This is a genomic window from Pedobacter psychroterrae, assembly GCF_004331695.1.
Lineage (GTDB): Bacteria > Bacteroidota > Bacteroidia > Sphingobacteriales > Sphingobacteriaceae > Pedobacter > Pedobacter psychroterrae.
Map to the genome: position 1 here is coordinate 115,344 of NZ_SJSL01000008.1, position 54,209 is coordinate 169,552.

Below are 54,209 nucleotides of genomic sequence, written 5' to 3' on the forward strand. Positions count from 1 at the left end.
AAGGCAACTTCGTAGAACTGATTGTTCAAGACATTAAAAGTAAGTAACGTTCCCGCAAGAACACTGCCGATTCCTGTGATTAATTTGATGGCTTCTGCTGCCTGCATTGTTCCGATTATTCCGGGCAATACACCAAGTACACCCGCTTCTGCACAATTGGGAACCTCATTGTCACCTGGCGGATCAGGAAACAGATCTCTGTAGTTGCTGAGCCTATTTTTGCTGTCTGGTACGTTAAACACGGATACTTGACCCTCATACTGGGCTATCGCGCCAAATATCAAAGGCTTTTTTAATAATGCACAAGCATCATTGATCAGGTACCGTGAAGAAAAATTGTCTGTACCATCCAATACTATGTCATAATTGGGAATAATGTCCAGTGCATTGGCGACATTCAGCCTGATCCGGTAGTATTGAATTTCAATATCAGAATTGAGTTGACTTAACTTTAATGCTGCGGTTTCAGCTTTTGAAGCACCAATATCGGCCATGGTAAAAAGAATCTGGCGATGCAGGTTGCTAAGGTTGACCACGTCATCATCTACTATACCAATGCGACCAACACCGGCAGCAGCTAGGTATTGTAAAGCCGGACAGCCAAGGCCTCCTGCACCTATTACCAAGACACTTGCCTCGGATAGTCTTAGCTGACCCTCCTTTCCAAATCCTTGAAGGATCATCTGCCTGTCGTATCTTGTAAAGTCCTTAGTGCTATTCACGTTGATAGGGTATGGACTACGTCTTTCTTATCCGGATGATATGTAACCAGTGCATTACCTTCATAACTGGGTAAGTAGGGTCAAATTCAAACCATCTTGATGCAAAATTAGGGCTATTGGGTTTTTTATGGTGGTTGTTTTGAAACAACTCACCCATCATCAGAAAATCAAGGGGCAGGGAATTTTTACTATGATCGTTATTGTCATGGTTGGAATAACCATATTTATGTCCGCACCAATTTACAATCGCCCCATGCAACGGACCCATTAGAAAATGTATGGGTAGTAACAGGAACATCCACCATGCAGTTGCGAAAGTAATGTAAAACCAAATATAAAATGCTATAAAAATTATCCTGGTAAACCATGAATCGCCAATTTTATCAATGATTGGCCAGGAAGGGTAATTGTCTCTGAATTGTTCCTCAGGTTCGTGGTTGAACTTAGCGTAGTTCAGGTAAATGTTTTTGGTCTGGATCATCATTCCCCATACATCTTTTACAAAATGCGGAGAGTGTGGGTCTTTTTCTGTGTCACTAAATGCATGGTGCATACGGTGCAGAATTGCATAGGCCCTAGGATTTAAGAACGAAGAGCCCTGTGATAAAAAGGTAATTGTATAAAAGAACTTTTCCCAAAAAGGGTTCATTTTAAACATTTTATGTGAAGCATATCTATGCAGGAAAAATGTTTGAGAAAAAAGCGACAGAAACCAGTGTGCAAGAAAGAATAATAAAATGATCATATATAGTATTAACGAAGATAAATGGTATTTAGTTCTATTTATCTTCCGAAATCATCTTGTACTCTTACAATATCATTTTCATCTGAAGGATTGTCCAGATCAGTATGCTGCCAGATCTCTGATACAATACCCCAGTCTTTTAAACCTATCAGCCGATGTCTTTCTCCCTGTTTCAGTTTAATAGATTGTCCCGGTTCCAGCTGTTGCAATTCACCTTCTTCGTCACTATTGCTGGTCACAACACCTACAGTGCCGTTTACTACCCTCCAGATCTCGGCACGACGGTGGTGATATTGCCATGATAAACGGGTGTCAGGAGCTACGATTAATATTTTAGGACTTAACTTGCCTGAAATTCTAAGTTCTTCTACGTTTAATCCTTCAAAATAAACGTTTGCAAACTGTTGTGCCTGATCTTCATCAATTACAAAAAAACCTCCCCAGGGACGGGTCTCATCACGGGTAACCACATTAAATCCTTCAATTTTTAGGCGTTGTGCTACGCCGTCGAATATTTCTTTTTTCTGATCTGACATTAGAATGGTATATAATAATCCTCAAACTTATGAATAATTGCTTTAAAGAGCAATTTTAATGTTAAGGTGTTTGTGTGTCGTTAGACAGCTTGTCAATTTTGAACAGATCAGCATTCAGTCCAACAATCAGGTCATATAGCAAAGAGATGTTTTTATCATTGGCGGGTATTTTTTCTGTTAGGATATCAGAATATTTATCTAAAAACTCTTCGTATACCTCATCAGGTACTTCTACTTCATTGAGCCTGATCTGGCAGGTAGTATGATATATAAGCTGGGAAATAGAGAAGTATACTGAATTGAGATTAATCAGGAGGTCATTGTAGGATTTATTATCCCAGTCAATAATGTATGTAAAATAATTGTCAGAAGCGAGCATATTGTATTCTTCATTTTCCATTACCTCCATTTCATCGAGGTTATTGATAAGAAAATAGGCTTTGGAACAATCTACTACCTTTTCAACGGAATTTAGCAGGATTTGTACCACCTCGTCATCAACGGATTCCAACAATTCAAAATCGTCGGGGGAGATAGAATCAGCATCAACCAGTCCCTTTAAATCTGCGAGATCATTTTCATGTGCAAGCAGGAAGCCATACTTACAGAGCTCGTTGATAATGAAACATAATACGTGGGGTACCAGGCCCTTTATGGAATCTTCCAAAATACATTACTTTTATCTCAAGAATATGAAGTTAATTACATCTGGGGAGATTAACAAAATAATTTAAAAAAGAAGCTCTGCCAAAATTTTAGCAGAGCTTTCATTACATATAGGGATGATGAGATTATTTTAGCAACTGGGCATTGATTCTTTTTACGATATAATCGATATCGAATGGTTTACTGATATAATCATTTGCACCGGCCTCTATACTTTTTTGTTTATTCTGGTCGTTCGCAGACATAACAATGATAGGGATGTGTTTGGTAAAAGGATCACTTTTTAAATCGGTACAAATATCAGTCCCGTCGCCATCTGGAATCATAACATCCAGAATGAAAAGATCGGGTACTGAATCCTTGAGTTTGCTTTTTAGTTCAGCAAATGAGGATGAGAGCTGTAATTCATAGCCTTCATCTTTCAGCAGGACACCAATAATGTATCTGATATCCTCATCATCTTCAAGCACATGTATTCTTTTAATCATAGTTGGGTTATATTTTTAGTTGTACAGGCTAATGTTCTAGCAACAACTTTGCCACTATTTTGTCTTTATCCATATGGCGAGGTCATCGACAAGTACAGATGACACATTTCCAGGTATATCATACTGCTGGCTGTTGCCCTTTTCCTTTTGCGTAGCCATCAAATGGTTGAGGTCAGGATATAATTTTACAGTTGCACTTTTTTGTTTTTCTAATGCTGTCTTCCAAAGTGTGTAATCCTGCTCTGTTACCTGAAAGTCATTACCTCCCTGTGCGATAAATATGCGCTGTTTGAGTTTTTTGGCAACAGCAACCTGGTCGTAAATATTGAGGTCAACCCAATATGACGCTGGCATCCCTAACAGTAATGAGTCCGGTTTTACTGTCCCTAGTTGAGTTATTTTAGTTTGGGAAAGTTCCAGTATTATAGTGTCAAGCAGCTTCTTGCCCTTATCTGTTGTGTCTTTTGCCAGACTAAACATGTATTTATTCTGGTCGATTATAATGTCCGTCAATTTTCTGGCAGGGGCAGCAAGGAGAATCAGGCCTTTAAGATCAGGAGCAAGCGCGCCTAATCTTGGTGCAAGCATACCTCCCAAGCTATGTCCAAGTAGATAGATCTGTTTTTTGTCAATACCTGGTGTAGTCCGCGCAAGCTCGATTGCAGCCAGGGCATCATCCAGTACCTCTTCCTTAACAGTGAAAGCTCCGGAAAAATCACCTGCATAAACCAAGGTGCGCTTTACGTACCGTATGGAAGCGATGCCTTTAGCGGCAAGGCCAAGTGCCAGATCCTTAAACGGTTTGTTTGCACCAACGCTTTCATCCATGTCTGACGGTCCAGAGCCATGCACCAGGACTACTACCGGGTAATTAGTTGCATTTTTTGGAACAATGAGTTTGCCAACAAGCTGATGCTTTGGTGTTTTAACATAAATTTCTGTTTCTTTGTATAAGGTGCTGTCTGCATACATTGGCAACTTATATGCTTCGGAGGCGGCCTTTGGCTGGATAAAAAAGCCAACGATTTTATCGGTCTTGTTAAAGCCAATAATAAAATTCTGGGTATCACCGGAAAATTTTGCTTCTACTGTAACTACATAATACTCGCCCTGTGCTTTGGTTCCTACCACACTCACATTTTCCAGTTTACCGAACTTTTCCGTGATCTTGGACCATAGGTCTTTTAGGTTATCTTCAGAAATCTTGGTTTTGAAACTATCATCAAAAAAATTGTAAGCTTCCGTATATTTTTCCTCACTCAGGCTTTTAAAGTAATCTTCAGAACGGCCAAATAGGTTTAACATTCCCTGCGAAAATGCAGATGTCGTAAGTAATAACGTAAAAAACAGTAGTGCAACTTTCTTCATATTCAAAGTTAGCAATATTTTCTCATCACGGCAATTGAGTTAATTATTGGCAAAGCTTTTGATATGAAAAAAATGTAGATATATAAAATAAGTTTAAACTTTATTATAGGGGTAAAAACGTTAATGAGCAAAAAACCTAAAAATTCGTTTAAGGCTGAACCCATCAGCACGCTAGCTAAATCTCCTACTGGAATAAGTGGTTTAGATGAAATTACCAATGGCGGGCTTCCTTTGGGTAGACCAACACTGGTGTGCGGTAGCGCCGGTTGCGGAAAGACATTACTTTCTGTAGAGTTTATTATCAGGGGTGCATTAGAATTTAATGAACCAGGTGTATTTATGACTTTTGAAGAAAAGGCGCAGGAATTGTCTATGAATGTAGCCTCTCTGGGTTTTGATCTGGATAAACTCGTCCGCGATAAAATGATCAGGGTTGATCACGTCCATATTGAGCGAAGCGAAATTGAAGAAACTGGGGAATATGACCTTGATGGCCTATTCATAAGATTGGGGCATGCTATAGATAGTATTGGTGCTAAACGGGTAGCACTCGACACCATAGAAAACCTATTTTCAGGCTTATCCAATCAAAACATTTTGAGGGCAGAGTTGAGAAGATTGTTTCAATGGCTCAAAGATAAAGGGGTGACTGCAATTATCACCGGTGAACGTGGAGAAAGTTCTTTAACCCGACAAGGGTTGGAAGAATATGTTTCTGACTGTGTGATCTTGCTGGAAAACAGGATTTCGAATCAGATTTCGACGCGCCTGCTAAGGATAGTAAAATATAGGGGCTCTACGCATGGCACCAATGAGTATCCTTTTTTAATCGATGAAGATGGAATATCGGTACTGCCGGTAACTTCGCTGCAACTGGACGTACACGTATCGAGAGATGCGGTAAGTTCAGGCATTGAAAGTCTTGATAAAATGCTGGGCGGTCATGGCTTTTTTAAGGGAAGCAGTATATTGGTTTCTGGAACAGCAGGTACAGGAAAAACAAGTATCGCGAGTTCATTCGTAGATTATAATTGCCAGATAAATAAGAAGTGTATGTATTTCGCTTTTGAAGAATCTCCGATGCAGATATTAAGAAATATGAGTTCAATAGGAATTGATCTATCGAAACATTTAAAAAATGGCTTGCTGGAATTTCATGCATCGAGGCCAACTATTCACGGGCTGGAAATGCACCTCGTATCCATACATAAAGAAATTAAAAGATTTAAACCTGATATAGTAGTCCTTGACCCAATTACTAATCTTATTACGGTAGGATCTGTAAGTGAAGTCAAGGCCATGCTGATCCGCTTGGTTGATTTCCTTCAGAATGAAAAGGTCACAGTAATGTTTACCGCACTCGCACTCAACAATACCCTAAATGAGCAGACAGACGAGGGGATTTCATCGCTGGTCGATGCCTGGTTGCTGATTCGAGATATAGAATTCAATGGAGAACGCAACCGCGGACTCTACGTAATGAAATCCAGAGGTATGGGACATTCAAACCAGGTGCGGGAATTTATAATAACTGATGATGGCTTAAAACTTGTAGAGGTGTATCTGGGCCCGGATGGTGTGCTCACAGGTTCTGCAAGGGAGGCGCATATTTTACGTGAACAAACCGGCGTTGCGTTGCATGGGCAGGCTATTAGCAGAAAGGACCGTGAGATATCAAGAAAACGCAGGGTTCTGGAAGCAAAAATTGCAAGTTTGCAGACAGAATTCGAATCCGCGGAAGAGGAGTTGAACAAGGTTTATATAGAAGAAGAACTCAAAAATCAGATCATGCAGCAGACACGTCTGGAGTTGATCAATAAGCGGAAAGGCAGGGAAACCTTGACAGAGAAACAAACCAAATCCCGTAAAACTAGATAGCATATGAAAGAAGAAATATGGGAACTTAGGCTATATGTAGCGGGTAAAACTCCTAAATCTGTAAGTGCAATTAATAATCTTAACAGATACTGTGAGGAGCATTTGCAGGGGAAATATAAAATTGAAGTAATAGATTTGTTGCTACAACCACAGCTTGCAGAAGGTGACCAGATTTTCGCGGTGCCTACGCTGGTAAGAAAAGTGCCTGTACCAATACGTAAAATAATTGGCGACCTGAGTAATGAAGAAAAAGTACTTGTAGGGCTTAACATCAGACCATTAAAACATATTTAAGTGGATTTCAGCGAAAAGGAGTATTATCTTATTTTATTTATTACCGGAGCATCACCTAATTCGGTGAGGGCTATAAGTAATATAAAATCCATTTGTGAGAAATACTTGAAAGGAAATTATATTTTAGAAATTGTAGATGTATATAAAAGCCCGGAGATAGCTCAAAAAGAACAGATCGTTGCACTGCCTACACTGATTAAAAAGAAACCGGAAATGGAAAGAAGATTGGTTGGAGACATGTCTGAAACGGAAAAGGTGATGCGTGGACTCGGAATTTTATCGTAAATATCACCTATGAGCGCAGAACCCACAAAAGAGCAGATAGCTGCAGAATTACAGGAAGTACGCCTCCAGTTGGAGGATGCGAATGATACCATTCATGCAATAAGGACCGGTATGGTGGATGCTTTTGTAGTGCAGGGAGAGGACGGACATCAGCTTTATACGCTTAAAAGTGCAGATCAAACATTCAGGGTGCTTATAGAGAAAATGCAGGAAGGAGCTATTACGCTTAGTAAAGACGGGATTATACTTTATTGCAATTCAAGTTTTGCTGAGATGGCAGGCGTACCACTTGATCAGGTAATAGGCGCGCATTTCAACAGTTTTATCCAGGGAATTACCTTTACTGGTCTCAATGAGATTATTATGGGTGGGAAATTTACGGATTATAAAACCGAAGATACATTAACATGTGCCGATGGTACGATATTGCCCGTGCTTTTATCTTTAACAAACCTCAGTCTGGAAGATGGGACTGCATTAAGTGTGATCTGCACTGACCTTACTGCTCAGAAGGATGCGCAGCGCAGGGCAACTGATATAGACAATCAACGAAAAGCAATTGAGCAAAAAGATGAATTTATTGGCATCGCCAGTCATGAATTAAAGACTCCGCTTACAAGTTTAAAAGCGTATATGCAATTGATATTGGCTTATAACAAAGATAAAGTCCCAGAACAAATAAAAACGTTTATCTCCAAGGCTGAGGTGTCAATCAGTAAATTACAGACACTGGTAAATGACCTGTTGGATGTGAGTAAGATACAGGCGGGTAAGCTTCATTTTAGTACGAGTCCGCTGTATGTAAATAAATTGGTGTCGTCATGCATTGAAAATGCCTCATACATGTTTCCTGACTACCATATAGTATTTACACCGGAGGAGGATTTTGTAGTAAATGGAAATACAGAACGTTTGGAGCAGGTATTGATGAATATGATTAATAATGCTGTAAAATATTCGCCCCAGTCTAAAGATGTTATCCTTTCAGTTGAGAAAGCAGGGGCAAATGTTAAAATCTCCGTTACTGATTATGGAATAGGTCTTTCAGCAGAACAGCAGGATAGAATATTCGAACGTTTTTATCGCGTAGATGATAAAAATTTTATGGTAAGTGGCCTGGGAATGGGACTTTATATCTCTAAAGAGATCATAAATAACCATAAGGGTAGGATGGGCGTAGTCAGTAAGATCAATCAGGGCGCTACTTTTTACATTACCCTGCCATTGTAATTTATTTGGCATAAGGTTGTATTAAACAAAGTTATGTTGATTTTTCGTAAGTTTGTTTATAACCAAATGTAAGCACCGTATCATATGAATAAGAAATTAAACCTCAATTTTTTACTTTATCCCATTCTGATTTTTGTCCTGCTGACGGGCGCTTGTAAAAAAGAACCGAAGGATTTACAAGAGCCTGAGCCGGTACTCCTTTCTGATAAGGTAATTAAATCCTTTATTTTCAAAGCAGCTAAAAATCCTGTTTTAGTAAATGATGTGATAGCTGAAATAAAAGGAGATACCATTTATGCTCCTGCTTTTTCGGGAACAAATATCAGTCAGCTAGTTCCTGAATTTACTTTTGACGGAGTGAAGGTTTCTGTAAACGAAACCGCGCAGACTAGTAATGAGACGGCCAATGACTTTACAAAACTGGTAGCCTACACGGTGGTGGCTGAAGATAACAGTAAAAAAGTCTATACAGTTAAATTTACTGATAATGGGATCGCCGCGCTTTACATTAACACCACCAATAACGCTGCTATAAACAGCAAGGACATTTATGTAACAGGAACCATTAAGATAGTGGGTAACTTTAAAGATGTCTTGTTTGATGGTAAAACAGAAATAAAAGGCAGGGGCAATTCTACCTGGGGGATGCCTAAAAAGCCCTACCGGATCAAACTGGATAAAAAATTTGGCATATTAGGGATGTCTGAAAATAAGAACTGGGTGCTTCTGGCCAATTATGCAGATAAAACATTGATGAGAAATGAGCTCGCATTTATGCTGAGTAGAAATTCAGGCTTGACTTTTACCCCTGATTCCAGATTTGTAGAGGTTTTTCTTAATGGCAATTATCAGGGTAGTTATTTGCTTACCGAACAGATCAAAGAAGGCAAAGACGTGGTTGATGTTGAACGGGACGGGGGCTATTTACTGGAACAGGATGGATTTGCCGGCTCAGAACCCGTACATTTCTACACCAAAAAGAATATGCCGGTCACGGTTAAATATCCTGATGAAGAAGAAATTACGCCTTTGCAAAAGGAATATATAAGCAGTCATTTTCAAAAGTTGGAAGATGCTTTGTTTGCCGCCAATTTTACAGACCCTTTAAATGGCTACCGTAAGTATTTTGATGTTGATTCTTATATAAACTATTACATCGTAAATGAAGTGATGGGCAATCCGGATATGTTTTGGAGTACCTATATGTATAAGAAACCCAATGATGACAAGATCTACACCGGTCCGGTATGGGACTTTGATATTGCGATAAATAATGATGATCGCTTAGGTAATCAGGTAAACGGACTGATGCTCACCGCTGCACATGAGCCAAAAGCCTGGATCAGAAGAATGATGGAAGACCAGTCTTTCAGGCAAAAAATCAGATTAAGATGGAATGAGCTAAAGGCAAAAATACTTACGCTACCAGCCTCAGTTGATTTGCTGTCAAAAAAACTGGCGGTATCCCAGACCAGAAATTTCACAAAGTGGAGTATTTTAAACACCAAAGTATACCGGGAATTTCAAATAGCAGGATCTTATAACGCCGAAGTTGCTTATCTTAAAAACTACCTCACTAACCATATCAGCTGGCTTGATGCTAAGTTTAACGGTAGTGAGTATCAATAAGCACCTTTATAGTACAACGGCTACCGAGAGGTAGCCGTTGTTATTTTACGATGTCGGTTTCGACTGTTTATTTTTATTGCCCCAGTAGCCTTTTCCTTTCGGGCTTTTTTTAGCTCCGCTCAAGTTTGGCTTGCTTTCTGCCCTTTCAGGTCTTGCTCCCCTTGCCGGTTTAGCTTTGCCTTTAGCTTTCGCAGCAGCAGCTCCGCTCATCAGGCTTTGCCAGCTCATGGCATAAGGATGGTCTTCGGTAACTGGTACTTTTAGACCAATCAATTTTTCTATATCATCCAAAAATTCTTTCTCTTCAGCATCACAGAATGAAAGTGCTGTGCCGCTTAGTCCGGCACGGCCTGTACGGCCAATCCGATGCACATAAGTCTCAGGGATATTAGGCAATTCATAATTGATCACATGCGTCAGTTCATCCACGTCAATACCACGGGCGGCAATATCAGTAGCTACCAGGATACGGGTAATTTTGGCTTTGAAATTGGTCAGCGCCCTTTGTCTGGCATTTTGAGATTTATTACCATGGATTGCTTCTGCTTTTACACCAACCTTGATCAGGTCTTTCACAATTCTGTCAGCACCGTGCTTGGTACGTGCAAAAACCAATGCAGTCTCAATGGTCTTATCTTTTAGTATATGCAGTAAAAGATTTTTCTTGTCATTTTTATCTACATAAAAGATCTCCTGCTGTATTTTTTCTGCTGTAGATGATACAGGGGTAACTTCTACTTTTACCGGGTTGGTCAATATGGTATTTGCCAGTGTCTGGATTTCCTTAGGCATGGTAGCTGAGAAAAACAGGGTCTGCCTTTTAGCGGGCAACTTGGCAATGACTTTTTTCACATCGTGGATAAAGCCCATGTCCAGCATCCTGTCTGCTTCATCAAGTACGAAAATCTCAATGTCACGCAGGTTAATGAATCCCTGGTTCATCAGATCAAGCAGGCGGCCCGGCGTAGCCACAAGAATATCTATACCTCTGTGTAAAGCGTCTGTCTGTGCTTTCTGCCCTACACCGCCAAATATCACCAAATGCTTCAAAGGCAGGTTTTTGCCATAAGCTTTAAAACTTTCTTCAATCTGAATAGCCAATTCGCGTGTCGGCGTAAGTATCAGCGCTTTGATTGCTTTGTGTATCTTAGTATTGGTATGGGGTTTACTAAGCAATTGCAGCATTGGAATGGCAAAGGCTGCGGTTTTACCCGTACCGGTTTGCGCACAGCCCAACAGGTCTCTGCTTGCTAATATACTTGGGATGGATTGTTCTTGTATTGGGGTAGGTTGTGTATAACCTTCTGTTTGCAGCGCTTTTAATATAGGCTCAATCAGGTTTAATTCTTCGAATAACAATATACTGTTCTTTAATTATATAATAGCGGCAAAAGAATTTCGCCGGCATCAAAGGTACGCATAACTTTTGGCTTTTGCATCTGCACTGTTTTGTTGATTTGTTGAAACTTTGTTGTTGCTTAAACCGGCTTATTCGATTATGTTTACCCATATTCGTATTTTTGCACCACAACAAGTATTCATCATGGCTGAACCTATTTATAACGACGACAGTATCCGCTCTCTCGACTGGAAAGAACACATCAGGCTACGTCCCGGTATGTACATCGGTAAACTTGGTGATGGTTCTGCACAAGATGATGGAATCTATGTGTTGCTTAAAGAGATCATGGACAACTCTATTGATGAGTTTGTGATGGGCTCTGGCAGAACCATTGATATTACTGTTTCAGACCAGAAAGTGAACATACGTGATTACGGCCGTGGCATTCCCCTGGGCAAAGTGATCGACTGTGTGTCCAAGATAAATACTGGTGGTAAGTACGACAGCAATGCCTTCCAAAAATCTGTAGGCTTAAATGGGGTAGGTACCAAAGCTGTCAATGCTTTGTCTACCAACTTCGTAGTGCAGTCTTATCGCGACGGTAAAACCAAAAAAGTAGAATTTTCCAAAGGGGAGATCATCACAGATCATCCTGTAATAGAGACTACACAGCGAAACGGAACAGCCATTACTTTCTATCCGGACGAAAGTATTTTTAGAAACTACCACTACATTTCTGACTTTGTGGAAAGCATGATCTGGAATTATGTTTTTCTGAACACGGGACTGACGGTAAATTATAACGGACAAAAATTCTTTTCAGAACGTGGCTTGTATGATTTGCTGAATAAAGTAGCAGACGTAGAGAATATACGCTATCCAATCATTCACCTCAAAGGGAACGATATAGAAATCGCCATGACACACGGACAGCAGTATGGCGAAGATTACCATTCTTTCGTAAACGGACAGCATACTACCCAGGGTGGTACACACCAGGCAGCTTTTCGTGAGGCCATTGTAAAAACAATAAGGGAATTCTATAAAAAGGAATACGATGCCGCTGATGTAAGGGCTTCGGTGATCGCTGCTGTGTCTGTAAGGGTTCAGGAGCCAGTATTTGAATCTCAGACCAAAACCAAGCTGGGCTCACAGAATATGGGCCCGGATGGACCTTCTGTTCGTACTTTTATCAACGACTTTGTCAAGAAAGAACTGGATGATTACCTGCACAAGCACAATGATGTAGCTGATGCTTTATTAAAAAGGATACTGCAGTCCGAGCGTGAGCGTAAGGACATAGCAGGTATTAAAAAACTGGCAAATGACAGAGCTAAAAAAGCTTCATTACATAATAAAAAACTAAGAGACTGCAAGGTTCATTTCAACACCAATCACGATAAAAGATATGAAACCACCCTGTTTATTACAGAGGGTGATTCAGCATCCGGTTCTATCACTAAATCAAGGGATGTGGACTGCCAGGCGGTATTTAGCTTAAAAGGTAAACCCTTGAACTGCTACGAACTGACCAAAAAGGTTGTTTATGAAAATGAAGAATTCAACCTGTTGCAGCACGCCCTCAACATTGAGGACGGACTGGAAGGACTACATTACAACAACATCGTAATTGCTACCGATGCCGATGTCGACGGGATGCACATCAGGTTGTTAATGATGACCTTTTTTCTTCAGTTCTTCCCTGAACTAGTCCGGGCAGGACATGTTTACATCCTGCAGACTCCATTGTTTAGGGTAAGAAACAAAAAAGAAACCATTTATTGCTATAGCGATGATGAACGTAAAAAGGCAATTGAGAAACTGGGCAACAAACCTGAGATTACCCGGTTTAAAGGGCTGGGGGAGATCTCACCCGATGAATTTGGGTTGTTTATCGGCAAGGATATCCGTCTCGATCCTGTGATCCTTAAAGACCAGACCATCAAGAACCTGCTGGAATATTATATGGGCAAGAATACACCCGACAGACAACAGCACATCATCAGAAACCTAAGGGTAGAAAAAGATACGGTAGAAGAATTGGTCTCTGCAGTTGAAGATGCAGGCACAGCAGCCGTGATGCACGATATTGTAGACGAAGATCTGGCAGAATCTGCTTAAGTAATCTTAATCTTAGTGTCTTCCGGATGCTGAGGTGGCAATACGTCTACATTCTTTTCTATCACTACTATTTTAGTGTGTACCGCATATTTGCTCGGCGCAATTGCCATGTCGTATTTTTCAGCGTAGGCTTGTGTAAATTCTGCGCCAAAGTACAGGATAATAGCAGTATAATAGATCCACAATAATATCACAATGATAGAACTGGCTGCTCCGAATGCCGAACCCGGATCACCTTTTTCTATGTAAATCCCGATACCATATTTACCCAGACTAAAGAGTACAGCGGTAAACAGCGCCCCAACTATGGCCGGTTTCCATTTCAGTGTGACATCTGGTAATACCTTAAATATAATGGTGAAGATACTGGTCACGACTGCGATTGTGAGGGCATTGGTGACAATAAGCATCAGTACTTCAGAGACTTGTTCGATGCCAACTTTCGCGGCATAGCCTTCCAGTTTGCCTCCAATACCTACGACAATGCTATTTACTACAAGAGATACCAATAGCAGAAATCCCAGAGAAGCAATCAGCGAAAATGAAAGTAACCTATTGGTTATCAGTTTTTTCCACCCTTTTTTCGGTACCGCCTTTACTTTCCAGATCAGGTTAATGCTATCCTGTATTTCTATAAATATTGCGGTAGCACCAATGATCAGTGTAGTGATTCCAATGATCAGTCCGAATGTGCTTTTCCCTGAATAATTGGCGTTATTAACAAAGCTCCGGAGCTGATAGGCTGCATCGGCTCCGATCATCCTGGTGATTTCACCTGTTTCCCCAAACAATTTATCATTCGGGTCCATACTGTCACCAAGGAATAAGCTTGCGGCAGAGATGATGATAATGATGAGTGGAGTTAGCGAAAATATGGTATAGTATGCTAGTGCTGCGCTAAGTTTCATCACCCTGTCTTCCATAAAGCCCTTGCCGGCGGCTACAAATAAATGGTAAGTAGCAATAAAAAAGCATTTTAAATTGTGAAGAATGTTCATGCTAAAATGGATATCCGATTCCGATATTATATATTAAATTTTCTTTTCTCCAGGTTTTGTTACCGAAATCTACCTGATCAGTTACCCAACGCTGGCCTTCCGGAAGGTAAGGTTTTCGGATTGGAAAAGCAACATCAAGCCTGATCACAAAAATGGTGGCGTCTACACGCAGACCTGCTCCGGTACCTACAGCAAGCTCATTCAGTGCATTTTTAAACTTAAAGCCAGAGCCCGGCCTGCCCGGATTTTGCGCAGTTCCGTCTCCGGTGTCTTCATTCCTTAACCAGATATTGCCGGCATCTGCAAATAAAGCACCATGTAACACACTAACTAATTTGAAGCGCAATTCAGTGTTAAACATTGCCTTGATGTCTCCTCCCTGATCCGCAAACCTAATATTGTCCGGTACTTTGTACGTACCCGGTCCTAACGACCTGGCTTTAAATGCACGTATATCATTACTCCCTCCGGCAAAAAACTGGCGTACAAAGGGTAGTGATGAACTGTTTCCATAGGCATACCCGTAGCCCAGGTTTAACCGGTTTGCCCAGGTTACTTTTTTATTTAGTTTGAAGTAATTTCTTACGTCGGCTTCCAAACGTACAAACTGGCTGATCGGAACATCCAGTACGGTCCTGTCGCCAAACTCATTGGTTTTCGCAAACAAACCCCAAACGTTACCGCCTGTCTCAACGCTCCCATTGATGTACATGTTGTTTCTGCGCTCCTCTTCCATTTGATTGGTGTAAGTAAAGTTGTAATTGCTACCTATAATGAATTGCTTTTGAAGCGTGTAATTCAATCCCGGAATGGAATCATATAAAGCTTGTCTTCTTGCTTCATCTACAATCGGCTGTACAAAGTTTACAGAGATAGGATTAAACACATGTTCCTTATATTGATTTTCTTTGAAGCTGTAACCATATTCTCCTTTAAACGAGTTCAAACTATACAATGATCCCCTGTTAAGTAATTGATAGGATACTGAGGCAATTGTCTTAGGTATGAAAGCATTTGTACTTTCAGGCTTAAAGAAAGGCACAATAAACCTTGGAAAGGTAAGTTTGGCCTCAGTTGTAAATGAGTAAGAATTCAAACCGTTTGACTTACCACTCACTTGTGTCTCAAAACCACCACTGGCACTTACTTCCAAGATCTCTGCTCCCCTGAACAGATTTCTTGTGGTCTGAGTGAGTTTCACTTCCGAACCCACAAAGTTGTTGGACTTACTTGTTCCCGTTACGGAAAAGGATAGTGAATTCTTCTTGAGTGGAGTGAGGTAGATATTTAGATCAAGTTCATCATTGTTAAAACTGTCCAGTGGCAGAAATTCTGCCTTTACTCCTTGAAATGCACCGATATTGACCATCCGGTTTAAAGAACGGTTGTGGTCTGTCCTGTTGTAACGCTCACCTTTTTTGAAAAATACAAGTCTGTCAAACACCCTTGGTTTGAAAGTATTTCTATTGTCATAGATGTTAAAGTCATTGTATTTTACAGGTTCAAGCTTACGGAGCATGCTATCCCTTCGTAGACTGTAGGTAGGGTAGATGTTGATATTCTTGATAGAATAAGGTTTAATTCCGGCGTCCGGGGCAATGTTTTTCAGATTTACCCTCACATCTACCAAACTCTTTCCAATGGTACTGTCTACCTGCATAATCAGGTAATCAGGGTTAAAATAGAAATATCCGTTTTCTTTCAGGTCATTGTCGATACGGATCCGTTCATTCTTGTAGTTGTCCAGATCGTAGAAGTCGCCTGCTTTTAGCAGGGTATTTTCTTTGTTCTCGTTTATGATGTTTGTCAGATTACTGCTGTCTTTAGGAAAAGATACACTATTAATTTTGTACCTGTCGCCGGTTTGTGCGGTATAAATGGCTTTCCCTTTTTTTCCTTTCACCACAGTGTCTCCTGTTACTACCGACTGCAGGTATCCTTCACTGATCAGGTAGCTGGTCAATACGTCATTATTATACTTTAGCTTCACTTCGCTTAAGAGGACAGGAGGTTCGCCCATCTTGGTTCTCAGCCAATGCCTGAAACCTTTGGGTTTCTTGGGTTCCCCTGCCAGGTTATAGAAAAAGAGCTTGTATTTTATGCCGAGTATGGACTTGTTGGGCTTTGGTCTTGTCTTTCCCTTTAAGGTATTGCGTACATCTTTTTCATCATCTATCCTGCCGGAAGAATCAGGGTTTATCTTAACCTCAGCACCAGTATATAAAACCTGTCCGGGTTTCAGGTTTTTGGTGCTGCTGCATCCTGCAAAGACTAAGCATGAAATCGTAAATATGCCAAATCTAGTTAATTTTCTCATTGTCGCGTTGCTGTGTTTTAGGTTCTATGCCAATGTTCTTGCGCGCTTCTTCGTTCTTCATTTCACGTTCTTCCCGTTCCCTGTTTTCCTGTTCGCGCTGCTTGTCTTTTTCTCTTCTTGCCTTTCGTTGTTCCCTGGTTTCCTTCTTTTTGAAGATTTCCCTGAACTTATTGTAATCTACCACCAGGGCAAATCCCAATCCGGTTTCTATGATCTGTCCTTCAATGACGCCCTCGTTCTGGTTACGTCTATATGCCCTTAAGCGGTATCTGCCATCAGCCGACAGGGCGTATTCAACATTTACGTTACCGGCGATATTTGTCGAGCTCTGGTTTTGAGTAGGAGGGCCTTCCAAGCCGAAAGAACTGCCCACAGTTACCGTAAGCCTGTCGTTCAGCAGTTTTTTAGATAAACCTACTTCGAGGTCTGTTTTCTGCTCTAGTGATCCTGTAGAGTAATCCTCCGAAGAGTTCACTCCAAAATTGATATCAACACCCTGGATCAAGTCTGAAGCAAGGTTGTTCAGCTGCTCAGTTAATATCTTGCTCACACTTGATCTGGCCAATGTCGAAACACCGCCTCCTCCGCCTGCAAGGCTCTGGAAAGGATTCTCGGCTATAAACCTATTCAGTGCCAATAATGCGAAGACTTGTTTATTCAGTTCATTTTCATCCTGGTTTACTTGTTGTAGTCTGGTATAAACCGCCCCGTTTAAAGCGCCCCGTTCATTTTCGGGTAAGTCCAGTCGGAAGGAAATAGTTGGTTTCATCAACTCATCTTTCATCATCAAGTATACCTGGAATGGAAGCTTAGTCTTGGCTTGCGTATTTTCTGCATCGTTCAGTAAGTCGATTGGCGCAGCATTTACTTCGTATAATGCGGTCAGGTCCACATTGGCCGACATAGGATCTCCCGTCCATACAATGGTGCTGCCCTCAACCAGTTTGAATTCTTTACGACCAAGCGGGCCAACTGATAGATTGTACGACCCATCCTTGATTTCGTACCTGCCTGTGAGGCTGGTCTTTCCGCTCTGGTCCATAGTCGCTATAAGACTTGCTTCCCCTTTCACGCTGAGCGCATCCCCATTTGAGGGATCTACTACTACATTTAGTTCAGCTTCCGGATCTATGTTTACAGTAGCACTTAAGTTTATCCCCTTAATGGGCGATTTGCTGATGCTGTCAGTATTTAAGGCCTTCTGTCCGTTGTAAGGCGCAGCATCTGCGTCAATAAACTGAACGATTCCTTCCTGGTCTATTACCGACGGATCGTTGACAGGCATAGCAAAGTAAAACTTAGTGCCCTTTTCTACTGTGACGTTCATGTCCACAGAAGGCTGGTTCATGTCACCTCTCACTTTGATGTTGGTGCTTATATATACCGTGCCATAGATCATATCATTGTCCTGTGCAGTGGAGTTTAAAGCCCTGAAGTTATCGGTATTGATGTCCATGTTGAACTTAAAGTTCTTATAGTCTGTAGTCAGTACACCTCCGTTTATTACAGCTTTTTTACCCAATGAGTCAAGTATGGTGAAGTTGTCAAAATTGACGCCCTGTGGCGTAAAACTGATGGTCTCATCAGGTATTCTCAAATACGAATTTACATATGTCGCAGTAAAAGCAACCTGGTTGAACTTCACGTCGCCCAGCACTTTTGGTGCGGTCAACGGTCCTTTTACCGATAGTTGTCCTGTTACTGTACCTGATCCATTTTTAATTTGCCCCATCGACAGGCTTTCCAAAGCCTTGAGGTCTACCTTATCGATATTCACGTTCAGATCCAGCGCGCTCTCAGGTTTGGTGTAGTAAAAGCCATTCACCCTGAGTTCGTGTACACCGGTCAATGAAATGTTGGTCTCAAAAGCATTCGCAGTGTTATTGTCTATTGCGATTCTCAATGTTCCCAATTGATCTTTCTGATAGCGCAGCTGGTCTACAGTTAAATTAGCCTCAAACTTAGGGTCTGCCATCAGCTCCTTAACATCTACCGTTCCATTGATAGAACCGCCTACCAGGGCGCTGTCTTGCGCGGCAAAACTGGTAAGTGTTTCAATCCTGAAATCTTTGAATTCTACTTTAAGGGGCGAATTGGCTGTATTGCTGACACTATTTATACTTAGTAATTGCCCGCCTTTACTTAAGTTGAATTGGTTGGCGATTACACCTGACTTACCAAATTGTATGTAGTTTTCGGGTGCCACTGACCATTTCTCATAGTTTAAGAGGAATTTATTGGGATCAAGGCTAAACTGAAAATCTTTGTTGATGGACTTGAATGTTCCTCCCAAAATGTATTTGTCTTTCAATTTACTGTCCCTCAGAAAGATGTTCAGGCCGAGGTTATTATTAGCGGCTTCACCAGTTATCTCTGTGTTATATAAAGCAATGGATGGGCTCTGCACGCTCTTTACCAGCAGTTTGTAGTTCAGCTTCTGGTTACTGTTGTTTACTTTGATACTCGTGCTGTCTACTTTAAAATCACCATATACCACTTGCGGGAACCATGCATCCATCAGCAGGCTGTCTTTTTGCGTGTCCAGCAAGCCGCTCATTCTTGAAGGAGAGAAGGCAGTCAGTTCCGGTACGAAATTCTTCAGAAATTTAGGATTGTATAGATTAACATCAAAACGGAAACGCTGAGCCGGAATTTGCTTTACCTCACCAAAAGCATAGTACTTGTTGATTTGATTGATGAGCGCAGAACCCAGATTCGTCAACTGGTATTTCCCGTCTACTGAGGCACTGAGTATTTCTGATTTTAAGGTTAACAAGTTGTGATCTGCACTCGCTTCTGAATGTACATCAATTGTGTCCAGGTCGAACTTCTGTCCATCTTTTACCAGTTGAAGGCTCCTTATGCTCACATCACCATTCAGGTAGTCAGGATCTGCAGTTTTAATGTCAGCAGTAATTAATCCTGCCATTCTGAACTCCGTTGTGCTGAAATTTAGTTTTTGAAGATCTATCTGCTTAAGGTTAATATCCGCCTTTACTGCAGGGTATTTACCGGCAGTATTTGCGTAGGCAGTCAAACTGAAGTTGGCGTTCGTGTCGGCCATGCTGCTTTTCACATTCAGCTCCTGTTTGCTGTAAGTACCGCTTAGCAATAAATCTCTAAATGTATATTTATTATAATAAGCGCTTACCAGTTGGGCATCAACTTTTGCCGAGGCGGTTTTCATATCAAGTCCCCTGCCGCTCACTTTCGCTTTTACAGTGATGCGCCCAAGCTTAGGCTGCATCATCATCAGCCTGCCTACGTTAAAGTTGCTCAAAGCAATGTTGGCTGTGTAGCTTTCCTTGCCTTTACTGCCTCTCATCGATGCAAGTACTTTTGCCGAGCCCATGTCAGTGCCTACATTTACTGAGCTATTGAAATTGGTCATCGAGCCTTTAAACTTACCATTGGCTACGATGACATTGGGAAGGGAGATGTTAGCAGGCAGTGATTTTTTAGGAATGACCACCAGTAAGTCCCTCTTGGTAATCGAAAATTTCTTAATGTTCAGGTCCAGTACGGTCTTATTGATATCAGGCAGGCCCTTCGCTGTTCCGCTGATATCTATACGTGTGTTTTTAAGTCCGGTTACCTGTAGCTTTGGAACAGAGAGATTACTCATATAACCACTGGCGCTTGCATCTATTTTAATCTTTTCATTGCGATAGGCAGCAGGAATGGCATCACTAAAATATGCCGCATCTTTTAATCCTATGGTGGTATTTTTAACGGTCATAGAGATCTTTACCCTTTCCGGATGCTTGGTGAGGTCCTCCATGGAGGTATAATCCAGTGCCGTATTGTTTTCAATAGAAGTATTGGGAGTTTTGACCACGAAGTTATTTACCCTGATCGCTTTATCCGAATAAACGACATCTCCCTGAAGCTTGTTCAGCTGAAAGCCACTTTTTTCTTTAAATCTGCCCTCTTTGACATTGACTTTTATTTCCTTGCTATTGTATACAATGGATTCTGCAAGCAATACAAGGTCGCTGATTTTCATGTGATTGAAATCCATTCCTTTACTGGCTTTTGCACCCAGGTTGTCAAACTGTATGTTGTTTTCAGCCAATTTCACCTGGCCCACGGTTAATGAAAGCGGTGCCGGGGCTGCAGTATCAGGTTGTGCCGATTTCTTTACCGGTTTCACTGGTTTCATCGCAAACAGCACATTACTCTTGCTCAGGTTAGCCTCGCCTAGTTCATACTTTCCTGTAGTCAAATTAGCCAGTAGTTTGCTAAACGACAATTCTCCAAGCGCTACATTGGCCTTGTTGGCCGCCGAATTAAAATTGATCTTTGTATTATTGATCTTAGCGTCTGCTACTTTATAGTTGCTGTTGGTCAAGTCTACAAATAGCTTAGTCAGCTTCAGTGTATTCAGGTCTACATCTGCATCCATACCTGATACCTTATCGTTAAAGCCTATTTTAATATTGCTGAAGTCAAAGTCTTCAACTTCTATCAGCGGTAATTTACCTGATGCTGCCTCCGCCGAATCGATGCTGCTTTCCAGGTGGGCGGCTAGCTGGGTCAGGGGTTTTTGCTGCAGGTATTTTAAGGATGTATTTTTTAGCGATAAGGTCTTGATCACATAATGCTGGTTGTTGAGGTCAAATTCTTTTAGCTTAGCCTTAAACTCGCCCAGGTATACCCTGGCATCATTGCCCGCTACATCGTCGCGGTACACAATGCCGATGTCCTCAAAGTTTACCTTGTCAATTGAAAATTTCAAGGTAGAAGTAGTGTCTTTGTCTATCTCTTCCTCAGGTTTTTTCTCTTCCGACATAAATGCGTCCACTAAAAAGGAAAAGTTGAAGGAAGTATCCGGATTGATGCGGGTCACATTTGCCCTTATTTTCTTCAGGGTAATGTTGTTGATCTCTACCTTATTGCTGATGAGCTTAAAAAGATTAATATCTACGGATAACTGCTCAGCATACAGCAATGTATCTTTCTTTAAGTCTTCTATATAAAGTTTATTGAGTACTACATCCTTAGGAAGTGCTATTTTGATGCTTTCAAGACGTACTTCTGTTTTGGTTTTCTTTTTAAGAAAAGCAATCGCTTTATCCTTTACAAAATTTTGTACGGCAGGAATATTCAACGAGGCTGCTAACAGCACCACCAACAGGATAATGCTTGCTATTATCCATAGCACAATTTTAAGACTTTTGCGTATATATTTATTCAATTGAAAATTCCTTTGAGAGTTTGTAAAAGTTGATAATAACCAAAATCATGCCATATGACCGGCTATTATTATTTGTAATTATATCTACAATCAATTCGGGCAAATTGTTCTTGAAATTTAATTTCAACCCTTATATTTACGGAATCCAATCCATTTTCATGAGCGACGAAACAGAAAACAACATAAACGACGAAAATATGCATACCGTAATTCCCATCAACGGGCTTTACGAAAACTGGTTTCTCGATTATGCTTCTTATGTAATTCTTGATCGCGCTGTGCCACACATCAATGACGGACTAAAACCGGTTCAGCGACGTATTATGCACTCCCTGCGCGAGATGGATGACGGACGTTTTAACAAAGCGGCCAATGTGATCGGAAATACCATGAAATACCACCCTCACGGGGATGCATCCATAGGGGATGCCATGGTACAGATCGGACAAAAGGATTTGCTGATCGATTGTCAGGGCAACTGGGGTGATCCCGTTACCGGCGACAGTGCAGCAGCCCCGCGTTATATAGAGGCGCGCTTATCTAAATTTGCCAACGAAGTGGTCTTTAATCCCGATACCACTGTATGGCAGCTTAGTTACGATGGCAGGAACAATGAACCCGTTACCTTACCTGTCAAATTCCCTTTGCTATTGGCCCAGGGTGCTGAAGGTATTGCAGTAGGTCTTGCTACCAAAGTAATGCCTCACAATTTTATAGAACTGCTGGATGCCTCCATTGCTGCGCTCAGTGGCGAAAGACCAAATATATTACCCGATTTCTTTACCGGCGGTATGGCAGATTTTTCTGCCTACAATGAAGGGATGCGTGGTGGAAAGATCAGGGTGAGGGCCAAGATCACCGAAAAAGATAAGAAAACACTGGTGATCACAGAGGTGCCCTATAGCACCACTACGGGTTCGGTGATAGACAGCGTATTGTCTGCCAATGATAAAGGAAAGATTAAGATCAAGAAAATTGAGGACAATACGGCTGCTCATGTAGAGATCGTGATCCACCTTGCGCCAGGTATTTCACCTGATGTGACCATTGATGCCTTGTACGCATTTACGTCATGTGAAGTTTCCATTTCTCCAAATACCTGTGTAATCAGGGATGATAAGCCTCATTTTTTGAGTGTCAATGACATTCTGATCCAAAATACGCAGCATACTAAAAACCTGTTAAAACTGGAACTGGAAATAAGACTGCACGAACTGCAGGAAAAGATCTTCTTCAGTTCCCTGCTCAGGATTTTCATCGAGGAAGGGATGTATAAAAATGCAGACTACGAAAACTCAGGAAATTTTGAGACCGTAGTAACCGTGTTAAACCAGTTGTTTGAGCCTTTTAAAGCACAGCTTTACAGGGAGATCCTTCCGGAAGACTTTAAAAAGCTGATCGACAAACCGATGAGCAGCATCACCCGCTTTGATGTTAAGAAGGCCGACGAGCAGATGAAGGCGCTTAATGATGACATCAAAGTGGTTAAAAACCACCTGCGTCACCTCACAGATTATGCCATTGCCTGGTTTCAGAAATTAAAAGACAAATATGGCAAAGGCAGGGAGCGTAAAACCGAAATACGCCTGTTTGATAGGGTAGAGGCATCCAAAGTAGCCCTGGCCAATGTTAAGTTGTTCATGAACCGTGAAGAAGGTTTTATCGGAACTGGTCTGCGCAAGGATGAGTTCATAGCCGATTGCTCTGACCTCGATGAGATCATTGTATTCAGAGAAGATGGCAAGTGCATCATTACCAAGGTGGCTGAAAAAACCTTTGTGGGCAAAGGAATCCTGCACGCCCAGGTATTTAAAAAGGGCGATGAGCGGACGGTGTACAACATGATCTATAAAGATGGCGCCAGCGGCGTTTCTTATATCAAGCGGTTTGCTGTGGTAGGGGTAACGCGTGATAAAGAATATGACCTTACTAAAGGCAGTAAAGGCTCTAAAGTGTTGTACTTCACTGCCAATCCGAATGGAGAGGCCGAGATCATTACGGTGCAGCTTAAGCCGCATACCAAGTTAAAGAAACTACAGTTTGATCAGGACTATGCCGAAATAGCCATCAAAGGCCGTGGCTCGCAAGGAAATATTGTATCTAAATACCCTGTCAAAAAGATCTTGCTCAAGAGCAAAGGCGTGTCTACCCTTTCTGGCTTGAAGATCTGGTATGATGAGCTCCTGAGAAGGCTTAATGTAGACGGCAGGGGTAAATATCTGGGTGAATTTGATGGCGACGATAAGATCCTGCAGGTACATAAGGAAGGCTGGTATGAACTGAGTACCTTTGAACTGAGCAATCATTTTGATGCCGACCTGATCCTGATCCAGAAGTTTAATCCGGAGAAACCCTTTGCGGTGGTGCAATTTGAAGGTAAGGCCAAGAACTACTTTGTTAAAAGGTTTGTGTTTGAGCCGGTGGCTGTAGGCAGGAAAGTAAGCCTTATCAGTGAGGAAACAGGATCTAAGTTTATGTACCTGACCGGTAATCCCAATGCGGTATTAACGGTTGACGTGTTGAAAGGAAAGACACAGATTCCCGAAACACTGGAAATCGTGCTGGCGGAATTTATAGACGTTAAAGGAATCAAGGCCAATGGCAACAGACTGACACAGCATGATGTTAAAAACATCGCCATAGCAAATAATGCGGAAGAAGAATTAACCGCTGAAGAACCAAAGGCTGCCATCGCTTTTACAGAAACGAATACTACAGCACTGGAGCCTGATTCTGACACAGAGCTTGATTCAGATACAGAACCTGCAGATGAAACAGCGGAACCTGTTGAAGCTCAGGTAGCGCAGCTAAAGACAGAGGAAACGGAAGTGAAATTACCAGAGACAGATAAAAAAGCTAAGCCGGCTTGGAATGACCCTGCTGAAGAAAAGCCTGTGGAAAAACTAGCAAAAGATATCAAATTAGAAATCACTAACCCGGATGATCTGGATATTGATGACAAAGGGCAGACTAAACTTTTTTAAAAATTTCTAACTTTGCAGCATGTTTAGAAAATTAACGGGCATATTTATCTTACTCTGCTTCTTGCTGGTGAAGAACAGCCCGTTAGCTATTTTTGATATTTTAATACAGCCTGTTTCACTCTCAACGGTCTCATCATGCTCTATGCTTCCCCTGGAGCAGGAGCTTCCTGCCGAACAGGATAGTAACGAAACGCCTGAAGAAAGCAAGTCATCCAAACAGTTAGAATATGCAGACGAAGATTTCATCTGTCAGTCTGAATTAAATTTTTTACATGTCCTTTCTTTATCTAAAAGACTGGACAATCATTACATTAAGCAAATAAGCCCAACTTATTTCTCATTGCCGCATCCGCCTCCCGACTGCATGGCATAGTTCCCCGTACAACCAATTATTTTTTTAAACAGCAATTTTTTTATATGAAACAACCTTTTTTAGGTAAAATCGCTATAGCAGCAATTTTACTGAGCGCAGCTGCGTTAAATGTAAACGCACAAAAGATCCAGGAACAAGAATTAAAAATTAATGTTGCCGACATCAGCAATCCTGTTAAACATCTGGTAAACCTTGAACCCATTACTTTCAAATATGATGTAAGCAAATTCAACTATTTAAAATTGCCTTCCGGCAATCAGTATGGTTTCAAAACCAATAATCTCAAAACAGAATTTCCTGAGATGGTAAAAGAAACCGGTAAAGTATACAGCGCAGGGAAGAATAATTCAAAAATCGCAAAGTACGACGAAGCGCAAACGCAAAGTCTGATCCCTGTTCTTGTAGCTGCCATCAAAGAGCAGCAAGCTCAAATAGATAAGCTCAAAAAAGAGCTTGCGCAACTTAAACAAAGTGCCAAATAGTTTCCAGTTTAGTTTTAGTATAGTTGAAAAGGCCATCTTCGGATGGCTTTTTTATTATGCTACAGATTACACATTCAAATTTTAGAAGTTTAAGGTTTTGAATAGTGCTCTATAAGCACTTTGACTGACTGCTAAATGAATATGTTGAGAGTCCTGTGTGAGTCCGTTTTTTTCTTAGAAAAAACCGGACTCACACAGGACTCACTCGGCACTCAGACCGGATGCACATATACCGGTGGTAAAGCGTATCCTTACTGGTACTGGATATAAATTGGCGCCGGTTTCAATTTCAAAAGTTCTTCCGGGGTCATCAGGCGTTTCGGAGCTCTCTTAAGGTCATTTTTATAGAATATCTTAAATCCGGTGAATTGAACAGGCTCTGGATAAATGTGGTTACGGTAAGTGCCTTTTTTGAGTTCCGGTTCTCCCCATCCATCCATATGCATTACAATCTGTACTTCAGGATGAAGTTTAATGTTCTTGTAATTAGTTACCATTCCCTGGGTGAAGCGGTGGACCACAAATACCTTAGGTGGAAGATTGTGCTTTTTAACCACGTCTGCCAGATACTGAGATGCATAGTTGATGTCAGCAGCGTCATATTTACCGATCTTCTTTCCAGGTTTTGAGCCATCCTTCATGGAGAACTCGGGGTCAATACCCAGATGTACGTATGGTAGTTCAAGGTATTTCGCAATATGCGGAATTTCGTCTTTCAGATTACTCAACGCCACTTGCAAATCCAGAAATACGATGGTATTTTTTTGCATAGCAGCTATTTTCAATACAGAGTCAATCTGTTTATTACCCATGCGGTTAATGTATTTTCCATCCTTGCCCGGGGTGCCGCTTGCTACTGAAGCGATGTAATGTAAGCCAACCTGTACAGGAATAGCGGGGTCAGCTTTTTCCCATTTCTTTACTTCAACGTTTAATTTCCTCCACATTTCTTTAGGCGCATATTCTCCAAGGGCACCCATTTTTTTGGAATGGAGGTTGCCATAATACACTACGATCCTTTTAAAAGGGAGGATTGCTCCTGCCAATGGGTAAGGCTGGTTTTTAACAGGCCATTTGCCCGTAGTATCTCCGTTGGCATTTTTTTTTATAGCAGCATCGTATTTCGCTGTATCTATAGGCAGGATTGTAGATGCTACTGAATCTGTTGATACAGTATCTCCATTGGCCAGAACTTTAGTCTGCCCTACAGTGCTTTTTCCATCAGATGTGCAGCTCGTGGATGCCCCTATCGAGGCAATTCCTACTAAAAGCATCCCTGCTAGTTGAGGTAGTTTCATTTTTTTATGTGTTTTTAAGGTAAGATGACCGATTTGCAAGCAATAATGCTACATCACTAACATCATACAAGTATACCACTCTTAATAATAATAAAAAAGTCGGGTACAATAGATATTCTCTTTTTTATTTGAAGTTGTTGAACTTGCCAAATACACCAAGCGGCAATTTGGTGCCCATGGTAGCCTGCAGGTAAAGCTCGCCTGTTTCAAGGTTCCTTACCTGGGGGAAGGAAGTCCTGATCAGGTTTTCTACGATTACGGAAGAGAAGCCTAAAGAATAGGTATTTAAGATCAGGAAATGTTCTTCTTCGTCCAGTAGCTGTACTACATCGCGCATCATTTCCTGGATATGGTCTTCCAGTTTCCATTTTTCCCCATTAGGGCCATGACCGAAAGCAGGAGGGTCCAGTATGATGCCATTGTATTTTTTACCGCGCTTTAGTTCGCGTTTTACAAATTTCAGCGCATCTTCTACTACCCAGCGTACATCTTTAAGTTTGGAGAGTTCCTGATTTTCATTTGCCCAGTTTACCACCTGTTTGATAGAATCAACGTGTGTGGTATCAGCCCCTGCGGCTTTAGCAATTAATGAAGCAGCTCCGGTATAGGCAAAGAGGTTGAGTACTTTAGGACTTTTTGTCTTAAACTTTTTGATGGAAGACGAGATATAATCCCAGTTTACCGCCTGTTCTGGAAATACGCCAACATGCTTGAAAGAAGTGAGGCCCAGACGCAGGTTGATGCTTACATCATCGTTCTTGTATTCTATGTTCCAGCGGTCTGGCAGATGTGCGGAGTTTTTGATCCATTCGCCTGATGTGGCAGAGCGGCCTTTAAACCTGATATGGGTCTGTTTTTTCCATTCCTGTTCAGTCAGGGTCTTTTTCCAGACGGCCTGTGGTTCGGGCCTGGACAGTACCAGGTTGCCAAAGCGTTCTAATTTTTCAAAATCCCCACAGTCAATCAGTTCATAATCTTTCCAGTGTGTGGGTGTTAACAGGCTTATCATAAAATTGTATATATATTAAAATTTTCCTTTTGCTGCCTTCATAAAGCGGCTGGCAAAAACAAAATCATTTAGCTCTTCGATGTCGGTATGGGCAATCTCTTTGTTAGATCCTTCCCAGAATTTTTTGCCCTCATGGAGAAACAGGATATAGTCGCCTATGCCCATTACAGAGTTCATATCGTGTGTTACCACGATGGTGGTGGTGTTGTATTCCTCAGTGATTTCCTTGATCAGTTCGTCAATTACAATCGATGTTTTTGGGTCAAGGCCTGAATTTGGCTCGTCCACAAATAAATATTTAGGATTCATGGCAATGGCCCTTGCGATACCTACGCGCTTTTTCATACCTCCTGAAAGTTCAGCCGGGAATAGTTTATTCTTGCCTTCCAGGTTTACGCGGTCGAGGCAGAAGTTTACCCTTTCTCTTTTTTCGGCAGTACTTTGCTCGGTAAACATATTGAGCGGAAACATAATGTTTTCTTCTACTGTCATGGAGTCGAACAATGCTGAACCCTGGAAAAGCATACCAATTTCTTTTCTGATCTCGATTTTTTCCTCGAAGTTCATGGACGTAAATTCGCGTCCGTCGTATTCTACAGTTCCCTGCTCAGGGTGGTGCAAACCGATCATGCATTTGAGCAGCGTGGTTTTGCCTGAGCCGGATCCGCCGATGATCAGGTTGGTGACACCGGCTTCGAAATTGCCTGAAATGCCTTTTAATACCTCGTTATCTCCAAATGATTTATTAATGTCTTTGATCTCGATCATAATAATAACTGGGTTACAATGTAATCACATGCTAAGATAGAGATACAGCTCACTACCACTGCACGCGTGCTTGCCTGCGCCACTTCGAGTGCGCCGCCTTTGACATAAAAGCCTTCGTAAGCAGGCACTGAGGTGATGATAAAACCAAATACAAAGGCTTTGACCAGGGCAACTACTATGGTGTATGGGTTAAAATCAGTGGTAATGCCTTCCAGATATTCAGCCGGGGTAACTGCGCCCGATAAAGTTCCGCCCAGGTATCCGCCAGTGATGCTTAAAAACATCGACATGATAACCAATAGAGGGACCATGGTAATGCCGGCAAGTATTTTGGGAAGGATCAGGTATCCGGGAGAGTTGATGCCCATGATCTCCAGTGCGTCGATCTGCTCACTGACCCTCATGGTGCCGATTTCTGATGAAATGGCCGAGCCGATCTTTCCTGCCAGTACGATAGCGGTGATGGTAGGGCTAAGTTCCAGTATGCTTGAATCGCGGTTTACAGAACCGATGATTGTTTTAGGAATGAAATCACTTACCAGCTGGAAAGCGATTTGTAAAGTCATTACAGCACCAATAAATGTAGATATGATGGCTATTAAGCCCATTGAGCCAACGCCAATAAAATCCATTTGTTTAAAAATGGCCTTTAGGTAGATCTTGAATTTTTCAGGCTTTCTGAATACCGCTTTTAATAAAAGCAGGTACCGGCCAAAGTTGGTGAAATTCATTCTTGAATAATTAGCTGTAGCATATGCGCAATATTAATACAAATAAACAATAAAATTTGAAAAGAAAGCATCACTTTTCTAACCAATGTTTGGTCATAATGTTTTGCGAAGCAGGGCTTTTTTGTAATATTGCGTCAAAAAGAGGTATATACATGAATGCAATTATTACAGGCGGTACCAAAGGGATTGGAAAAGCCATTGCCGTCAAACTGGCTGAGTCTGGTTACCATATCGCTGTTTGTTCGAGAAACGGCGCGGAACTGGAAGCTTTTGCCCTGGCGATGAAATATACCGGTGTCAATGTGCTTACCTATCAGGCAGATTGTGAGGTCAAAGAAGAAGTCTATGCTTTTTGTGAGGCGGCAGCGCAGCAAATGCCTGTAGTAGATGTGCTGGTAAATAATGTAGGTACGTTTTTGCCTGGTTTGGTGCTGGATGAGCCTGATGATCAGATGGAAAAGCAGTTAAATTTGAACCTTAAGGCAACTTATTATCTGTCTAAGTTTTTTGGCAAAATGATGCGTGCGCGGCAATCAGGCAACATTTTTAATATCTGCTCTGTAGCCAGTAAAGAAATTGTGCCTGAGGCAGGCAGTTACAGTGTAACTAAAGCCGCTTTGCTAAGTCTTAATAATGTATTTAGGGGAGAGCTATCAAAATACAACGTTAAAGTTACCGCTATTTTGCCGGGTTCGACATTAACGTCATCATGGGAGGGTACTGAAATCCCGGCTGAACGTTTTGTACAACCAGAAGATATTGCGAATACGATATACACCATTCTAAACTTAAGTAATGGCGTAAATGTTGATGAGGTAGTGATCAGGCCTATACAGTTTTAAACATAGAGGAGGACATAGATTATGGACAAGAGGTTATTTAGGAATGAACATGAGAAAGTGATTGCGGGGGTTTCATCCGGAGTTGCAGAATACATGGAGGTAGATGTGACGATAATCAGATTATTGTTTGTACTATCAACAATTTTTTTAGTGGGCACCGGTATATTGGTTTACGTGATCATGTGGATCGTAGTGCCGGTTAATACTGATCCGACGAGCAGGTTTAACAGATTTAATAATATGAACAGGGATAGGCAGAGCAATCCGTTTACCTCATCAAATCCCTTTTCTCAGCCTTCAGGTAATCCTGCAGGGAGTAGTAGCAGTCAGGGCTGGACATCTTCTACCATTCATGAGGATCCTTTTAATACTGTAAAAAGCAAGGACAATTTCAAGTTCAAACAGAAAAGTAATGAAACCGGACGTACGGTAGGGGGATTGTTTCTGTTGGTGATAGGAATGTATTTTTTACTGAATGAGTTTAACATCATTCCTTTTTGGTTTAATATCGGCAAACTGTGGCCGCTGGTTTTTGTAGCGATAGGCGTTAGTTTTATTCTAAAATCCAATAAAAAAAATGCATGGGAGCAATGGAAAAGACAGCAGGAACAAGATTTGTACACTGATATACGCAGTCGTGATAACGATCCTGCAGATCCTGCAGAACCGTTGACGGACACTCCTGTAGCAGATGCTCTTAGTGAAGAACCACGTAAGGAAGCATCAAAAATAGACGATAGATTTACCAAAAAAGATAAGCAAGATGAAAACTGATAGAATAATGTGGGGTATCGTCCTGTTGTTTATAGGGGGGGTGCTTCTTTTAGAGAACTTTAATATCATTGAATTTTACTGGGGCCGGGTATGGCGCTTCTGGCCAATATTTCTGATCATTGGCGGGGTAAATATCCTTTTCACTAAAAATAAATCGCAGATTGCCGGAATCATTTCTATTGCTATACTGGTAATCACACTCGGGATTTTGTTTTATAAAGGGCAGCAACCGAGGCAAAAAGAGGTAACGATAAGCAGTCATACAGAGGAAAGCAATGATTTAGATATTCCAAGGGATGTAACCTATTCGCATCCATATACAGATTCAGCATCGGTAAAAACCATCTTGAATATATCAGGAGGTGGGACATCATTTGATCTCAAAGGCAGTACTGATAGTCTGATCATTGCTGATGTACAACGTAAACTGGGTAATTTTTCACTGGAGACCAATAAAACTGACAGCATCACTTCGGTAAGTTTCAAGATGAAAGGCAAGTCTAAATGGAATATGGGTGAGGGTGGTAATGATGTGGACTTGAAATTAAATGCCAACCCGATCTGGGAAGTTCATATGAATATGGGTGCCGGGGAAGTTGATTTTGACCTGTCTGGTTTTAAGGTACGTGAGTTTAATTTTGATGGTGGTGCCGCAGCCCTGAATATCAAATTTGGCGATCTGCTGCCGATCACTGATGTAAATATCAAAACTGGCGTTGCAGATGTTAAAATAAATGTACCTGTAGCATCCGGATGCAGGATAAAGACTAAAACAGGTTTGTCGTCAAAAGATTTTACGGGTTTTACCAAGCTGGAAGAGGGGCTTTATGAAAGTCCTAATTACAAAACGGCTGTTAAGAAAATATTTGTCAATCTGGATGGAGGATTGAGTAACTTTGAGGTGAAAAGGTATTAGGTGGAATATACAGTTGTCATCAACGGTAAGCCCGAAGGGCCCTATGGTCCTGATCAGCTAAAAGCATTGAATATCCAGCCTGGTACCTTCATCAGAAAGCCCGGGATGGATGATTATAAAGAAGCTCACGAGTTTGCCGAACTGCGTGAGCTTCTTGGTTTTACTTTTCAGCAGACTGCGCCACAGTACTTTGCTTCCTTTGACCAGCGCTTGCTTGCTATGGTGATAGACTATTTCTTTTTAATACTTGGATATGCGTTTCTCGTGTTGTTCAGTTTTGCTTTTATAGAAGAAAAGACGGAGCGGATTGCTGTGTCAGTCGGTGGTCTGCCGCTTATACTTATCGCCAAATTCATTTATGGCAGTATAGCCGAGGCGTCCGAAAGACAGGCAACAATTGGCAAGCGCCTGTTAAACATAAGAGTGACTGACCTGAGCGGGAGCAGGATTGATATGGCAAGCTCTTTTGGTCGCAATACCGCTAAGATATTGTCGGTTGCCCCTTTGTTTTTCGGGTATTTATATAGTTTTCTCAATAAAAAGCAACAATGCTTTCACGATATCATCGCAAATACGCTGGTTATAAAGGATAGATTAATTTAATCTTTTATCTTTGTAATACACATTTGCAAGTCATGGAAGGATACTGTAACAGCTTAACCAATTACTCAAGGTTTATTACCCGTGAAGTTCAGATAGGTGATGTCCCTATGGGAGGATTAAATCCGATCCGGATACAGTCTATGACCACTACTGATACCATGGATACCATAGGTACAGTAGAGCAGACCATCAGGATGGTAAACTCGGGCTGCGAATATGTGCGTATCACTGCACCTAGCATGAAAGAGGCAGAAAACCTGGCTAATATTAAAAAAGAACTGCGCTACAGGGGGTATACGGTGCCGTTGGTAGCTGACATACATTTTACCCCAAATGCTGCAGAAGCTGCGGCACGCATTGTGGAAAAAGTTAGGGTAAACCCGGGCAATTACGCTGATAAAAAGAGATTTGAGAATATAGAATATACCCAGACAGCCTATCAGGCTGAGCTGGAACGCATCTACAAGAAATTTACCCCATTAGTAAAAATCTGTAAAGAATATGGTACTGCTATGCGCATTGGTACCAATCATGGTTCCCTTTCCGACCGTATCATGAGCCATTATGGCGATACACCCCGCGGTATGGTAGAATCGGCGATGGAGTTTATCCGCATGTGCGAAGACCAGAACTATTACAACCTGGTGATCTCTATGAAAGCCAGTAATACGCAGGTAATGGTGCAGGCCTACAGGCTGCTGGTAGAGACCATGGTAAAGGAAGGGATGAACTATCCGTTGCACCTTGGGGTAACTGAGGCCGGAGACGGTGAAGACGGAAGGATTAAGAGCGCGGTAGGTATCGGTACTTTACTGGAAGATGGGCTGGGTGATACGATCCGTGTATCGCTGACTGAGGACCCGGAGTTTGAAGCACCGGTAGCAAAGGCCCTGGCATTGCGGTATGAAAAACGTGCTGCACAGCAAGATAAACCTGATTTTTCTCCGCTTAGCATTGGCTCACTGCCATACAATCCTTATGCCTATGCACGGAGGCAAACCCTGCCTATACAGCATATTGGGGGCCATCATCATCCTGTGGTGATGCTGGATGTATCAGCAGAGAACCTGAAAGACCCTTACTTTTTAAGCGCGGTGGGCTATAACTATAGCGCCGGACTGGATAAATACAACATGACCGATCAGGCCTGTGACCTGGTTTATTTAGGAGATGCGCTGCCATCGTTTTCTTTTCCCGGCAATCTGAAGCAGGTATATAATTATCAGACCTGGCTGGGGCTGAAAGATAAGCAGAACTGTCACCCTTTGATCAGCTTTGCAGATTATCTGGGTGCCGAATATACGGATAACCAGATGACACTGGTTGCGATCAATGCTGCGGATGCCTCCGTCGACTTCGGCTTGTTAAAAGCGGGAGTGGTCATTGTACTTGAAACCAATGCCCTGCATGGTATGGCAGCACAAAGATCATTTTTTGTAGCGATGATGAAAGCAGGTGTGCAGATTCCCGTGATCATTAAAAGAAGCTATGCAGGATTGTCGGCCGACGATCTGATGCTTTACGCTGCGACAGACCTGGGTGCATTATTTACCGATGGAATGGGCGATGGGGTATGGATCAGTACAGAAGGTATTGGCTTATCATTGCTTAATTCTACCAGTTTTGGCATCCTGCAGGCTACGCGCACCAGGATCTCCAAGACGGAATATATTTCCTGTCCCAGTTGCGGAAGAACGCTGTTTGACCTTCAGGAAACGACTCAGTTGATCCGCTCGCGTACAGACCATTTAAAAGGAATTAAGATTGGCATCATGGGCTGTATTGTAAATGGCCCGGGTGAAATGGCCGATGCGGATTACGGTTACGTAGGTACGGGTCCGGATAAAATTACCTTGTACCGCGGTAAAGAGGTGGTAAAGAAGAATGTAAACGCTGCACGTGCGCTGGATGACCTTATTGAACTGATCAGGGAAGATGGCAACTGGATAGAACTGGTAAACTAAGCTGTCTGATGCTGTACAGAAGATCAATTATTATCTTAATATGCTTTTTTCTGTCCATAACAGGATTCGCCCAGCAGCCACAGATCCAGTTTTCCGGTATCGATCTTTCAGATGGATTGTCGCATAACCAGGTAAATTCTATCTTCAAGGATGCTAAAGGTTTTATCTGGTTTGGTACCTTATCCGGTTTAAACCGGTTTGACGGCTATCAGTTTAAGGTTTTTAAGCATGATCCAAGAGATACCACTTCTATTAGTGATGACAATATCATCAATATCTTTGAACTCCCTGATCACAAACTCTATCTTCAAACACGGAGCGGGCCAAATGTTTACGATCCGGGGAAACAGATCTTTATCCGCGATGTTAAGGGTTATCTTAAAGGTATGGGGATTAGTGCCCTGATAATTACTGATATACTGAAGGACAGCGAGGGCAATTTCTGGTTTAATGCAGGAGCAGAAGGCATATTTAAATATGACGTCAGGAAATCTCTTACCACACACCTAAAGATTGGAGAAGGAAAAGGCGCCTCCTCTTTGGCGAATACGGCAGTATCTGCACTTCAAAAAGATGATAAGGGCAATATGTGGGTAATTCACCAGGATAAAACCATTGAACTGCTCGATAAACGTACCGGTAAGGTAAAAAAACGAATCGTTTCCTTGCAGGTGAAAAAATCTTCTGAATTTCTGAATTTTAAGTTATTCGTTGACCGTGAAGGTGATTTCTGGATCTATACCCTCAACAATCAGCAGGGTATAGATTACTACGCGCCAGCTTCAGGCGCCACACGCTTTATAGACAAGGGACCGGGAGCCCTCAACAATAATATTATCAACGGTGTTTTGCAGGATGCGAAAGGTCAGATCTGGATTGGTACAGATCATGGGGGTGTTAATTTGCTGAATAAGCAGGATTTTAGCATCCGGTACCTGACACATAAAGAAGATGACCTTAAAAGCCTAAGCCAGAACAGTATCCTGTGTCTGTATAAAGATCCTTCTGGAATCATTTGGGTGGGCACCTTTAAAAAGGGCATCAGTTTTTACCATGAAAAGATCTTGAAATTTCCCTTGTACCGTCACCAGGCAGCAAATCCTAATGGTTTAACTTACGATGATGTAAACAGGTTTGTAGAAGATGAACTGGGTAATATATGGATAGGTACAAATGGCGGTGGACTCTTTTATTTCAACCGCAAAACGGGGCAGTTTAAAAGATATGTTCACCAGGCTGCCAATCCCAATAGCCTGAGCAATGACATCATAGTGAGCCTGTATATAGACCGGGATAAAAAGCTTTGGGTTGGGACTTACTTAGGTGGGCTTAATTGTTTTGACGGGAAGAACTTTAAAGTCTATAAGCACAATAGCGCAGATCCTAAAAGTTTGAATGACGACAGTATATGGGACATTAAAGAAGATCGCAAAGGAAATATATGGATTGCTACGCTTGGCGGCGGACTGGATAAGTTCGACAGGAAGACAGGCGAATTCATCCATCACGTTGCCGGTGGGAATAACAGTGTCAGTTCAAATTTCATATCCTGTCTGCTGGAAGACAAGAGGGGAAACATCTGGGTCGGGACCTCCCAGGGAGTCGATAAGCTGGAGAAGAACGGAAAGTTTGTTCATTATAAAAATCAGGCGGGTAATTCCAATTCTTTGATTAATGATGTGGTGTATGATATTTTGCAGGACAGCTATGGCTTTATATGGGTAGCGACAAGGGATGGACTGAGCAGACTGAATACCGGAACAAATACCTTTTTGAATTTCGACACTAAAAACGGCTTGTCGGAAAAGGCAACCTTAAAGCTGGTAGAGGATAACAACAGAAATCTATGGGTGAGTACTGCAAACGGGCTTTTTGAAATTCTTGTTAAGAAGAACAAGTCAGATTTTGCCTATTCTTTTAGAAAGTATGATGAGCATGATGGCTTGCAAGGCAATGCTTTTAATGCCAATGCAGGTTACAAGACCCGGTCGGGGGAATTAATTTTTGGAGGCGCAAATGGTTTTACTTTGTTTCAGCCGGACAATATCAGGAATGACAATAGCAGACCTGCCATTGTGCTCACTGACCTGCAGATCTCTAACAGGAGTGTGGGTATTGGAGAGCGGCTGAATGGGCGTGTGCTTTTAAAGAAGTCCGTTCTTTACACCGATTCACTTGAGTTGGGCTATGATCAGAACGGCTTTGCTATTGAATTTGCGGCGCTTAATTTTTTTAATCCGCAAAAGATCAAATACCGGTATAAACTGGAAGGGTTTGATCAGAACTGGCAGGAGCTTCAGGGAGATAACCGATTGGCAGCCTATACAAATATTGATCCTGGAAAGTACACGTTTAAAGTGGTGTCAACAGATGCTTCAGGTAATTGGGTAGACAACGCATCTAGTCTAACCATTACCATTTATCCGCCATTCTGGCGAACTACCATTGCTTACATCTGTTATGCATTTTTGTTTTGTGGTACCTTGTTTTATATAAGAAACAGGGGAATCCGGCGGATCAGAAAGGAGTTTTTAGTAGAGCAGGAACGGCAGCAATCTAAAAGGATGCATGACCTGGATTTGCTAAAGATCAAATTCCTGACCAATGTGAGCCATGAATTCCGTACCCCACTGTCACTGATCATTACACCCCTGGAGAAGCTTATAAAGCACTCCGGTGATGCAGAGAAGCCTCAGCTACAACTTATCCAGCGCAATGGCAGAAGGTTGCTGAACCTGGTAAACCAATTGCTTGATTTTAGGAGAATGGAAGTGCATGAGCTTAAACTGCATCCCAAAACCGGGGATATCATCCTGTTTATACAAGAGCTTTCCTTTTCTTTTAGTGATGTGGCCGACCGGAAAAGCATTAGCCTTCATTTTCAAACGGACAGAAATAACCTCATCACATTGTTTGACCATGATAAAATAGAGCGGATATTGTTCAACTTATTGTCAAATGCTTTTAAATTCACTCCTCAGGGAGGAGAAGTAAAAGTAAGTCTCAAGGCAGGCTATGACCAGCGGCAGCAGGCAATGCTGACATTAACAGTAGCCGATACAGGGATAGGTATTGCGGCAGAAAATCAGGAGCGCATCTTCGAACGGTTCTTTCAAAATGATGTGCCAGATTCTATCGTTAACCAAGGCAGTGGCATAGGTTTGTCCATTACCAAAGAGTTTGTCAAGCTCCATGGCGGCACTATTCAAGTAGCAAGTACGCTAAATATTGGCAGTGAATTTATAGTGACCTTACCGCTTCGGCAGGTTGTTTTGGAGGAGCAGCAGGCACTTGCTGGACCGATAGATCAATTGATTACCGACGGAAGTGCCCTGACTTCAGCAGCAGAAGAGGTTAAATTTGTCTGGAAAAGTAAAAAGCCAGTCTTAATGCTGGTAGAAGACAATGAAGATTTTCGTTTTTACCTGAAGGACAATCTCCGAGAGCATTACCAGATCGCTGAAGCAGCCAATGGAAAAGAGGGCTGGCAGAAGATACTTTCGGTACATCCCGACCTTGTGGTAAGTGATGTAACCATGCCCGAGATGAATGGCATTGACCTGTGTAAAAAGATCAAGTCTGATAAGCGGACAGCACACCTCCCAGTGATATTGCTTACTGCATTAACGAGGGAAGAAGAGCAACTGACGGGACTTGAAACAGGGGCAAGTGATTATGTGACTAAACCATTTAACTTTGAAATCCTGCTGTCCAAGATCAGGAACCTGCTACAACAGCAGGCACTTTCTAAAAAGACCTATCAAAAACAGGTAGATTTTAAACCATCAGACAGTGAAATAGAATCTGTAGACGATAAGTTTATGCGGCAGCTTTCCGTACATATTGAGCGGCATTTATCAGATCCTTCGTATACGGTAGACCAGTTAAGTATAGATATGAATATGAGTAGGGTGGGCCTTTATAAAAAGATCCTGCCCCTGACGGGTAAATCGCCGGTTGAATACATCCGTTCTTACAGATTGCTTAAATCAAAACCATTGCTGCTCAAGTCTCAACTCACCATAGCTGAAGTGGCGTATGAAGTAGGGTTCAATAATCCCAAGCATTTCAGTAAATATTTTAAGCAGGAATTTAATATGCTTCCCTCGGCATATATTGCCACAAAACCAGACTCAGCGGCGGTATAGTATTAAATAACCAGGTTTTGTTAACATATGGATACCCAATTGTTATCATACCTATGCCCTCCTGTGTTTCTCCTGCTAATACCTTAGTACCCTATCAACCGAATATGAACTGTATTTATTCTATGCGTAAAATTAGGGTTAGCTCCATAATATTTATTGGCAGTATTTTACTGTTCCTGAATGCAAATGGACAGACATCAAAAGATTATAAATCAATTGCTACGGGAATTGAAATACCGATTGCCCATTCACTAACCGGGATCAAGTCGATCCGTCTTCAGCCAGTAACAGATCAGGTAATACATATTGAAGCTGTAAATGAAGGTGCTTTTCCTGAAGCGCACAGTTTGATGTCGGTAAAGCCTTTCAATGCAGCAATCAAGTTTTCAGTTAAAGCAGAAGCGGGACTGGTAGTCTTGTCCACCAATGCCCTTAAAGTAGAAGTATCTATAGCAACCGGGCTGATGACTTATAAAGATACTAACGGGAAAATACTGTTGTCTCAATCCAGTATTCAACAACCCGCACTGGTTCCGGCGGTTTACAATGGTGAGCCTTCTTATCAGGTTTCACAAGTATTTAATGCACAGGAAAACGAGGCTTATTATGGATTGGGCCAGCATCAGCAGGGCATTGTCAATTACAGGGGACGCAGGGTAGACCTGGTTCAGTACAATACGGAAATTGCCGTGCCTTTTGTGATCTCCAGTGGAGGATATGGGTTGTTATGGGATAATTATTCCATTACCCGTGCGGGCGATATAAGAGACTATCAACCACTGAGTGCACTGAGGTTGTTTTCTAAAGACGGAGTGGAAGGGTGGCTGAGTGCTGATTATGCATTAAAAGCTTCCCCTAAGGATATACTGCTGACCAGACCGGTTTCAGAAATCTCCTTAAACTGGCTGACTGACCAGCATAAATTCCCGGACAGCATAAATATGTCTGATGCCATTGTAAAATATGAGGGCGCTATGGAAAGTAGCCTGGAAGGATTGTACCAGTTGCAATTAAAATATGCTGGTTATATCAAAGTATGGTTTGATGGTAAGCTGGTAGCAGACTATTGGCGTCAGGCCTGGAATCCCGGATCAGCTACGCTGGACCTGGTACTGGAAAAGGATAAAAAAGTGAAGGTAAAGATCGAATGGCTGCCAGACGGCAAGGAGTCTTATCTGGGGCTTACCTGTTTGCCCCCGGCACCTGAAAACTTAAAAAACACCTTTGCACTGAGCTCTGAATCAGGCACAGCTGTAAACTATTATTTCATAGCAGGAGAGCATGCCGATGAGGTCATCAGTGGGTACCGAACTGTAACAGGAAAGGCAGTCATGATGCCAAAATGGGCTATGGGCTTCTGGCAGAGCCGGGAGCGCTACAAAACCCAGGATGAAATCCTAAACACCGTAACAGAATTTCGCAAACGAAAAATCCCTTTGGATAACATTGTGCTCGACTGGTCGTACTGGAAAGAACCAGAATGGGGGAGTCAGCAGTTCGACCCCGCCCGCTTCGCCAGTCCGGATGTGATGATCAAAAAGCTGCATGACCAGCATGTAAACTTGATGATCTCCGTATGGCCGAAATTCAATAAGGGATTTGACATCTATGAGGAATTCAATAAAGAAAATTTCCTTTATAAACGAAACATAGCCGAAGGTCGCCGCGACTGGATCGGCAAGGGCTATTCCAATACATTTTATGATGCATTCAATCCTAAGGCGAGAACTGCAATGTGGGATTTGATGAACAAGCGTTTGTACAGTAAAGGAATCGATGCCTGGTGGATGGATGCTACAGAGCCTGACATGCACTCTAATCTTTCCGTAGAGAACAGAAAAGAACTGATGAACCCAACTTTTGAAGGATCGGCTACCACCTATTTCAATGCCTTTCCATTGGTAAATGCAAAAGGGATTTATGAAGGACAGCGTAAGGCCAATCCATCAGACCGGGTATTTATACTGACCAGGTCTGCTTATTCGGGACTGCAGCGCTATGCTGCGGCAGCCTGGAGCGGTGACATCGCCTCAAGGTGGGAAGATATGAAAAGCCAGATAGGTGCCGGTGTCAATTTCTCTTTGTCGGGCATGCCCTACTGGACGATGGATATAGGCGGTTTTTCTGTAGAGCGGCGTTATGAAGATGCAAAAGGAGCAGACCTGGAAGAGTGGCGTGAGCTCAATACCCGCTGGTATCAGTTTGGGGCATTTGTACCATTGTTCCGGTCTCACGGTCAGTTTCCTTATAGAGAGATCTATAACATTGCCCCTGAAAGCCACCCGGCCTACAAAAGCATGCTTTATTACAGCCAGTTGCGCTATCGGCTGATGCCCTATATCTATACCCTGTCAGGCCAGTCCTACCACCAGGACTATACCATGATGCGGGGTATGATGATGGACTTTGCTAAGGATGACAAAGTGCTTGACATCGATGATGCCTTTATGTTTGGTCCATCGCTGCTGATCAATCCGGTATATAAATATAAAGAACGCAGCAGAATGGTTTATTTGCCTGGGGGACAAGGATGGTATGACTTGTATAGCGGAAAGTATTATAAAGGCGGACAAGAAATCAACGCAGGAGCAACGTATGAAAGAATGCCTGTCTTTGTAAAGGAAGGATCTATTATCCCGATGGGCCCTGCGTTGCAATACACGTCTGAAAAGGTAGCTGATCCTGTTACGCTGTACATCTATACAGGAAAGGATGCGAAGTTTAGCCTGTACGAAGACGAGGGGATCAACTACAATTATGAAAAAGGAGCATTCTCTACGATCGATTTGAGCTATAGCGAAAGCGGCAAGACACTGACGATCGGAGCAATAAAGGGCAGTTTTAAAGATATGCTACAAAAACGCAGCTTCCGGATCGTCTGGATTGATGCTAAAAAGCCGGTAGAACTTTCCTTTGACAAGGAAAAAGCGGTCATGATTAAATATGAAGGTAAAGCGCTTAGCATAAAATCAACCAAATAGAAAACAATCAATAATAATTAACCAAATAATAATAAATGTATGAATAGAACAAATACGAAAAAAGCATTGCATTCCTTATGCTTTACCCTGTTTCTGGCGTGCTTTTTTATGGTCAGTTCCTATGCGCAGACAAGCCGCATTACCGGAGTGATCAGAAGTACCGAGGGCGAGACCTTGCCAGGTGTAAACATAAAGGTAAAAGGAAGCAATAACGGCACCATAACTGATGGCTCAGGGAGCTTCAGTATAGATGCAAAAGCAGGAGATGTACTTAGCCTGAGCTATATTGGCTTCCTGACCAAAGAGGTTACGGTAGGTCAGTCGGCCAACCTGGGTAATATCCAGTTGGCCACAGACAATGTAACCCTGCAGGAAGTGGCAGTAGTATCCATAGGATATGGAACGACCACCAAGAAAGACCTGACAGGTGCAGTATCTTCAGTAAGAGCCGCAGATATTAAGCAAGGCTCATTGGCTACCTTTGACCAGGCTTTGCAAGGCAGGGCCGCCGGAGTAGTGGTAAATACCAATTCCGGTCAGCCGGGAGGAGGTGTATCGATCCAGATCAGAGGCGTTGCCACATTGGGTGGTGCAGAACCGCTGTATGTGGTTGACGGCATATTTTATGGCGGCGACGACAATGGCCGGATTTACACAGGTGGTACTCCGGTAACCAATCCGCTTGCATCCCTAAATCCCTCAGACATAGAATCTGTAGACATCTTAAAAGATGCATCTGCTACTGCTATTTACGGTTCACGCGGAAGTAATGGAGTAGTAATTGTGACCACCAAGAGAGGTGCCGCAGGTGCGCCGAAGCTAAATTTTGATGCCTCCTATGGCGTTCAGCAGCTGCCTTATTACATGCCGGTGATGAACCTGCAGGAATTTGCCGTATTCAGAAATGAACGGGTAAGAATGATTGGCGGTACCTATACACCAGAGTTTGCTGATCCATCTATACTTGGTGAAGGAACGAACTGGCAGAAGGAGATCTTTAACGATGCGCCTGTCCAGAACTATAACTTAAACCTTAGCGGAGGCGACGACCGTAATAAATACCTGATCAGTGCGGGTTATTTCGATCAGGACGGTATCGCTACCAATTCTAATTTTAAGCGTTACAGCAGCCGTATCAATTTTGACAATAAGACCCTTAGCTGGCTCAAACTTGGAACCAGCGTTTCGATGTCGCGGGTTACGGAGAACATCAATAACCAGAGCGGCAACCTGATCAGCTTCGCCATTCGTCAGTCGCCGGATATTGCCGCAAGGAATGGCGACGGTACCTATGGAGGTCCTTATGATGCCAACTTCCCTTTGTCAGGCGGAAACCCGCTTGCTATCGCAGAGATCTCGCTGAACCAGCGTAAGCGTAATGAGTTTTATGGTAATTTTTATTCAGACATTCTGTTTTCCAAAGACCTTACCTTAAGAAGTGAGGTAAATGGAAACTTCAACAGTGGCAATATCTATACATTTACCCCAACCTATAAGTTTGGCGTGGTAGAAAATCTGGTAAGTTCCGCTACCAGGGGCAATACCAATGGCACCGGACTGACCTATAGGAATTACCTTTCTTATGTGCATACTTTTGCCCAAAAACTGGACGTAAATGCTACGGCCGGACATGAGGCTACCTCTTCTGTATACGAATATGTCAATGCGGGGGCATCCAATTTGTTGACCAACAACATCTCTGAATTAAACCAGGGGGATGCGACCAAAGCTACTTCAAGCAGCGGGAAAGGTCATTACGCCATAGAATCCTATTTCGCCAGGTTCAACCTTACCTTCGACAACAAATATTTGCTAACTGCTACTGTAAGAAATGACGGTTCTTCCAATTTCGCACAGGACAAAAGGTGGAACTTCAACTCTGCCTTTGGCTTTGCCTGGAGGGTATCTGAAGAATCTTTCATGAAGGAAAGTAATGTAAACCTAAAGTTGCGCCTGGGATATGGAACACTGAATAATCAGAACATCACTTCTTATGCATACGGATCTAAGTTGAGCACCGTGCAGACAGGAAACTTCGGTACTACCGTTTTGATTTCCAATCTGGCCAATCCTGACCTGACCTGGGAGAAAACACAGACCTCCAACATCGGGATAGACCTGGGCTTGTTCAAAGACAGGATCAGGCTTACAGCAGATGCCTATCTAAAGAAAACAGAAGGGCTCCTGCAAACTTTGCCACTGGCATTGTACTCAGGAACCAGTGTGGGTTATGCTACCGGCGCATTGGGTGCGCCTGCCTATAACCTGGGTGCTATAGACAATAAAGGATTTGAATTTACCCTCAATACCGAAAATATTAAATCCAAAGATTTCAACTGGAATACTACGCTGACCCTGTCAAGGAACAAAAACAAAGTGACAGGCCTGGTAACCAATAATACCATCATACCTACTTATATCGGGACTACCATTGTAGCGCAAACCTCTGTAGGCAATTCCATTGCAGAATTTTATGGCTATGAAATGGACGGAATCTATAAAGATGCCGCTGATCTGCAAAACAGTGCCCGTCCAGCTGGTTCAAACGGTGAGATCCTGCCCGTCAACCCGGAAAATGTCTGGATTGGCGATGTCAAGTTCAAAGACCGCGACGGAAATGGCATCATTGATGAAAAGGACCGTACCTATTTGGGTTCCCCGATGCCTAAATTCCAGTTCGGGATCAACAATGCATTCCGCTACAAAGCCTTTGAACTGACTTTGTTCTTTAACGGAAACTATGGCAATAAGATCTTCAACAACCTGAAACGGGAGAATGAAGATCCGGGCAGCAATTTCGGAATGCTCAAATCCGTAGCTGATTTTGCAAGGATCGGGTTGCTTGATCCTGCAGGTTCGGCCACAGACGTCAACAATGTTTACCTGATCAACGAAGGAACTACCGTACCCCGGGTCACCAATGCCAATGTAAACAACAATGGCAGGCCATCTACCAGGTTCATTGAAGATGGTTCATATCTTCGGTTGAAATCGGCCGTGCTGGGTTACAACCTTCCATGGAACCTTATTCAGAAAGCCAAAATGAGTTACCTGAAGGTGTTTACCAATGTGCAGAATGTATTTACCATCACCAACTATACCGGCTATGATCCTGAAGTAGGGTCAGCTGCGCAGAGTGCATTGTCGGCAGGTATAGATTACGGTCGCTACCCTTCGTCCAGGACATTCACTTTAGGGCTATCAGCAGGGTTTTAACAATTAATATCAGAAACATGAAAAATATAAAAATAGCATTTATCGCTTTATTCATCCTGGTAGTCGCTGCGGGCTGTAAAAAGAGCTTTCTGGAGCGCACACCGCTGGATGCAGTTACGATAGACAATTTCTATCAGACGGAAAACGACCTCAGACAGGTAACAGGAGCATTGTATGGCTCCCCCTGGTTTGATTACAACGACAAGGTGATCCTTTTCATCGGTGATGCCATGTCGGGAAACCTTGGAGGTGGTAATGCAGGTTCATGGAACAACTTTGCCGTATCTTCCGGTGAGACGGGAGTAAACGAAGGGTGGCGCTCCCTGTACCGGATCATTGCGCATTGCAATATGAACATTATCTATTTCAATGAGAAAGCCTCGCCTTCCATTTCTGCCGAAGCTAAAAATGCGGCATTGGGAGAATTGAAGTTCCTAAGGGCTACGTCCTATTTCAATTTAGTGCAGCTTTGGGGTGCCGTTCCGATCATAGAAGACAACAGGACCCTGGTAGAGATGCCATCAAGGCCAAGAAACAACATTGCCGATATATACCGTTTCATTATCAACGACATGCGTTTTGCTGCAGAAAACCTTCGAACAGTGAAAGATGCAGGCCGTGTGAATAAATGGTCGGCCGAAGGCATGCTTGCCAAAATATACCTGACCAGGTCTGGTCTGAAAGACGATGGAACAGGCACTGGCAACGGCACCCGCTCACAGTTATACCTGGACAGCGCAAAGTATTATGCAGGAGATGTATGTAAAAACAGCGGGCTCGAACTGATGCCGTCATACGCTGACCTGTTCAAGATCGCCAATAACAACAGCGATGAGTCGCTTTTTGCCCTGCAATGGATTGGAAGTGCTACCTATGGAATAGGAAACTCTACCCAGGCCTATTATGCGGCCGAGCCAAAACTAACAGGCGTTGGAGATGGCTGGGGAGCAGCAAATACGGTAAGTATAGACCTGTTTTCCAATAAATACATCAGCGGTGATACCCGCAGAAAAGCTACTTATATGCAGAGCGGTGATGTATATCCCGAGTTGCTTAAAGCATCAGGCGGATATACGGTAACGAATACCACGCCCAACCTTAAAAAGTACATCGTAGGTACCCCTGCAGACAATGACAACAAAGGCGTGTTCTTTATGTCTACCGGCATCAATACCTATATGCTGCGCCTGGCCGATGTGTACCTGCTGTATGCTGAAGCGATATGTGGCAACAATGCATCTACTACCGATCCCGATGCGCTGACCTATTTTAACCGTGTCCATACCCGTGCGGGATTAAACCCTAAAACAGGGACCCTTACCATGGCCGATATCCTTGCAGAAAGAAGGATAGAGCTGGCTTTTGAAGGACAATACTGGTTTGATCTGCTTAGACAATATGACATTAATCCTGGTCAGACAATAGCCATGCTGGCCAATCAGGACAGGGGAACAGTTAGCTACAATTCTACCACCAATACTACAGTTTATACCAGCAAAAAAGTGGCACCTACCGCCGCTTCGTTCAAACTGCCGTATCCGGAAGCAGATGTAGTGACCAATCCGCTATTGAAGGAAGCACCGGTACCGTATTATAAATAGGATTGTTTACATCAAAAAAGACAGAAATGAAAAGTTACATCATATATCGTCGTCAGGTACAATTACTGGTTGTACTGACCCTGTTTTTTGCCTGCTTTACAGCCTGCAAGAAAGAAGAAACAAATACCAGCAGTGCTGCCCCTGTGATTAGAAACCTGAGGGCCATTGCACCTGCACCAAACGACTCTACACTTACCAAAGTATCACCCGGACAGCTGGTAGTACTGCAGGGCGACAATTTCCTTGGCGTAAAAGCAGTATACTTCAATGGTGTCATCGCCTCGTTCAATGCCGCACTGGTAGGTAAACAAAACCTCGTCGTGACCGTTCCCGAACCTGATTTTGCCAATCCTGTAGCCGGACAGGAAAACCAGGTACGCATTATTACCAATGCAGGCGAAACTACGTTTACCATACCATTGGTGCCTCCTCCGCCAGTCATTACCGGGGTAGATTATGAGTATAAAGCTCCAGGTCAGGTACTAACCATCTACGGACAATACCTTTATCTGATCACCAAGGTCGCCTTTGCTGGTGGCGATGGTACCAATGTCCAGTCAAACCAAACAGGTACCGCAATGCAGGTAACCATTCCGGCTTCGGCTACTTCAGGCCATATTGTGGTTACTACTCAAGGTGGCAGCAGCAGTTATGTAAGCTACAATGACAGAACGAACGGAATATTTTCAAACTTTGATGCAATAAATCCGTTCCAGTACTGGTCGGCCTCACAGACCAATGATGCATCGCTATTTCCTGGAGCTATAGGCAATTACGTGCAGATGAAATTTGACAATGTGGGTATCAATGACCAGGCCTGGTACAATGGCGGTCGCTCCATCAACATGAATGACGGGCAGTGGATCCCACAGGCCAGCCTTTCAGACCCTACCGATAGCTGGGCTGTGAAGTTTGATATCTTTGTCAAAGAACCCTGGAAAACAGGAGCATTATTGATCCGTACAGATTCGTACGACTATATGGCACGATATGAGCCCTGGAAAACAGCAGTAGGTAATTCATTTACTACGACCGGCTGGATCACCGTTACCCTTCCTATGTCCAGCTTCAAAAAGGCCGCTGCAGGTTTTCAGGGTACGGGAGAGTCGATTGCCAATTTGAGTACGCTGCTCGGCACCTCAGGCCGCAAAGCCATGTCTTTTATGTTTTATAATGATTCATCAACGCCTATTGCTAAGTTTGACGCTGCGGTAGACAACATCAGAATAGTAAAGATTAAATAATATGAGATTACGCGGATTATTAATGGTGGCTGGAATGGCCGTTTTACTTGTCTATACTTCTTGCAAAAAAAGTAAAGTGACCGACACCGATGACACACCGGTGGATCCACCATCAGATACTCCGGTAACACCCCCTACAGAAGTTGCGGTAGCAGCTTCTGTAGGTTTCTTCATGGACGAATGGCAAGCCAGAACTTTTACCGCGCCAACATTTTCTGAAGTAGCAAAACCGGCTGGCGCAGCAAATGTTGCCGTAACGGTTGATTACAGCCAGACCCTCACTAAAGTTTCTAAATACCTTTTTGGCAACAATGCCAATCCTTATATCGGGCAGATGGTGACAGAGCCGCTATTGATCAGTCAGCTGAAGACCTTGTCGCCCAATGTGATCCGTTTTCCGGGGGGCAATATTTCCAGTGTCTATTTCTGGAATGCAAGGCCGGGCGAGAAACCTGCAGATGTACCCAATACGCTATACGATAGCAGTGGCAATCCGGTGTCGGAATCTTACTGGTTTGGTAAGAACAACGATGGCTGGACCCTCTCGGTAGATAATTACTATGCAATGCTGCAGCAAACCAATACTAAAGGAATCATTACCATCAACTACGCCTACGCCAGGTATGGCACCAGTGAGCATCCCGATAGGGTAGCAGCACACCATGCTGCTGAATGGGTACGTGCAGATAAGGGCAAAACAAAGCTATGGGAAATTGGCAATGAAAGCAGCGGCCCATGGCAGGCTGGCTGGAAGATTGACGTTACTAAAAACAAAGACGGACAGCCTGAGATCATTACCGGTGAAATCTACGGCAAGCACTTTAAGGTCTTTGCCGACTCTATGCGCAAAGCTGCTGCTGAAGTCGGCGCACAGATCAAGATTGGCGCGCAACTGGTGCAGCACGACCCTGTAAACTCCTGGAACAATGTAGACAAGACCTGGAACAATGGTTATTTCGCAGCTGCAGGGGACTATGCAGATTTCTATATTGTACATGATTATTATACCCAGCTTGGGGAAAATACCAATGCGGTAAATATACTCAACTCACCGGTGCAGGTCTCCAAATCGATGATGGACTGGATGAAAGTAACCACCCGGCAGGGAGGTGTGCCCATGAAGCCCATCGCCTTGACAGAGTGGAATATCGGAGCAGAGGGTAACAAGCAAATGGTATCGCATGTAGCCGGTATCCATGCAGTAATGGTATTCGGAGAACTGATTAAAAATGAGTTTGGGATGGCGGCAAGGTGGGATATTGCCAATGGCTACAACAATGGCAATGATCACGGCATGTTTAGCCTGGGTGATGAAAACAATGGAACGTTAAAATGGAGCCCGCGCCCGGCATTTTATTACCAGTATTATTTCCAGCGCTTTTTGGGCGACAGGATGGTCAGTTCAGCAGTTAGCGGCAGTGCCGATGTACATTGCTATGCTTCCGGTTTTACCTCAGGTGAAGCAGGTATCGTGCTGGTTAATAAAGGCACCTCCTCAAAAGTAGCTGAAGTAAGTATCAAAAACTTCCGTGCCGGTACACGCTACTACTATTATACACTTACCGGGGGAACAGACAACGGAGATTTTTCTGCCAAAGTGCTGATCAATGACAACGGACCTTCAGGTGCAGCAGGTGGGCCATCAGGCTACCAGACATTGCTAAGCCGCTCGGCAACCCTGAGCGATGGAATAAAGGTCAGTCTGCCTGCAAGATCAGTTGTTTTTATCGCAGCAGAACCTAAAAAGTAAATGCCAATACCTGACATCATGTAAGCAAAATTGAGTATAATGTCAAAATAACTGAATTAATACCCTGCTCCATCAGCTACCTTTGGTATAACCAGTTAAATTAATAAGCCTTGCGTATGAACCTTCCTAAAAGTTACCTTTCTTTTGCTGCTCTGTTGTTGTTAGTGTTTACCAGTGCCGGACTTAAGCAGGCAACAGCTCAAAACAAAACAGCTGCATTAAATGATCTGAGGATCTGGGACAATAAACCGGCTACCACATGGATGACAGAAGCTTATCCTATCGGAAATGGCCGGATAGGCGGAATGGTGTTTGGTGGAGTTGGGCAGGAGCACGTTCAGTTTAACGACATCACTTTGTGGACAGGTAATGAACTGGATAGAGGAATGTACCAGGCATTTGGCGACCTGTTCTTCAATTTTAATAGCGGGCAAAGCCAGGCTTCAGACTATCACCGGGAGCTGGATTTAAGCAAATCCCTGCACCAGGTATCCTATACCCTTGATGGTGTAAAATACAAACGTGAATATTTCTGCAGTTTTCCTGACCAGGTAATGGTGATGCGGTTCACTGCCAGCAAGAAAGGCGCTTATTCAGGTACATTAAGTTTGAAAGATGCGCATGGCGCAATGGTAACAGGTAATGGCAACAATACCCTGCAGATAGCAGGCAGCCTGAGCAATGGCATGCGCTACCAGGCAAATGCCCAGGTCAAAACAGCAGGTGGCAATAGCCTTGTTGAGCCTGACGGCAAAGGGGGAACGCAACTTAAAGTAACCAATGCCGATGCGATTACGATCTATTTGTCGGCCGCTACAGATTTTGCCAATGACCGTTCAGCAAACTGGAAAGGAGAAGCCCCTGATGTAAAGATCCGGAAGATCCTGGCTTCAGCCACTGCAAAACCCTATGCCGCTTTGTTGAGCAACCATATAAAAGACTATCAGCACCTATTTGGCCGTGTACATCTTAATCTTGGAAAAAGCAGCACTGAGACAATGCAGCAACCTATTTACAAACGGTTGATCAATTATAAGAATACTACTGATCCGCAGCTGGAGTCGCTCATTTTTCAGTATGGCAGGTATCTGCTGATCAGCTCATCCAGAAAAGGCGGGCTTCCGGCCAATCTACAGGGTCTGTGGAACGAAACCAATATGCCACCATGGGGTAGTGATTACCATACCAATATCAACATTCAGATGAATTACTGGCTGGCCGAACCCACCAATCTTTCAGAATGCCATTTCCCATATCTTGATCACATCAATGCGATACGGGAAGTGAGAAAAATAAACACAAAAAAGGAATATCCCGGCGTAAGGGGCTGGACATTGAGAACAGAAAGCAACCCATTTGGTGGTGAAAGCTATTTATGGAATACACCTGGCAGTGCATGGTATGCACAGGCACTTTGGGAACACTATTCGTACACTAAAGATGCCAGTTATTTAAAAACTTTTGCCTATCCGATTATCAAGGAGATCTCAGAATTTTGGGATGACCATTTAAAGCGGAGACCAGACGGGACATTGGTAGCGCCATTGGGTTGGTCGCCGGAACATGGCCCTACAGAAGACGGAATCACACACGACCAGCAGATTATCTGGGACCTGTTTACCAATTACATAGAAGCCGCTGATATTCTAAAGATAGATAAGGCCTACCGCGATCATATCGCCGATCTGAAAGCTCATTTGCTGAAACCAAAGATCGGCAAGTGGGGGCAGCTGCAGGAGTGGGAGACCGATCGGGACGACCCTAAAGATCAGCACAGACATGTGTCCCATCTTTTTGGCCTGCATCCGGGAAGAGAGATCAGCACCATCCAAACACCGGAACTTGCCAATGCAGCTAAAGTCAGCCTGCTGGCCCGTGGCGACGCCTCTACCGGCTGGTCTATGGCATGGAAAATGAACTTCTGGGCCAGGCTTCAGGACGGTGACCATGCATATGTGATCCTTAAAAACTTTATCAACCCTGTAGGTGGCTCGGGAATAGATTATAACGAAGGTGGTGGTATCTATACCAATTTATTCTGCGCGCACCCACCGTTTCAGATAGATGGAAATTTTGGCTATACAGCCGGAGTGTCCGAGATGCTGGTCCAGAGCCATATAGGCGAAATCCAGGTGTTGCCAGCATTGCCAAAAGCATGGCCAACAGGCAGTGTTCAGGGATTAAAAGCCAGGGGCAATTTTGAGATCACTGACCTGCAATGGAAAGATGGTAAGATCGTAAAATTGGTAATCAGGTCATTGGCGGGAGGGGAATGCAAGCTTCGTACCCATAATGAATTAAAAGCAAGCTTTCCGGTTACCAAAGGTGGTGAAAAGCAGGACTTAACATACAGTTTCAATACCCAGGCAGGAAAAATTTACAGTTTTATAGGAAATTAAAAAGCTGCGCCCTTAGGGCGCAGCTCATTTATTCAACAACGTCTACAAGCGTTATATCAAAGTCAAGGACTGAATTGGCGGGAATCCGCTCGTTTCCTCTGTTTCCATAAGCGTAATAAGAAGGCACAATCAGCCTGATCTTTCCACCCTCCTGGATTTTGGGAATTCCGAAGTACCAACCAGTAATCATTTCACCCAGGAAAAATGGACCAGCGGTTGTTTTGCTCTCGTCAAATATACTTCCATTCAGAAAGCGGCCCACATAGTCGAACTTTATTGATGTCGCCGTAGTAAATTTTACATTCCCTTGTCCCGGTTCTATTATTTTATAATAAATCCCCACTACAGGGTCCATCGTTCCGCCGGTTATGTTATTGGTCTTTACGAACGCACTGATAGCCGCTGTATCTTTACTGAACTGTGCCAAATGGTCAAATTCTTCAATTTCGTTTTTCTTACAAGCTGTAAAGCATACGGTAAAGCATGCCAAAAGCAATAGGTGTTTTATTTTGATCATAGTTTAACAAAGTTAGATAATTGATAAATAAAGATAATAAAAATAAATTATTAATAGAGACTGGACACCTTAATGGCATGCAAGGGGAAAGTAAGGCTGAATGAAGTTCCGGCTTCGGTACTGCTGATAAGTGAAATAGTGCCGCCCTGCAGTTCGGTAAACTCTTTGCAAAGCAACAATCCCAGTCCCACCCCTTTTTCATTATTGGTGCCGTAGGTAGAATTTGATTCCACTGAAAACAGTTCTTTTTGCTGCTCAGGTGGTATACCTATCCCGTTGTCCTGAATGGTAAGGATACCCTGAGCCCCTTTTATCTCGCTTTTGATAATGATTTCCCCACCAGAGCGGGTAAATTTTATGGCATTATTGAGCAGATTGCGTACTACCAGCTTTAGCATATCCAGGTCAGCAATGATGCTCATATCCCGATCCACGTTATTCTCGATCGTGATCATTTTTTCCATTGCAGTTGACTGCTGCAAGTTCAGACAGGCAACAATTACCTCGTTCAGGTTTAGTCCTGTTAAATTGACCTTAACACCGCCTTCCATCTGAGCCTTGGTCCACGATAGCAGGTTGAACAACATTACCTGGGTATTTTTGGTTTCTTTAAGCAGGGCTTGTTTGATCTCTGTTTTTTCATTTTCGGCCAGGTCATAATCGACCAGTACTTCCAGGAAACTCTGAATAGAATTCAGCGGTGACCTTAGGTCGTGTGATAAAATCGAAAGCAGGCGTGTTTTCGAGTCGTTGGCTACTTTTAAAGCTATTGAGGCATTCATTGCTTTTGCCTTCTCCGCATGATGGCCTTTTATCAGGTAAGTAAGCACCACACCTATACAGGCTATTACGCCGAGGTAAGTGGTAAGTATGTCTACGAAATAGCCAGTACGGCTGATGTATGTATCTTTAACCGTTTGCGGATAGAAATATTCAATCCCCATTAAAACCGAGACGATGCAGGCATTAAACAGCACCCAGAAAAAATACTGCCTGCTGGGCATTACTGAGAGGGTGAATACCATCGAGACAAGGCAGAGCAACAGGGTAGGGCCTTTGATTCCTGAATTAATAAAGTAATTGACAAGCAGCATCAGCCCGGATGAAACGGTAAAGATGATTACACTTAATTTAAGCCGGCCAAAGTATCTCGAATTGTAGTAGGCCCCACAGATCACCAGCAGTGTAATGCTGAGGTTGATGTTTACATAAGGCACTCCGATAATAAAATTGGCAATAATCCCTACTGACACGGCAAACATAGCAATGAGACTTACCTCATGGAATATCCTTGCCTGTAGTGTAGTGCTGTCAGGTAAGCCAATTAACTGGCTATGTAGCTTTTTAAGAGAGTTTACCATCAATTACCCCAGGGATTTTATACAAAAATAACAAAAGCCCCGCAGGAATCAACAACTCTTTGTAATCTAAGTATTTATTTGCATTAAAAGCGTATTTTCCGCTTATTGAGGAAGTGAACCATTTTATCTTTCTTCTGTCTATTCCTAAAATTGCCTTACCAAATTCGGACTAACCATTTAACTTTATATTACTATGGAAAAACCGAGAAAAGGGACACAGACAGGGACATTTGTTACCTATGAGGATTCTTTTAAAATTGCCGTTGCCCGGGAATACCTTGAAGGCAAACTGAGCCAGGCGCAGCTTGGCCGTAAGTATGGGCTTAGCAGCGGCGAAGTAGTTCGCTATTTCGTGAACTGGTACAAAAAGTACATCAGCCAGGCCGAGGTTTGGGAGTCGGGCAGCCCGCTTGCGTCAAATGCTGATCAGGG

General features: G+C 42.9%; 37 protein-coding genes and 1 pseudogene (1 of these 38 only partly in view). 22 read left to right on the forward strand and 16 right to left on the reverse strand.

Features of this window, described 5'->3' with window-relative positions; all coding sequences use genetic code 11:
• The 6 genes from moeB to EZ437_RS19630 form a co-directional block, all read right to left on the reverse strand.
• Nucleotides 1-722: the 5' portion of a HesA/MoeB/ThiF family protein gene (gene moeB, locus EZ437_RS19605; protein WP_131597769.1), read on the reverse strand. Its footprint begins 400 nt before the window's first position; only the first 722 of its 1,122 coding nucleotides appear in the window; its start codon is at nt 720-722; its stop codon lies beyond the left edge, outside the window.
• 16 nt (nt 723-738) lie between these two features.
• Nucleotides 739-1,467 carry an acyl-CoA desaturase gene (locus tag EZ437_RS19610; RefSeq protein ID WP_131597770.1) on the reverse strand — a complete coding sequence of 243 codons (729 nt, stop codon included), beginning with the start codon at nt 1,465-1,467 and terminating at the stop codon, nt 739-741.
• A 38-nt stretch (nt 1,468-1,505) separates the two neighbouring features.
• Nucleotides 1,506-2,003, reverse strand: a complete 498-nt coding sequence (locus EZ437_RS19615) for a cupin domain-containing protein (RefSeq protein WP_131597771.1) — start codon at nt 2,001-2,003, stop codon at nt 1,506-1,508.
• A gap of 61 nt (nt 2,004-2,064) precedes the next feature.
• The gene (locus tag EZ437_RS19620; protein WP_131597772.1) at nt 2,065-2,670 is read right to left on the reverse strand and encodes a hypothetical protein; all 606 of its coding nucleotides are present in this window, start codon (nt 2,668-2,670) and stop codon (nt 2,065-2,067) included.
• A gap of 124 nt (nt 2,671-2,794) precedes the next feature.
• The gene (locus tag EZ437_RS19625) at nt 2,795-3,157 is read right to left on the reverse strand and encodes a response regulator transcription factor (protein ID WP_131597773.1); all 363 of its coding nucleotides are present in this window, start codon (nt 3,155-3,157) and stop codon (nt 2,795-2,797) included.
• A gap of 54 nt (nt 3,158-3,211) precedes the next feature.
• Complete coding sequence (locus tag EZ437_RS19630) at nt 3,212-4,525, reverse strand: alpha/beta hydrolase (protein ID WP_131597774.1); 1,314 nt, start codon at nt 4,523-4,525, stop codon at nt 3,212-3,214.
• A 123-nt stretch (nt 4,526-4,648) separates the two neighbouring features.
• Between EZ437_RS19630 and kaiC the strand changes: the two genes are divergently transcribed.
• From kaiC to EZ437_RS19655, 5 genes are all read left to right on the forward strand, one after another.
• Nucleotides 4,649-6,403 (forward strand): circadian clock protein KaiC, encoded by a 1,755-nt coding sequence (gene kaiC, locus EZ437_RS19635; protein WP_131597775.1) that lies wholly within the window; start codon nt 4,649-4,651, stop codon nt 6,401-6,403.
• Between the two features lie 3 nt (nt 6,404-6,406).
• Complete coding sequence (locus EZ437_RS19640; RefSeq protein ID WP_131597776.1) at nt 6,407-6,697, forward strand: circadian clock KaiB family protein; 291 nt, start codon at nt 6,407-6,409, stop codon at nt 6,695-6,697.
• On the forward strand, nt 6,698-6,982 hold the full coding sequence (locus tag EZ437_RS19645; protein WP_131597777.1) for a circadian clock KaiB family protein: 285 nt from the start codon (nt 6,698-6,700) through the stop codon (nt 6,980-6,982).
• Nucleotides 6,983-6,991: 9 nt separating this feature from the next.
• On the forward strand, nt 6,992-8,212 hold the full coding sequence (locus tag EZ437_RS19650) for a PAS domain-containing sensor histidine kinase (protein WP_131597778.1): 1,221 nt from the start codon (nt 6,992-6,994) through the stop codon (nt 8,210-8,212).
• An 84-nt stretch (nt 8,213-8,296) separates the two neighbouring features.
• Nucleotides 8,297-9,841, forward strand: a complete 1,545-nt coding sequence (locus EZ437_RS19655) for a CotH kinase family protein (RefSeq protein ID WP_131597779.1) — start codon at nt 8,297-8,299, stop codon at nt 9,839-9,841.
• Between the two features lie 45 nt (nt 9,842-9,886).
• Here the strand turns inward: EZ437_RS19655 and EZ437_RS19660 are convergent, their stop codons facing one another.
• Nucleotides 9,887-11,200 (reverse strand): DEAD/DEAH box helicase, encoded by a 1,314-nt coding sequence (locus EZ437_RS19660; protein WP_131597780.1) that lies wholly within the window; start codon nt 11,198-11,200, stop codon nt 9,887-9,889.
• 184 nt (nt 11,201-11,384) lie between these two features.
• Between EZ437_RS19660 and EZ437_RS19665 the strand changes: the two genes are divergently transcribed.
• The gene (locus EZ437_RS19665; protein WP_131597781.1) at nt 11,385-13,304 is read left to right on the forward strand and encodes a DNA topoisomerase IV subunit B; all 1,920 of its coding nucleotides are present in this window, start codon (nt 11,385-11,387) and stop codon (nt 13,302-13,304) included.
• On the opposite strand, the gene EZ437_RS19670 is transcribed toward EZ437_RS19665, so the two are convergent.
• The 3 genes from EZ437_RS19670 to EZ437_RS19680 are packed head-to-tail and all read right to left on the reverse strand — an operon-like array spanning nt 13,301 to nt 21,783.
• Complete coding sequence (locus EZ437_RS19670) at nt 13,301-14,302, reverse strand: YihY/virulence factor BrkB family protein (protein WP_131597782.1); 1,002 nt, start codon at nt 14,300-14,302, stop codon at nt 13,301-13,303. The genes EZ437_RS19665 and EZ437_RS19670 overlap by 4 nt on opposite strands.
• A gap of 1 nt (nt 14,303) precedes the next feature.
• Nucleotides 14,304-16,619, reverse strand: a complete 2,316-nt coding sequence (gene tamL, locus EZ437_RS19675; RefSeq protein ID WP_131597783.1) for a translocation and assembly module lipoprotein TamL — start codon at nt 16,617-16,619, stop codon at nt 14,304-14,306.
• Nucleotides 16,603-21,783, reverse strand: a complete 5,181-nt coding sequence (locus EZ437_RS19680) for a translocation/assembly module TamB domain-containing protein (protein ID WP_225869632.1) — start codon at nt 21,781-21,783, stop codon at nt 16,603-16,605. The genes tamL and EZ437_RS19680 overlap by 17 nt, the downstream gene beginning before the upstream one ends.
• A 191-nt stretch (nt 21,784-21,974) precedes the next feature.
• Here EZ437_RS19680 and EZ437_RS19685 point away from each other — a divergent pair, with 191 nt between their 5' ends.
• From EZ437_RS19685 to EZ437_RS19695, 3 genes are read left to right on the forward strand one after another with little or no spacing between them, the layout of a single operon-like run.
• The gene (locus EZ437_RS19685) at nt 21,975-24,800 is read left to right on the forward strand and encodes a DNA gyrase/topoisomerase IV subunit A (protein ID WP_131597785.1); all 2,826 of its coding nucleotides are present in this window, start codon (nt 21,975-21,977) and stop codon (nt 24,798-24,800) included.
• A gap of 19 nt (nt 24,801-24,819) precedes the next feature.
• The gene (locus EZ437_RS19690; RefSeq protein ID WP_131597786.1) at nt 24,820-25,173 is read left to right on the forward strand and encodes a hypothetical protein; all 354 of its coding nucleotides are present in this window, start codon (nt 24,820-24,822) and stop codon (nt 25,171-25,173) included.
• Between the two features lie 44 nt (nt 25,174-25,217).
• Nucleotides 25,218-25,655, forward strand: a complete 438-nt coding sequence (locus tag EZ437_RS19695) for a tail fiber domain-containing protein (RefSeq protein WP_131597787.1) — start codon at nt 25,218-25,220, stop codon at nt 25,653-25,655.
• A 251-nt stretch (nt 25,656-25,906) separates the two neighbouring features.
• Here the strand turns inward: EZ437_RS19695 and EZ437_RS19700 are convergent, their stop codons facing one another.
• From EZ437_RS19700 to EZ437_RS19715, 4 genes are all read right to left on the reverse strand, one after another.
• The gene (locus tag EZ437_RS19700) at nt 25,907-26,953 is read right to left on the reverse strand and encodes a hypothetical protein (protein WP_131597788.1); all 1,047 of its coding nucleotides are present in this window, start codon (nt 26,951-26,953) and stop codon (nt 25,907-25,909) included.
• Between the two features lie 124 nt (nt 26,954-27,077).
• A complete protein-coding gene (locus tag EZ437_RS19705; RefSeq protein ID WP_131597789.1) occupies nt 27,078-27,962 on the reverse strand; it encodes a class I SAM-dependent methyltransferase in 885 nt (294 codons plus the stop codon).
• A 15-nt stretch (nt 27,963-27,977) separates the two neighbouring features.
• Entirely contained in the window at nt 27,978-28,730 is a 753-nt protein-coding gene (locus tag EZ437_RS19710) for an ABC transporter ATP-binding protein (protein WP_131597791.1), read from the reverse strand.
• Nucleotides 28,727-29,461, reverse strand: coding sequence for an MlaE family ABC transporter permease (locus tag EZ437_RS19715; RefSeq protein ID WP_131597793.1), 735 nt, complete (start codon nt 29,459-29,461; stop codon nt 28,727-28,729). The genes EZ437_RS19710 and EZ437_RS19715 overlap by 4 nt, the downstream gene beginning before the upstream one ends.
• A 152-nt stretch (nt 29,462-29,613) precedes the next feature.
• Between EZ437_RS19715 and EZ437_RS19720 the strand changes: the two genes are divergently transcribed.
• From EZ437_RS19720 to EZ437_RS19775, 12 genes are all read left to right on the forward strand, one after another.
• On the forward strand, nt 29,614-30,303 hold the full coding sequence (locus EZ437_RS19720; protein WP_131597795.1) for an SDR family oxidoreductase: 690 nt from the start codon (nt 29,614-29,616) through the stop codon (nt 30,301-30,303).
• 21 nt (nt 30,304-30,324) lie between these two features.
• Nucleotides 30,325-31,077, forward strand: a complete 753-nt coding sequence (locus EZ437_RS19725; RefSeq protein ID WP_131597797.1) for a PspC domain-containing protein — start codon at nt 30,325-30,327, stop codon at nt 31,075-31,077.
• A complete protein-coding gene (locus EZ437_RS19730; RefSeq protein WP_131597799.1) occupies nt 31,067-31,993 on the forward strand; it encodes a LiaF transmembrane domain-containing protein in 927 nt (308 codons plus the stop codon). Before EZ437_RS19725 ends, EZ437_RS19730 begins: the two co-directional genes overlap by 11 nt.
• Nucleotides 31,994-32,596 (forward strand): RDD family protein, encoded by a 603-nt coding sequence (locus tag EZ437_RS19735; protein WP_131597801.1) that lies wholly within the window; start codon nt 31,994-31,996, stop codon nt 32,594-32,596. It abuts the gene before it with no gap.
• Nucleotides 32,597-32,628: 32 nt separating this feature from the next.
• Entirely contained in the window at nt 32,629-34,560 is a 1,932-nt protein-coding gene (gene ispG, locus EZ437_RS19740; RefSeq protein WP_131597803.1) for a (E)-4-hydroxy-3-methylbut-2-enyl-diphosphate synthase, read from the forward strand.
• A gap of 8 nt (nt 34,561-34,568) precedes the next feature.
• Nucleotides 34,569-38,708, forward strand: a complete 4,140-nt coding sequence (locus EZ437_RS19745; RefSeq protein ID WP_225869633.1) for a hybrid sensor histidine kinase/response regulator transcription factor — start codon at nt 34,569-34,571, stop codon at nt 38,706-38,708.
• A gap of 104 nt (nt 38,709-38,812) precedes the next feature.
• A complete protein-coding gene (locus EZ437_RS19750) occupies nt 38,813-41,689 on the forward strand; it encodes a glycoside hydrolase family 31 protein (RefSeq protein WP_225869634.1) in 2,877 nt (958 codons plus the stop codon).
• Nucleotides 41,690-41,728: 39 nt separating this feature from the next.
• The gene (locus EZ437_RS19755; protein WP_131597805.1) at nt 41,729-44,905 is read left to right on the forward strand and encodes a SusC/RagA family TonB-linked outer membrane protein; all 3,177 of its coding nucleotides are present in this window, start codon (nt 41,729-41,731) and stop codon (nt 44,903-44,905) included.
• 17 nt (nt 44,906-44,922) lie between these two features.
• On the forward strand, nt 44,923-46,506 hold the full coding sequence (locus tag EZ437_RS19760) for a RagB/SusD family nutrient uptake outer membrane protein (RefSeq protein ID WP_131597807.1): 1,584 nt from the start codon (nt 44,923-44,925) through the stop codon (nt 46,504-46,506).
• A 26-nt stretch (nt 46,507-46,532) separates the two neighbouring features.
• Nucleotides 46,533-47,750, forward strand: coding sequence for a glycan-binding surface protein (locus tag EZ437_RS19765; RefSeq protein ID WP_131597809.1), 1,218 nt, complete (start codon nt 46,533-46,535; stop codon nt 47,748-47,750).
• Nucleotide 47,751: 1 nt separating this feature from the next.
• Complete coding sequence (locus EZ437_RS19770; protein WP_131597810.1) at nt 47,752-49,500, forward strand: alpha-L-arabinofuranosidase; 1,749 nt, start codon at nt 47,752-47,754, stop codon at nt 49,498-49,500.
• Nucleotides 49,501-49,616: 116 nt separating this feature from the next.
• A complete protein-coding gene (locus tag EZ437_RS19775) occupies nt 49,617-51,899 on the forward strand; it encodes a glycoside hydrolase family 95 protein (protein ID WP_131597811.1) in 2,283 nt (760 codons plus the stop codon).
• A gap of 28 nt (nt 51,900-51,927) precedes the next feature.
• Here the strand turns inward: EZ437_RS19775 and EZ437_RS19780 are convergent, their stop codons facing one another.
• Together EZ437_RS19780 and EZ437_RS19785 are read right to left on the reverse strand one after the other, a co-directional pair.
• Complete coding sequence (locus EZ437_RS19780) at nt 51,928-52,416, reverse strand: FKBP-type peptidyl-prolyl cis-trans isomerase (RefSeq protein ID WP_131597813.1); 489 nt, start codon at nt 52,414-52,416, stop codon at nt 51,928-51,930.
• Nucleotides 52,417-52,466: 50 nt separating this feature from the next.
• On the reverse strand, nt 52,467-53,777 hold the full coding sequence (locus tag EZ437_RS19785; RefSeq protein WP_131597815.1) for a HAMP domain-containing sensor histidine kinase: 1,311 nt from the start codon (nt 53,775-53,777) through the stop codon (nt 52,467-52,469).
• 193 nt (nt 53,778-53,970) lie between these two features.
• Between EZ437_RS19785 and EZ437_RS19790 the strand changes: the two are divergent.
• A pseudogene (locus EZ437_RS19790) lies at nt 53,971-54,209 on the forward strand (hypothetical protein); the annotation flags it as partial.

What these genes read in the sequence shown, in the direction of transcription:
- EZ437_RS19695 (WP_131597787.1), top strand. Translation starts at nt 25,218, where the DNA reads ATGAAACAACCTTTTTTAGGTAAAATCGCTATAGCAGCAATTTTACTG.
- EZ437_RS19750 (WP_225869634.1), top strand. Translation starts at nt 38,813, where the DNA reads ATGAACTGTATTTATTCTATGCGTAAAATTAGGGTTAGCTCCATAATA.
- EZ437_RS19715 (WP_131597793.1), bottom strand. Translation starts at nt 29,461, where the DNA reads ATGAATTTCACCAACTTTGGCCGGTACCTGCTTTTATTAAAAGCGGTA.
- ispG (WP_131597803.1), top strand. Translation starts at nt 32,629, where the DNA reads ATGGAAGGATACTGTAACAGCTTAACCAATTACTCAAGGTTTATTACC.
- EZ437_RS19745 (WP_225869633.1), top strand. Translation starts at nt 34,569, where the DNA reads ATGCTGTACAGAAGATCAATTATTATCTTAATATGCTTTTTTCTGTCC.
- EZ437_RS19755 (WP_131597805.1), top strand. Translation starts at nt 41,729, where the DNA reads ATGAATAGAACAAATACGAAAAAAGCATTGCATTCCTTATGCTTTACC.
- EZ437_RS19685 (WP_131597785.1), top strand. Translation starts at nt 21,975, where the DNA reads ATGAGCGACGAAACAGAAAACAACATAAACGACGAAAATATGCATACC.
- EZ437_RS19630 (WP_131597774.1), bottom strand. Translation starts at nt 4,525, where the DNA reads ATGAAGAAAGTTGCACTACTGTTTTTTACGTTATTACTTACGACATCT.
- EZ437_RS19650 (WP_131597778.1), top strand. Translation starts at nt 6,992, where the DNA reads ATGAGCGCAGAACCCACAAAAGAGCAGATAGCTGCAGAATTACAGGAA.
- EZ437_RS19765 (WP_131597809.1), top strand. Translation starts at nt 46,533, where the DNA reads ATGAAAAGTTACATCATATATCGTCGTCAGGTACAATTACTGGTTGTA.
- EZ437_RS19780 (WP_131597813.1), bottom strand. Translation starts at nt 52,416, where the DNA reads ATGATCAAAATAAAACACCTATTGCTTTTGGCATGCTTTACCGTATGC.
- EZ437_RS19700 (WP_131597788.1), bottom strand. Translation starts at nt 26,953, where the DNA reads ATGAAACTACCTCAACTAGCAGGGATGCTTTTAGTAGGAATTGCCTCG.
- EZ437_RS19730 (WP_131597799.1), top strand. Translation starts at nt 31,067, where the DNA reads ATGAAAACTGATAGAATAATGTGGGGTATCGTCCTGTTGTTTATAGGG.
- EZ437_RS19610 (WP_131597770.1), bottom strand. Translation starts at nt 1,467, where the DNA reads ATGATCATTTTATTATTCTTTCTTGCACACTGGTTTCTGTCGCTTTTT.
- EZ437_RS19665 (WP_131597781.1), top strand. Translation starts at nt 11,385, where the DNA reads ATGGCTGAACCTATTTATAACGACGACAGTATCCGCTCTCTCGACTGG.
- EZ437_RS19725 (WP_131597797.1), top strand. Translation starts at nt 30,325, where the DNA reads ATGGACAAGAGGTTATTTAGGAATGAACATGAGAAAGTGATTGCGGGG.
- EZ437_RS19655 (WP_131597779.1), top strand. Translation starts at nt 8,297, where the DNA reads ATGAATAAGAAATTAAACCTCAATTTTTTACTTTATCCCATTCTGATT.
- EZ437_RS19625 (WP_131597773.1), bottom strand. Translation starts at nt 3,157, where the DNA reads ATGATTAAAAGAATACATGTGCTTGAAGATGATGAGGATATCAGATAC.
- EZ437_RS19690 (WP_131597786.1), top strand. Translation starts at nt 24,820, where the DNA reads ATGTTTAGAAAATTAACGGGCATATTTATCTTACTCTGCTTCTTGCTG.
- kaiC (WP_131597775.1), top strand. Translation starts at nt 4,649, where the DNA reads ATGAGCAAAAAACCTAAAAATTCGTTTAAGGCTGAACCCATCAGCACG.
- EZ437_RS19640 (WP_131597776.1), top strand. Translation starts at nt 6,407, where the DNA reads ATGAAAGAAGAAATATGGGAACTTAGGCTATATGTAGCGGGTAAAACT.
- EZ437_RS19720 (WP_131597795.1), top strand. Translation starts at nt 29,614, where the DNA reads ATGAATGCAATTATTACAGGCGGTACCAAAGGGATTGGAAAAGCCATT.
- EZ437_RS19670 (WP_131597782.1), bottom strand. Translation starts at nt 14,302, where the DNA reads ATGAACATTCTTCACAATTTAAAATGCTTTTTTATTGCTACTTACCAT.
- EZ437_RS19710 (WP_131597791.1), bottom strand. Translation starts at nt 28,730, where the DNA reads ATGATCGAGATCAAAGACATTAATAAATCATTTGGAGATAACGAGGTA.
- EZ437_RS19760 (WP_131597807.1), top strand. Translation starts at nt 44,923, where the DNA reads ATGAAAAATATAAAAATAGCATTTATCGCTTTATTCATCCTGGTAGTC.
- EZ437_RS19615 (WP_131597771.1), bottom strand. Translation starts at nt 2,003, where the DNA reads ATGTCAGATCAGAAAAAAGAAATATTCGACGGCGTAGCACAACGCCTA.
- EZ437_RS19775 (WP_131597811.1), top strand. Translation starts at nt 49,617, where the DNA reads ATGAACCTTCCTAAAAGTTACCTTTCTTTTGCTGCTCTGTTGTTGTTA.
- EZ437_RS19770 (WP_131597810.1), top strand. Translation starts at nt 47,752, where the DNA reads ATGAGATTACGCGGATTATTAATGGTGGCTGGAATGGCCGTTTTACTT.
- EZ437_RS19785 (WP_131597815.1), bottom strand. Translation starts at nt 53,777, where the DNA reads ATGGTAAACTCTCTTAAAAAGCTACATAGCCAGTTAATTGGCTTACCT.
- EZ437_RS19705 (WP_131597789.1), bottom strand. Translation starts at nt 27,962, where the DNA reads ATGATAAGCCTGTTAACACCCACACACTGGAAAGATTATGAACTGATT.
- tamL (WP_131597783.1), bottom strand. Translation starts at nt 16,619, where the DNA reads ATGAGAAAATTAACTAGATTTGGCATATTTACGATTTCATGCTTAGTC.